Below are 56,770 nucleotides of genomic sequence, written 5' to 3'. Positions count from 1 at the left end.
CGGGCGACGTCGCGCAGGGCCTCCTCGACGGTTTTTTCGGCCTGGACACTGTCGTTGAACACCGCGCGTTGGCGGTCGGCGGAGGTGCCCCGGGTCAGGATGGTGCGGGTGTTTTCCACCTCGGTCAGGCAGCCCAGGGCCTCGGCATCCTCGCTGATCAGCTCGATCAACTCGTCAATAAGGTCCGCGAAATCAACCACTTCGCGTTTGCCGAAGTCGATCAGGCCCGAGCCCGTGCCATAGCGCTGCGCGCGCCAACGGTTTTCCGAGATCAGGAAGTTGTCATAGATGCGCCAGCGTTGATTGCGCGCCTTCAGCCGCCAGAGCATGCGGGCCAGCGACTGGATCACGGCGGCCAGGCTCAGCGTGGTTTCCAGCCGGGGCGAGACGTCGCAGATGCGTGCCTCGATGGTGGGAAAACGGGACGAGGGGCGCAGGTCCCACCAGATTTTTGAACTGTCCTCGATCAGGCCCAGGTCGACCAGCGCATTCACGGAGCGTTCGTATTCCGACCAGCTGGCAAGCTGCGGCGGAAGGCCGGTGCGCGGCAGGTTGTCGAAGACGGTCAGCCTGTAGCTGGCCAGTCCCGTGTCCTCGCCTTGCCAGAAGGGCGAACTGGCCGACAGGGCCAGCAGATGGGGCAGGAAATAGGTCATCTGGTTCATGATATCGACGCGGGTGTCCGGGTCGTCGATACCCACATGCACATGCATGCCGCAGATCAACATGCGGCGCACAACCCCGCCCAAGTCACGGCGCAGATCGTTGTAGCGATCCTTGTTGGTGTGATGCTGTTTCTTCCATTCCGCAAAGGGGTGGCAGGAGGCGGCGATGGGGGCGAGCCCGTAGGTGGCGGCGTGTTTCGCCACGGTGCTGCGCAGGCGTTTCAGGTCCTCACGCGCCGCGCCCACGTCGGCGCAGACTCGGCTGCCGATCTCGATCTGGCATTGCAGGAACTCGGGGCTGACCTGGCCTTCCAGCTCGGCCTTGCAATCCTCCATCAGCCCCTCGGGCGCCTCGGCCAGCTCAAGGCTGCTTCGGTCGACCAGCAGATACTCCTCCTCGACGCCGATGGTGAAGGCGGGCGTGCTCTGGGCCATTCTCTGTCCTCCCGTTTTACACGAGTTGAACAGGAATGGCGCAGGGAAACAAGTGGTTGAAAGGGGGGAGAGCCGCGCGGCTCAGGCCACGGTCAGGGCGATGTCGGTCAGTTCCAGGAAGGCAAGTGCTTCTTGCCATGTGGTCACGACCTCGGTGCGTACGTCTCCGCGCAGGTCGGTCAGGGTGGCATACATGCGTCCCATGCCGAATTGCGTGCTGTCCGGGGCAAGAATGGCGCAGCGGGGCGGTTGGGCGGCCTGCTTGTAATAGGCCTCTTCGGCTCGGCGCAGGCGGCGCATTTCGGCATAGGTCATGTCCAGATCGGCGCCCGGCAGGAACTCGATCAACTCGTCGATGCCCGGGGCGAAATCCGGGCTGCTCGCATAGGCCTTCTGTGCATCGAGCATGTCCTCAAGCGTGACCCGGCCAGACAGGCGCAGATGCAGGAGGGTCGGGTTTGCATAGCATGCGAATTCTATCGGCATGGTTGTATTTCCTTATTCCTGCTCAAAAGGATAGGCGAAATACCGCCGCCTGCAACTCCCCGAAAAAAGCGAGGTGCATAAAAAAATCCCGCCAACCCAATGGATTGGCGAGACAAGATGTTTTCTATGGCTGGAAGGTCAGTCCATCGCCTTAAAGTTGAATTCGCCGCCTTCCTTGATGCCCGACGGCCAGCGCGAGGTCACGGTCTTGGTGCGGGTGTAGAACTTGAACGCGTCCGGGCCGTGCTGGTTCAGGTCACCGAAGCCCGACTTTTTCCAGCCGCCGAAGGTGTGGTAGGCCAGCGGCACCGGGATCGGAACGTTGATGCCCACCATGCCGATGTTGATGCGGTTGGCGAAGTCACGGGCGGTGTCACCGTCGCGGGTATAGATCGCGGTGCCGTTGCCGTATTCGTGGCTGATCGCCAGGCCGATCGCTTCCTCGTAGGAACCCGCGCGCACCATCGACAGGACCGGGCCGAAGATTTCGGTCTTGTAGATGTCCATGTCCGGGGTGACTTTGTCGAACAGGTGCGGGCCGACAAAGAAGCCGTCTTCGTAGCCCTGCAGGCTGAAGTCGCGGCCATCCACGGCCAGCTCGGCGCCCTGATCGACACCCGACTGCACCAGGCGCAGGATGTTTTCCTTGGCCGCAGCGGTCACGACCGGGCCGTAGTCCACGTCGTCACCGGCGGTGTAGGGGCCGACCTTCAGTTTCTCGATGCGCGGAACCAGTTTCTCGCGCAGCTTGTCGGCGGTTTCCTCGCCCACCGGCACGGCGACCGAGATTGCCATGCAGCGTTCGCCAGCGGCGCCGTAACCGGCACCGACCAGCGCGTCGGCGGCCTGGTCCAGGTCGGCGTCGGGCATGATGATCATGTGGTTCTTGGCGCCACCGAAACACTGGGCGCGCTTGCCGTTCTGGGCGGCACGTTCGTAGATGTACTGGGCAATCGGGGTCGAACCCACGAAACCCACGGCCTGGATGGTGTCGTGATCGAGGATCGCGTCGACCGATTCCTTGTCGCCGTTGATGACCTGCAGCACGCCATCGGGCAGACCGGCTTCCTTCAGCAGTTCGGCCAGCATCAGCGGCACCGAGGGGTCACGCTCGGACGGTTTCATGATCATCGCGTTGCCGCAGGCCAGGGCCGGGCCCATTTTCCACAGCGGGATCATGGCGGGGAAGTTGAAGGGCGTAATGCCCGCAACCACGCCCAGCGGCTGGCGCATGGAATACATGTCGATGCCCGGGCCGGCGCTGTCGGTGAACTCACCTTTCAGCATCTGCGGGGCGCCGATGCAGTATTCGATCACTTCCAGGCCACGCTGCACGTCACCCTTGGCGTCGGGGAAGGTCTTGCCGTGTTCGGAGGACAGTTTCTCGGCCAGCTTGTCCATGTCGCGGTTGATCAGCTGCACGAAGGCCATCATGACGCGGGCGCGGCGCTGCGGGTTGGTGGCGCCCCAGGCTTTCTGAGCCTCGGCGGCCGAGGCAACGGCGGCGTCCATCTCGGCCTGGGTGGCCAGGGCGACCTTGGCCTGAACTTCGCCGGTGGCGGGGTTGTAGACATCCGCGAAGCGGCCCGAGGTTCCGGCGACGTGCTCGCCGTTGATCCAGTGTCCGATCTCTTGCATGGGTTCTCTCCCTTAGATTTCCCGGTGACAATAGGCTTGCATTTATGTCGGGAAAAGAGGCAGTTTCTCAAAAGGGTTTTGCAAAAATGCAAGGATGAGCCTAGGGGATGAGCCATGGGGCCGGACTGGGACGATCTGAGGGTGTTTCTGGCGGTGGCACGGGCGGAGAGCCTGTCACGGGCGGGCCGGGCGTTGAAGAAGGACGCCGCCACGGTCGGGCGGCGGGTAGCGCGGCTGGAGGCCGCCCTGGGCGCGCCGCTTTTTGCCAAATCACCACAGGGCTATGCGCTGACGGATGCGGGCGCGCGGCTGATGGCCCATGCGGAGGCCGCCGAACAGGCGTTGCGTGCCGGGGCCGAGGAGCTGGCAGGTCAGACCGGCGGGCTGTCGGGGCAGGTGCGGATCGGCGCCACCGATGGCTGCGCCAGCTTCATCCTGCCCCAGGTCTGCGCCGCGATCAGCCGCGAGCATCCGGACCTGGACCTGCAGATCGTCGCGCTGCCCCGGGTGATCAACCTGTCCAAGCGCGAGGCGGACATGGCGGTGACCGTGGCCCCGCCGCAGACCGGGCGGGTCACGGTCCAGAAGATCACCGACTATCACCTGCATTTCGCGGCCTCCGAGGCGTATCTGGCGCGTGCGGCGCCGATCACACGGGTCGAGGATCTGCGCGCCCATCCGATCATCGGCTATATTCAGGACCTGATCTTCTACCCGGAGCTCGACTTCCTGGCCGATCTGGGGCTGGAGCGCACCACGCTGGGCTCGAACCTGGTGGCGGTGCAACTGGGATTGGTGCGTCAGGGGGGCGGGGTGGGCATAACGCACGACTTCATCCTGCCCTTTGCGCCCGAGCTGCGGAAGGTGCTGGCCCGCGAGGTGTCGATCACTCGCAGCTTCCACCTGGTGCGCCACGAGGGCGACGCGCGGGTCGAGCGCCTGTCGCGGGTGGCCGAGGCGCTGGTTCGCGGCATCAAGGCAGAGGTCGCGCGCCTTGAAAGCATGGCTTGACACCCACCCGCATAGGGGGGACGCTGACCCTGCGCGAACACACGATATCCCGCGCCAACAAGCGCAAAGAATGCTAGGAGGGCATGTGAATGCTGGTAAGCCAGATCCTGAAAGACAAAGACCTTGCCGGGGTCGAGACCGTGAAACCCGGCACGAAGGTCGCCGCCGCGGCGGCGTTCTTGTCCGAGAAGGGGATCGGTGCCGTAATCGTGTCCGAGGATGGTGTGCATCCGGCGGGCATCCTGTCCGAACGTGACGTGGTGCGCGAGCTGGGAAGCCGTGGCACGCCCTGCTTGGATGACGTGGTCGACAACCTCATGACCTCGAAACTGGTGACCTGTTCGCCCTCGGATCGCGCGATCCAGGTCCTGCAGGTGATGACCGAGGGACGCTTTCGCCACATGCCGGTGATGGATGGCGACGAGATGGTTGGCGTCGTGTCGATCGGCGATGTGGTCAAGGCGCGGCTGGATGAACTGTCGAGCCAGGCGGACGCGCTCAAGAACATGATCATGGGCTACTGAACCCGCACGGGCCCGAAAAGCTACGCAGTAGAACTACGCTGCACTGCGGAAAGGTCTTGCAATCGCGCGCGCAATATTGTTGCGTGCGCGAAACGTCAGGAGGGCAGTTTCATGCGCATCGGTCTTTACCCCGGCACCTTTGACCCCGTCACTCTGGGGCATACGGATATCATCCGCCGCGCTTGCGCGTTGGTGGACCGTCTGGTCATCGGCGTGGCGATCAACCGCGACAAGGGCCCCCTGTTCACGCTTGAAGAACGCGTGGCCATGGTCGAGGCGGAATGCGCCAAACTGGCCGAGGAAACCGGCACCGAGATCGTCGCCCACCCGTTTGAGAACCTGTTGATCGACTGCGCTCATGACGTGGGCGCGCAGATCATCGTGCGCGGCCTGCGCGCGGTCACGGATTTCGAATACGAATACCAGATGGTTGGCATGAACCGCGCGATGGACGCCAGCGTCGAGACCGTGTTCCTGATGGCCGAGGCCAAGTATCAGGCGATTGCCTCGAAACTGGTGAAGGAAATTGCGCGGCTGGATGGTGATATCTCGAAATTCGTCAGCCCCGAGGTGCGCGTGCAGCTGCTGGAGCGGCTGGGCAAGGGCTGAGCCTTCTTCCCCCGCACAAACGAAAAGGCCCGCCAGTTGGCGGGCCTTTTGTCGTTGGAATGCCCTGTGATTACAGGTGCTTGCCCATCTCTGCCGCGGTGTCCAGCATGCGGTTCGAGAAGCCCCATTCATTGTCATACCAGGTCAGGATGCGGGCCATGTTGCCGTCCATGACCTTGGTCTGGTCCAGCGCGAAGGTCGAACTGGCGGGGTTGTGGTTGAAATCCACCGACACGAGCGGGCGGGCGGTCACACCCAACACGCCCCTCAGCGTGCCTTCTGCGGCGGTGGTCATCGCGTTGTTGATCTCTTCGGCCGTGGTGGCGCGGCTGGTTTCGACGGTCAGATCGACGCAGGAGACATTCGGCGTCGGCACGCGGATCGCCACACCGTCCAGCTTGCCGTTCAGTTCCGGCAGCACCAGCCCCACGGCGGCGGCGGCGCCGGTCGAGGTCGGGATCATCGACATGGCGGCGGCGCGGGCGCGGTAGAAATCCTTCTTGTGCATCGTGTCCAGCGTCGGCTGGTCGCCGGTGTAGCTGTGGATCGTGGTCATGAAGCCCTTGTTGATGCCCACCGTGTCATGCAGCACCTTGGCCACCGGGGCCAGGCAGTTGGTGGTGCAGGAGGCATTCGAGACATGCAGGTCGGCGGCTGACAGGCGGTCGTGGTTCACGCCATAGACAATGGTCTTGTCCGCGCCTTTCGACGGGGCCGAGACCAGCACGCGGCTGGCACCGTTCTCCAGATGGATCTTGGCCTTGTCGCCGGTAAAGATGCCGGTGCATTCCAGCACGATATCGACGTCACCCCAGGGCAGGTCGGCGGGGTTGAAGACCGAAGTGACCTCGATCGGGCCGCGGCCCGCGTCGATCGAATTTTCTGTCCATTTGACCTCGTTCATGAACCGGCCATGCACCGAGTCGAACTCGAACAGGTGGGCGTTCATTTCGACCGAGCCGAGGTCGTTGATGGCGATGACTTCGATGTCGTCGCGGTTCTGTTCATGCAATGCGCGCAGCACCAGACGTCCGATGCGCCCGAACCCGTTGATGGCAACCTTGGTGGTCATGTCCTCATCCTTCATGCGGCTGTGCGGGGGCGGTCCCCGCTGTGTCTCGGCGGAAATGTTACCGCTAACAACACCAAAAAGGCAGAAAGGTCAAGAGGCGTCGCGGTCGCAGGGTTTCAGCTCTGTGTGAGCAGGTCGGGAGGGCTCAGCGCCAGAAGGCGAGCCATTCCGTGAATTCCAGCATCTTCTTGCCCAGGAACAGGGACATGGAGCCATCCATGATCAGGAAATCGGTGCCGAAGAAGGCGATCACGAGGATGGCAAGCACAAGGGCGATCTGGTTCGTCATGGCCGGACCATCGCAGGTTGTGCCCGGTGGTTCAAGGACTTGAACGGGGCATGGGGCGGTGCGGTGATTGCGGCATGGACAGCAGTTGGCCCAGCCGCTTCGGGTCCAGGCCAACCTCCCTGTCGAGCACCTTGTTGACATAGGCCAGCAGGGCCAGCCGGTTCGCGTCGGGAAACTCCACCACATCAATGCCCTCCCCGGCGTCATACATGTGCCGGTGCGCCAGGAAGTTCTGGCGTGCCATGGTCAGGGAATAGTCCTTGTTCGGCCCTGCCCAGACCTCATCGGCGTAGGGGGCGTCCTGCCCGTCATCTTCCCACCAGCAGATCTCGCAAATATCGAAAACGGCGCGGGCCTCCAGGGTCGGAAAGCCGCAGCACGGGCATGTATGGAGGGCCTCGGTCATTTCTGCTCCAGCGCGGCCAGCAGGAAAGCAGTGCAGTTGTGCGCATGCTTGCGGATGCGGTCGTCGGACGGGTAGGGGGAACCGACCAGCACGTCATGGCGCAGCGTAAGCAGCATCGACGTCCAGAGGTTGGCCATAACCTCGGGATCTTCAACGTGGAAGCGGTCCGCAAAGAACGTGGCCAGCTGATGGGTGGTGGGTACCCGGCCGATGGCGTTGAACAGCTGTAGCAGGTGTGGCGCGCGGGGAGCCTCGGCGATCAGCAGGCGGATCGTGTCCAGATGCTTCTGGGTCAGGTGGCCCTTCACGAACCCAACGGCGAACTCTTCGAGTGCGGCGGCTGTGTCAGGGTTGGCGGCAAGGTCGATCAGGTGGTCATGGGTGCGATTGCCCATGTCCTTCAGCGTGGCTTCGAACAGGTTATCCTTCGACGGGAAATAGCGATAGACCGTTTGTTTCGTGACCCCCGCCGCTTTGGCTATCGCATCCATTGATGCGTCGGCATAGCCGCCGGTCAGGAACTGCATCCGGGCCGCGTCGATGATGGCGCGGGTCTTGGCGGCCTTGTTTGCTGCGAGTTTGCTCATGGGGGACCTGGCTGGCTGCAGAGTAAAATCATACGGGAGAGTATGAAAAACTTGACGGGCGTGCAAGAGATCCTAAATCATACCGATAAGTATGATTCTTGTCGGAGGCCAAAGATGGCACAAATACAGACCTTGATCCGCAGCGGCGCAAACCCGCGCCTGACGGGGATTTTCATCGCGCTCGCCGGGGCGTTCCTGATGAGCTTTGACGCGATCTTCATTCGGCTGTCGGGCGTTGGCGGGGTGGATACGGCCTTTCTGTTCGGGCTGTTCACTGCGCTCTCGCTGGCGACAGTCATCCAGGTCGCCGATGTGCGTGGCCTTGTTGGAACGCTCAGGGCCGGGGGCTGGCCAGTTATTGCCTCGGGGCTTCTGATGCTTGGCAGTGCAACCTCGCTTGTCTTCAGCGTCAAGCTGACCTCGGTCGCGAACACCTTTCTGATCCTGACCATCACGCCCACACTGGCCGCTGTGTTCAGCCGGATCTTTCTGGGTGAGGTCACGCGCCGCGCGACCTGGCTGGCCATTGCCGGTGTCATGCTGGGTGTGGGGATCGTGGTGTCCGGATCGGTGTCTGACCCGGGGGTGGATGGTGGCGCGCGCCTGTTGGGCGATGGGCTTGCGCTGGTGGCGGTCACATTCGTTGCGCTGAACCACACGCTCAAACGCGGCTATCCCGAGGTCAGCCGGATGGCGACCATCGGACTGGGTGGGCTGTTCCTGGCGCTGGCCATGGCGGCATTTGCCTCCCCGGCCAGTTATAGCATGACGACCTGGCTGACCATGGCGGTGATGGGGCTGTTCAGCGCGCCATTCGGGCGGGTGCTGATCGGGGTCGCCACCCGCCATATCACCGCGCCGGAGGTCGGGGTGATCTCGATGACCAGCGCGGCCTTCGCGCCTTTGCTGGCGTTTCTGGTCTTTTCCGAAGTGCCTCCGGTGGCGAGCTTTGTCGGCGGGGCGGTGATTCTGGGCACGATTCTGAGTTACGTGGTGGTGACATCGCGGCGAGCCACCGGGTGATCCATCCTCATATGCGTTGGAGGGGGCAGGCGTCGGAGCACCTCGTTGGACTCAAAAAGCCCCGCCAGATCCGGCGGGGCTTTCGCTGTTCAGGGGGCGGCGGGTCAGCCCAGCTGGCCCATCAGCGCGGCAACATCGGCCATGCGGACCGAGAAGCCCCATTCGTTGTCGTACCAGGCCAGAACGCGCACGGTGCGCCCGCCGACGACCTTGGTCTGGTCGGGGGCGAAGATCGAGCTCTGCTCGGTGTGGTTGAAGTCGATCGAGACCTTGGGTTCCGGGTCATAGCCCAGCACGCGGCCCATGGGACCGGCGGCGGCTTCGGCCATCACCTGGTTGATCTCTTCCACGCTCGTGTCGCGCTTGGCGGTAAAGGTCAGGTCCACGGCCGAGACATTCGGGGTCGGCACGCGCAGGGCGGTGCCATCCAGCTTGCCCGCAAGTTCCGGCAGCACTTCGCCCAGGGCCTTGGCGGCACCGGTCGAGGTCGGGATCATCGCCATGGCGGCGGCGCGGGCGCGGTACAGGTCCTTGTGGCGGCGGTCCAGGGTCGGCTGGTCGCCGGTATAGCTGTGGATCGTGGTCATCACGCCGCTTTCGATGCCGACCGCATCGTTCAGCACCTTGGCCAGCGGGGCCAGGCCGTTGGTGGTACACGACCCGTTCGAGACCATCTTGTGTGCGGTCTCAAGCTCCTTGTCGTTCACGCCGAAGACGATGGTCTTTTCGACGTTCTTCGCCGGGGCCGAGATCAGAACCTTGCCAGCCCCCTGTTCCAGGTGCACGGCGGCTTTCTGACCGTCGTTGAACTTGCCGGTGCATTCCAGCACGACGTCGCAGCCCGACCAGTCCAGTTCGCGGGGCTCGTAGGTCGACATCATCTGCATCGGGCCACGGCCGATGTCCATCGTGTTTCCGTCGACGGTGATCTCGTTCGGATAGCGGCCATGCACGCTGTCGTATTTCAGCAGGTGGGCCGCGGTTTCGATCGGGCCGGTCGCGTTGACCTTGACGACCTGGATGTCGTTGCGGCCGGATGCCGCGATATGCGCCAAGGTGCAGCGCCCGATGCGGCCGAAGCCGTTGATGCCGACGGTGACGGTCATAAGATTTTCCCCTCAGGCTGTGGCGCCAATCGCTGGGTGGCGCCCATGAAGCAGTTTGGGGGCTCTATATCGACTGGTCAAATCGCGGCCAACGGAAAAACGGGTTTGACGCCAGCTTGTTAGCGAAAACATCGCCTGTTAACGCAAACCTTCGGGCCATCCGCGTGGCGGGGAGCGGTCGGGCGGACCTCCCCTTGCCCGTGTCGCGGGAGTTGTTAGGATCGCCGCCAAGAGCAGCATGCGAGCAGGACTGGAGCACGAAATGAGCGGATTGATCGCCCTTCTGGATGACGTGGCGGGCATTGCCAAGGTGGCGGCGGCCTCGATTGACGACGTGGCGGGACAGGCGGCCAAGGCGGGGGCCAAGGCGGCAGGTGCGGTGATCGACGATGCAGCCGTGACGCCGAAATACGTGCAGGGGTTCCGCGCCGACCGCGAGCTGCCGATCGTCGGCAAGATCGCCTGGGGTTCGATCAAGAACAAGCTGCTGATCCTGCTTCCCGTCGCCATGCTGCTGAGCACTTTCGCGCCCTGGGCCATCGCGCCTTTGCTGATGCTGGGGGGCAGTTACCTGTGTTTCGAAGGGGCGGAAAAGATCTGGCATGCGCTGTTTCCACATGAGCACACCTGGGATCATGCCGAGCATGACGAGGGCGACCCGACCCACCTGGAGGAAACCAAGGTCGCAGGCGCCATCAAGACCGATTTCATCCTCTCGGCCGAGATCATGACCATTGCGCTGTCGGCCATTCCGCCCTCGAACATCTACATGAAGACGGCGACCCTGGCGGTGGTGGCGGTGGGCATTACCGTGGCGGTCTATGGCTCGGTTGCGCTGATCGTGAAGGCGGATGACCTGGGGCTTCTGATGTCGAACAAGGGGCGGATGGGGATTACCCGGGCGGTTGGCCGGGGTATCGTCAAGGCCATGCCGGGGTTCATGAAGCTGCTGACCGTGGTGGGCACCGCGGCGATGTTGTGGGTGGGCGGCAATATCGTCGTGCACGGGCTGCACGAGATGGGCTGGCATCCGATCTATGAGTTCATTCACCACGCGGCGGAAAGCGCCGCCCATGCAGTGGGTGAGGGCTGGGCCGGGATTGTCGGCTGGGCGGTGACCGCCGGGCTGGATGGGGTGTTCGGCTTTGTCCTGGGTCTGTTGCTGATCCCGCTGGCCACCCGGGTGATCGGCCCGATCTGGGGCGCTGTGTTCAAGGGCAAGGCGTGATGGTTTTCGAATTCAAAGGCCCGTTCGAGGGGCCGAAGGTCAAACATGCGGAGCATCATCCGGGGCAGCCCTATGACGCTGCGCGCAATGAGGTGAGCGTGCCGGAACGCCTTGCCATGAGCGAGGGGCAACTGGCGCGGTTCCTTTATGTGCGTCTGCGCCACGCAGATGACGCAGTTCGCCGGGCGCGCTGGTTTGGCGGACGGATCTACAACAACATGGTTGGTGCGAATGCGACCTATACCGATATGCCCGGGCACCATCTCTTGATGGCGATGGACTGGGCCGGTGTGCCTGCGCCCAAAGGGGTGCAGCCTGATCGGTCCTATCAATTGCGTCTGGATGTGGCCGCCAAGGCGTTCGAGGCGCTGCACCTCTGGTGTCGCAAGAATGGCGTGAATTACAAGGATTGGGATCTGGAGCTAAGCGGTCCGATCTCCTGACGGCCAAAACTCTTTAGAAGAGTTTTGCCAAGAGTTTTCTGAAAACTCTTGCGCGCATGAAAAAGCCGCCGGGGGAACCCCTCGGCGGCTTTCGTATTTCCGGGCTGCGGCAGCTTACGCCAGCAGGTCGCGCACCTTCTGGGCGACGTTTTCGGCGGTGATACCGAACTGTTCGAACAGGGTGCCCGCCGGGGCCGAGGCGCCGAAGCTTTCCATGCCGACGAAAGCCTGCTTGGCCTCGCGGCTGCGTTCACCCAGCAGCAGCTTGTCCCAGCCACCATCACGCACGGCGGCTTCGACGCCCACGCGCACGGGGCCCGCGGGCAGCACGCGGCGGCGGTAGGCCTCGTCCTGCTCGGCGAAGAGCTCCATGCAGGGCATGGAGACGACGCGGGTGCCGATGCCTGCGTCCTGCAGGATGTCGCGGGCCTTCAGGGCCACTTCGACTTCGGAACCGGTGGCGATCAGGATCGCCTGGCGCTTGCCTTCGGCCTCGGCCAGGACGTAACCGCCCTGGGCTGTCAGGTTCTTGGTCTTATGCTCGACGCGCACAGTGGGCAGACCCTGACGGGTCAGCGCCAGCACCGAGGGTTTGTCCTTGGCGGTCAGGGCGATTTCCCAGGCTTCGGCGGTTTCCACCGTGTCCGCCGGGCGGAAGGTGTAGCTGTTGGGGGTCGCGCGGCAGATGGCCAGATGTTCGACCGGCTGGTGGGTCGGGCCGTCTTCGCCGACGCCGATCGAATCGTGGGTCATCACGAAGACGGTCGGAATGCCCATGAGGGCGGCCAGGCGCATCGAGGGGCGGGCGTAGTCGGTAAAGACAAAGAACGTGCCACCATAGGGGCGCACACCGCCGTGCAGCGCCATGCCGTTCATCGCGGCGGCCATGCCGTGTTCGCGAATGCCCCAGTAGACATAGCGACCCTTGCGGTTGTCCACGTCGAAGACACCCAGGTCGCCGGTCTTGGTATTGTTCGAGCCCGTCAGGTCGGCCGAACCGCCCACGGTTTCCGGCATGATCGGGTTGATTACTTCCAAAGCCATCTCGGACGACTTGCGGGTCGCGACCTTGGGCTGCTCGTCCGAGACCTGTTTCTTCAGCGCACGCACCACGGCCGACAGGCGCTTGGGCGCGTCGCCTGCGTAGGCGCGGGTGAACTCGGCCTGTTTGCGCTCGGAAATGTCGGCGAAACGCGCGTCCCATTCGGCGCGGGCCTCGGCACCGCGGGCGCCCATGGCCTCCCACTGCGCCTTGATCTCGTCCGGCACCACGAAGGGGCCGGTGGTCCAGCCATAGACTTCCTTGGCGGCGGCCAGCTGTTCGGCGTCGGTCAGCGCGCCGTGACCCTTCGAGGTGTCCTGCGCGGCGTGGCCCAGGGCGATGTGGGTCTTGCAGGCGATCATCGAGGGTTTCTTGGTCGACTTGGCCTTGGTGATGGCGGCGTCGATGGCGATGGGATCATGGCCGTCGATCTCCTGCACATGCCAGCCGGAGGCCTTGAAGCGCTGCACCTGGTCGGTGCGGTCCGACAGCGAGACCTTGCCGTCGATGGTGATGTCGTTGTTGTCCCAGAAGACCACCAGCTTGGACAGCTCGTGACGACCCGCAAGGCCGATGGCCTCCTGGCTGATGCCTTCCATCAGGCAGCCGTCGCCGGCGATCACATAGGTGTAGTGATCGACGATCTTCTTGCCGAAACGGGCGCGCTGGATTTCCTCGGCCATGGCGAAGCCGACCGAGTTGGCGATGCCCTGACCCAGCGGGCCGGTGGTGGTCTCGACACCCGAGACATGGCCGTATTCCGGGTGACCGGCGGTAATGGCGCCCCACTGGCGGAAGTTCTTGATCTGGTCGAGGGTGACGTCCTCGTAGCCAGTCAGATACAACAGCGAATAGATCAGCATCGAGCCGTGACCGGCCGACAGGATGAAGCGGTCGCGGTCGGCCCAGCGGGGCGCTTTCGGATCGAACTTCAGGTGTTTCTCGAATAGAACGGTGGCAACGTCGGCCATGCCCATCGGCATGCCGGAGTGACCGGAGTTTGCGGCGGCCACCGCGTCCAGGGTCAGGGCGCGGATGGCAGCGGCGCGCATCCAGTGGTCGGGGTGCTCTTTGCGAAGGGTGGCGATGTCCACGAGTGTCGTCCTTTGACTGCGACTGATTTCGAAATGCTCTTAGCAGCCGCGCGGCGAAGATCAAGCAAAAGGGCCAAATGCTTGACCCCAAAGGGGGGGTAAGTAACCTGTGACGTGGTTAAACTGCCATTTGAGGCGCATTCCCGGGCGATTCGCCGGGATTTGGACAGATACGCGGGGACAGGCAGAGATGAGTGGCGGAATTACGGGGACAGATTATGAGTGATTTGGCAGAGCTGGAACGCCGCATTACCGCGGCGCTGGATCGGATCGGGCAGGGGGTCGAGGCGCTGAATGCAACGCCCGCCGAGGTGCCCGCGGATGACGGGCGCATTGCCGAGCTGGAGACGGCGCTGGAAGAAGAGCGCACGGTCAACGCCCAGCTCGAAGAGCGGGTGAAGGCGATCAAGGAACGTCAGGACAGCACGGTCGATACGCTGGCCGAAGAGGTTGAGCGCCTGCGCGAGATGCTGGAGGCGGAAGAGGCCTCGGTCGCGCGGCTGCGCAAGATGAACGGCGAGTTGCGCGGCAACAATGACGCGCTGCGCGAGGCGTTGAGCGCGGGGGTGGCCGAGCCGCACCTGGTGAACAAGTCGATGATGGCCGAGCTGGAAGCGCTGCGCGCCGCCCAGGCCGCCGACCGTGCCGAGCTGGATGCGGTGCTGGGCGAGCTGAGCCCGCTTGTCGAGGCGATGGAGAAGGAGGTGGCGGATGCCTGACGTGAAGATCACCATTGGCGGGCGCGACTTCGAAGTGGCCTGCCAGGAGGGCGAGGAACACTTCCTGAAATCCGCCGCCGCCATGCTGGACACCGAAGCCTCGGTGCTGACCGCGCAGATCAAGCACCTGACCGAAGGGCGCATGCTGCTGATGGCCGGGCTGATGCTGGCGGACAAGACCGCGGCGATGGATGACAAGGCCAAGGCCGCCGAGGCGAAACTGGCCGAGGTTCAGGCCGAGCTGGACGCGCTGAAGGACGCCCCGGCGCCCGAGCCCGAAAAGGTCGAGGTGCCGGTCATTCCCGACGTGGTGACCGACACGCTGGCGGAACTCGCCGCCCGTGCCGAAGCCGTCGCGGCCTCGGTCGAGGAAAAGGTCGCGGGCTAAGGCGATGATGGGGCCGGGCCGGGTTATACGGCCCCGCCGCCCCACCCGCCGTCGGGAAAAACGGGCGTCCATCCGGGGTGTTTGGGGTCTCGTCGCGAAGGGGGCATGCGCCGTTCGCTGGGAGTACAGGCGGGACCAAAGCCCGGCGCGCAAGCGCCAATCCGCGCGCAGCGCAGCCCACCTCCCACCCCTGCGCGTGCCAAGATTATTTGAATAATCTTTGATGAAGGGGGCCTCGGCGCTGCGCGCCTCGGATGCAGCTCTCTGGCCATTGGCGCCTGGTCGGGGTAGGACGGGGAAAACGCCACAGGCCCCTCCATGCCCTTCAAGCTTTCCGCCCTCACTGACCTGATCACGCTGCCCTTCGATGACATCATCGACGTGCGCTCACCTGCCGAGTTTGCCGAGGATCACGTGCCCGGCGCGATCAACCTGCCAGCGCTGTCCAACGCCGAACGGGCGCGGGTCGGCACGATCTACGTGCAGGAGGAACGGTTCCTGGCCCGCAAGATCGGCGCGGCGCTGGTGGCGCGCAATGCCGCCGACCACCTGCAAGGCCCCCTGGCGGATCGGCCGGGCGACTGGCGCCCGTTGGTCTATTGCTGGCGCGGCGGGCAGCGCTCGGGCAGTTTTACCTCGATCCTGCAACAGATCGGCTGGCGTGCGGATGTGGTCGAGGGCGGCTACAAGAGCTACCGCCGCCTGGTGGTCAAGGCGCTCTATGATGCGCTTTGGCCGGGCGAGGTGGTGTTGATCGACGGCGGCACCGGCACGGCCAAGACGCGGCTGCTGGCGCAGATCGCGGCGGCGGGCGGGCAGGTGCTGGACCTGGAGGCGATGGCGGAACATCGCGGGTCGCTGTTTGGTCCGATGGGCGAAGTACAGCCGCATCAGAAGACCTTTGAAAGTCGCCTCGCCATGGCGATGGCGCGGCTGGATCCGGCGCGGCCGGTCTTTGTCGAGGCGGAAAGCAGCAAGATCGGCCGCATCATCATTCCCCCCGCGCTGTGGAAGCCGATGATCGCCGCGCGGGTGGTCGAGATCACTGCGCCGCTGGAGGCGCGGGTGGGCCACCTGGTCACCGCCTATGACGATCTGGTGGAGGCGCCGGAAAAGCTCGATGCGGTGCTGCAGAAACTCGTGCGTTATCACGGGCATGCGCAGATCGAAGTCTGGCAGGCCCTGGCTGTGGACGGGGATTTCGCGACCCTGGCGGGCGAACTGATCAAGGTGCATTACGACCCGCGCTATGCCCGCGTGTCCCGGCGAGAGGTGGCACCGGAGGATCGGCTGGACCTGCCGGATCTAAGCGATCAGACACTGTCGGAAGTGGCTGCGCAATTGGTGGGTTGAGCCAAGGCGCTCAGGTGCAGGAAACCCCCGGTGCGCCCGCGACCATGCGTCCGATCACGGCGGCCTCATGCCCCAGGAGCCGCAGCGCGGCGACCAGGGCCTCGGCCTGATCTGCCTCGACCGCGGCCAGCAAGCCACCCGCGGTTTGCGGATCATGCAGCAAGGCGCCACGCGCGCCCTCGGCCCCGGCCCCGGCGGCGGGGGCAGCCGACTGGTTGGCCGCGTGGAGCGTCGAGCGATGCCCGGCCTCGGCCAGTGCCAGCGCGCCGGGGTAGAGTGGGATCATATCCAGCGACAGCTCGGCGGACAGGTCTGAGGCTCGGCAGATTTCCAGAAGGTGCCCGGCCAGGCCGAACCCTGTGACGTCGGTCATCGCATGGGCATTGGTCAGCACCTCGGCCGCATCGCCTTGCGGGCGCGACAGGTGATCCAGCAGATGCGCCACGTCATGGCCAGATGCCGCGCCCTGCATCTCGGCGGCCAGCAGGGTGCCCGCGCCGATTGGGCGGGTCAGGATCAGGGCATCGCCGGGTTTTGCACCGCCTTTCGGGATTGGGTCGCTGGTCAGCCCCGTCAGGCTGAACCCGAGGGTCAGCTCGGCCCCCATGGTGGAGTGACCGCCGACCACCTCGGCCCCGGCGGCGCGGATGACCTCCCCGGCGGCCTGCATGATCTCTGCCAGCGTGCGGCTCTGCAGGGCGGGGGACATGCGCGGCAGGGTGACCTGCACCATGGCCGACTGCGGCTTGGCCCCCATCGCCCAGATGTCCCCCAGCGCGTGTACCGCAGCGATGCGGGCCATCGTCGCGGGATCCTCGGTAAAGGCGCGCAGGTGGTCGGTGGTCAGCACTTGGCGGGTGTCACCGAGGTCCAGCACGCCCGCGTCATCGCCGGGCCCGGACAGAACGTCGGCGCGGCTGGGCGCGGGCAGGGAGGACAGTACGCCGGACAGGGCCTCCGGCCCCAGTTTCGCCCCACAGCCGCCACAGAGTGGCTTGCCGCCCAGCTCCTCACGCACGCCCTGGGTGACCAGCGCGGGCAGGGCGGGGCCGGGCATCTTCGGCAGGGACTGGAACTTGTCCATGAACCTGCGGTCGATCCGATCCTTCCAGCGCCAGACCCAGGGGGCGGCGAAGGAGAGGCCGTATTTCTCGGCAATCGCGTCCTGTCCGCCCAGCGAGACGAGTTTCAGATAATCCCCCTGCGGGCGGTAGGTCTTGGGCGGATCGCCCACCAGGGCGGCGCGCAGGTTGTGAAAGAGCACCGGGCCGGAGCGCACCGCGTAGACGCCCGCCTTGGGGCGCGGCGCATGGGAGAGGTGGGCGCAGTCGCCCACCGCAAAGAGATCGCGCCGACCCTGCACGCGCAGATAGGCGTCGACCTTGACGAAACCGTCGTGGGTCAGGGGCAGGGGGCTGTCGGCCAGCCAGGAATGGGCAAAGGCGCCCGCGGCGCCAACGGTGAAACGGGCCGGGAGGGTGCGCCCATCGGCCAGCTCGACGCCATCGGCCGTCAGGCGGGTCACCTCGGCGTTGAGCTCGGTGGTAACGCCCAGCCGGGCCATGGCGGCGTCCAGATGGCGGGTGGCGCCAGCGGTCTTGCCGGTGATGCGCTCGCCCGCTTCGATCACGGTGACGCGGGCGGTGTCGCCCACATCGCGGCGCAGCGCATGGGCCATGGCGAGCGAAAGCTCGGCTCCGGCCACGCCACCGCCGATCACGGCAACCTCGGGCGCGACGTCTCTGGCCTTGGCGCGGGCCAGGAAGTTGCGCCAGGCAGAGGCGTAGCTGTCCAGCGGCTTGGCACCGGTGCCATGTTCGGCAAAGCCCTCGATATCCGGCATCTCGGCGTGAATGCCCACGTCGATCGAGGCAAGGTCATAGGCGACCCGTCTATCTCCAACAGTGATGGTCCGCGTTTCCGGGTCGATGGCGGTGGCTTCGCCCAGGATCAGCCGAGCCCCGGCAAAACGCGCCAGTTTCACGAGGTCGATGTCCAGTGCCTCGCGCGTGTAGTGCCCGGCGATATGACCGGGCAGCATGCCGGAATAGGGCGCGGTCGGGCCCGGGTTGATCAGGGTCAGGCGGGTGCCCAGCAGGGGTTTCATGCCCCACATGCGCAGGACCAGGGCATGGGCATGCCCGCCGCCGATCAGGACAAGGTCGCGTGTGAGGGGGATCTGGGTCTGCATGGGCGCACCTTCAAAACTCGTGCGCTGCCCTTATCCCATTCGCGCGCCAAGCGCCACGGCCAGTGCCCCCCAGAGGCTGCGGCATAGCCGCGCTGGGCGGAAAGGGCGCGTGCGTCCCGTCTGGTTGTGACGGGGTGTCGCATCATGGAGCAATTCCGACAAAAATACTCAAAAATGTTTGCCTGATAATTTCACTCGTGTATTAAGCGTGCAAATGATTCAACCCACGAGGATATCCATGACCCTTCGCAAATCGCTTCTGGCCCTGCCGTTCCTGCTGGGATCGACGGCTATGGTTCAAGCCGCCGACACGGCTGCCATCATCGACAACTACGCCGATATCGCCCAGGCCGGATATGAGGACAGCCTGACCCTGGCCAAGGCGCTGAAAGGGGCCGTCGAGGCGCTGATCGCCGCCCCGACCGAGGCCAACCTGGAAGCTGCCAAGGAAGCCTGGCTGGCTGCCCGCGTGCCCTATCAGCAGACCGAGGCCTTCCGCTTCGGCAACCCCACCGTGGACGACTGGGAAGGCAAGGTGAATGCCTGGCCGCTGGACGAAGGCCTGATTGACTACGTCAAGGGCGACGCCTCGTCGGACGAAAACCCCTTCGCCACCGCCAACGTGATCGCCACGCCGAAACTGACCATCGGTTCGGCGATGATCGACGCCTCGACAATCACGCCCGCGCTGCTGGAAAGCCTGCACGAAGTGGAAGGCATCGAGGCCAACGTGGCCACGGGTTACCACGCGATCGAATTCCTGCTCTGGGGTCAGGATCTTTATGGCACCGATCACGGCGCCGGTGAGCGCCCGGCCAGCGATTTCGACACCGCCAACTGCTCCGGCGGCAACTGTGACCGCCGCGTCCAGTACCTGGTGGCGGCGACCGATCTGCTGATCACCGACCTGGAAGAGGCCGTTGCCAACTGGTCCGAAGGTGGCCAGGGCCGCGCCGATGTTTCCGCCGATGCGGACAAGGGTATCATCATGGCCTTCACCGGTCTGGGCAGCCTGTCCTACGGTGAGCAGGCGGGCGAGCGCATGAAGCTGGGCCTGCTGCTGCAGGACCCCGAGGAAGAGCATGATTGCTTCTCGGACAACACCCACAACAGCCACTATTTCGACGGTCTGGGCATTCGCAACGTCTACACCGGTCGCTACGTGCGCATCGACGGTTCGGTCGTGTCGGGCCCCTCGCTGCATGACCTGGTCTCGGCCAAGGACGCTGCAGTTGCCGGCGAGCTGCTGGGCGACCTGAACGAGACGATGATTGCCCTGGGTGATATCCGCACTGCGGCCGAGGCCGGCACCTCCTACGACCAGATGCTGGGTGCCGATGCCGCCGGTGGCGCGCTCATTCAGAACGCCATCGACAAGCTGGTCGACCAGACCAAATCGATTGAACGCGCCATCGCCGTGGTCGGGATCGACCCGATCGAGGTCGAAGGCTCCGACAGCCTGGACAACCCGGGTGCCGTGTTCGAGTAAACCTCGGGCCGTTGTGAGAATTGGAGACGCCGGGCGAAAGTCCGGCGTCTTTCGTTTGCACCTTGCCGTTTTTTGGAACGCCCGGCACGCGCGGCCCCCAGGGAGGCTCGCGTGTCCTGGGTAAACGAGCTTACTCCAAGGTATGTGAGGCAAGGAAAAGAGAACTGCCGCGTCCGGCCGGTGTCAGGTCAGCCGCACCAGGTGGTTGTCAAACTGACAATCGTGGTGTGCAAGTTCGGTAACCGTGTCGCCATCGGCATGGCCCACTACCCCTTCGCCGGTGGTGAAGAGGAACCCGTCGGCGAGCGTGCCGATGCCGCAGACATCCGGCTGCTCGGGCATCGCCAGCAGGGCGCCGGTGGTCAGGTCGTGGATCTGCATCAGCCCACCACGCGGGGAGGTGATCGCCACCTGTTTCCCATCGCCGGATAGGGCCACGCTGCCAGCGTAGCCGTTCATCCGGCGCAGTTGGTCCGCGGGCGGGGTGAGCAAGCTGGGGGCATTGTCCTTGGCGTGAAGACCCAGCAGCGGCACGACCTCGTCGCCGCCCTGCCATTGCATGGCAAAGGCGACGGTGCCGTCTGCGCCCACGGCCAGGTGGCGGATCGAGTTCTTGTGCAGCTCCCGGTCCAGCTCCATGCGTTCGATCAGGGTGCCATCCAGGCTCAGATAGGAAAGGTTCGGTTCCATCACCGGGATGTTCAGCTTGGCCCGGCCGGAGCTGGGGTGGGTCTCGATCCCGCCATTGGCCACCACCAGGGTCTGCCCGTCCGGGAGAAGCACCATGTCATGGGGGCCCACGCCGCCGGAGGGGAATTCGCCCAGGCGCGCGAGGGTCTGAGCGTCCCAGACGCCGATCACGCCCTCCCCGGCCTCATAGTCGTTTTCGGTGGTGTAGAGTCGCGCGCCGTCGTGGGTAAAGACGCCGTGGCCGTAGAAATGCCGCCCCTGAGGCGCAGTCAGCCGCGCGCGGTCCTGGCCGGTGATGCAGTCGATCACCAGGGCGAAGTCGCCGGGGCGGCGGGCGAAGGCGACGGCCTCGGCACGGCGCGGGTGCGCGGCGGCGGCATGGCCGCGGTCGGGCAGGGGCAGGGTGAAGAGGATCTCTCCTGTCCGTGTCAGCCCTGCCAGTTGGTAGCTACCATCGGGAAACCGCGCCGCCGACAGGAAATCGGGTGCCCCGGCTGCGGCCCAGGTTCCGGTCGTGGCGAGGCCAGCGGAGGCGGCGAGACCGGCGAGGAAATGGCGGCGTGATGGCATGATTAGTCTCCGTCCAGCGCGTTGAACCCTTCCTGCACGCCAAGCGCATTGCCCAGCTGCCAGGTCACGGTCTCGCGGATCGCGTTGATGGCGGTCTGGATCGCCTCGATGCGGAAACGGGTCATCGGGTCGGCGACACCGGCAAAGGTGGGATCCTCCAGCGCATCGGTCATGTCCCCAAGACGGGTGAAATCATCGGTCAGCTTACCGGCGACTTCGTCATGGCCCTTGGCCAGCAGGGCCGAGAGCTCTTCGAGGGCTGCCAGCGAGGCGGTAAGGTTGGCAAGCGAACGCTGGGACCGCCAGGCCTCGGCCCGGCGCGGGCGGGGGCGGTCGAACGTGCCCAGGGGGCGGCCCAGGCGGGTGTCGGCGCTGAATTGCAACCCGGTCAACAGGGATTGGTAAAGCACCTGCAGCGCTTCTTCATCGCTGCGAAACGGGGTGTCCTCGCCAGGGGTACGCATCTGGTCGGCGTAGCTGTCCCGCCAATCGGCCAGGATCGCGTCGGCATTGCGGTCAAGGTCCGTCGCAATGGCGGTGGCGAGGGCGCAGCGGTACTGGGCAGGGCCGTTGGTGCGCATGTTTTCGTCAAACAGCAGGTATTCCAGCGCAAAGAGCCCGCGCCCGGCGATGGAGCTGTCAGCGAAACGCTCCGGGGCGACGACGATGTCGCTCTCGGCCCCGATCAACCGATTCAGCGCCTTCTTGGTAAAGCCCTTGGTGTCGGGCCAGAAGGCCATGGCATGGGCGCGGTCCTCGGCCTCAGTCGGGCCGAAACGCAGGTGGCTGGCGCCGATCCAGGCGTCGAAGGCGGCGTGGAAGGCCTGTTCCAGTGCGGGGCCTGCGGGGCCGTCAGGGGTGCAGCTGTCGGCGGCGGTGGTTTTCAGGGTCTCGGTCGCCTCGGCCAGGGCCGTGAAGCGGGGCAGCACATGGCTGTCGAGCACGGTGTCGACACGCATTCCAGCCTCTTGTGCCTGGGCGGCCGTGCCGAAGATCAGGGCCAGGGCGGCGGTTGTGCGGGCAAGGTGGGACAGAACGCGCATTACAGCGACTCCAGGAAACGGATCAGGGCAGCACGGTCGGGCGCGGCCATCTGCGTGACAGTATCGCGGGCTGCTTGCGCCTCGCCCCCGTGCCACAACACCGCTTCCAACAGCGACCGCGCGCGGCCATCGTGCAGGAACTGGGTATGGCCCGAGACCTCTTCCGTCAAGCCGATCCCCCAGAGCGGCGGGGTGCGCCATTCTGTCCCATCGGGACCGGCATCCGCCAGGTCTGGCCCCATGTCATGGAGCAGCATGTCCGTATAGGGCCAGATCAACTGGAAGCTCTGCTGCGGCTGATCGGTCAGGCGATGGGTGACATAGGCGGGGCGGTGGCAGGCGGCACAGCCAGCGGCGTGGAACATTTCCTTGCCGCGCAGCACTTCGGGGTCACCCACGTCGCGCCGGGCAGGCACGCCCAGGTTGCGGCCGTAGAGCGTGGTCAGGTCGAGGCCCACGTCATCCACCTCGAACACCCGCACGTCACCGTCGCCATGGGTGTCGGTGCGGCAGCCCGCCTGCGCCTCGGTGCAATCACCCCAGGCGGCGGGGAAGAGCGGGGTCGACAGGCCGATGTCGCCGGAAAAGGCGGCGGCGCTTTGCTCGCGCACGGTGGGGGTGGCGGCTTTCAGGCCGAAACGGCCCAGCATCGGCTGGCCGTATTCCACCGACCAGACCACGCTTGCGCGGCCCGAGATGCCGTCACCATCCGCATCCTCGGGGTCGGCGCCCGCCAGGATGTCGGCGGCGGGGATCGCTTCCAGCAGCCCCAGGCCGATCATCTGCGGGGCAATGCGCGGGCTGACGGCCATGTCGGGATGGGTCGGGCCGAAGGTCGTGTCCACGACCGACCAGGTCGGGCGGCGCAGGCGTGCGGGGGCCTCGCCCTCCAGCGGCACCTCGAATTCCTCCCAATCGACGCGCACGCGCCCTTCGGCAACGTGGCCGGAGATCGAGAAATCCTGCAGCTGTCCGCCATAGGTCGGGTCCGGGCTGCCATCAGGCAGGGTGAGGCGCAGCACCATGCTCTGCGCGTCATCCTCGGGACTGTCCGGTGCGTGGCCGCGCCCGCCGCCCGCGTGGCAGACCCGGCAGGCGCGGGTGTTGTAAAGCGGCCCGAGCCCGTCCGAGGCCTTGGTCGAGCTGGGCGACGAGACCCAGAGCTTGTCGAACATCGCCTCGCCCAGGGTGAAGTCCAGCGCCAGGTCACCGATATTGGCCTGGGGCAGCTTGAAGGACTGCCCGGGCTCGCGTGCGGTAATGGTGCCCTTGCCTGCGGACAGCGCTTCAAAGGTTTGCGGGACGCTGAAATCCGTGGGCGGGGCGGTGACGGTGGCAATGCGCGCGGCCTCTTCGGCGGTGCGGGGCAGGGTATCGAGGTGCACGTCCCGCAGTTCCTCGGCGTTGGCGGCGTAGGCGAAAGAGGCCGGGAGGGCCAGAAGAGCAATGGTAGCGGGAAGAAGGACGCGGGTCTGTCGCATGGTTGGCGTGGTCTCGGAACATGATTCTGATTGGCTGAGGGTGGGGATAGCCTGAATTTTCAAATCCTGACAGAAAAAATCAGATAAGCGCTGATTTTGTCGCAGTTTGAACGGTGGAACGTTTCAGTTGATACGATCCTGGTTGGCGCGGGCGCGATGTTCGGGCCAATATCACGGGAAGAATCAGAGCCGGGGAGGGGCTGTCATGAACATCCTGTTCATCATGTATGACCAATTGAGGTTCGATTACCTCTCCTGCGCCGGGCATCCGCATCTGCACACGCCGAACTTCGACCGGGTGGCGGCCAAGGGGGTGCGATTCACGCAGGCTTACGTACAGTCGCCGATTTGTGGCGCCAGCCGGATGAGCTTCTATACGGGGCGGTATTGTGCCAGCCATGGGGCGCAGTGGAACGGCTTTCCGCTGCGGGTGGGCGAGCAGACCATCGGCGACCACCTGCGCAAGCTGGGCATGGGCTGCCACCTCATTGGCAAGACCCATATGGTGGCGGATGAGGAGGGCATGGAACGGCTGGGTCTGTCGCCCGACAGCATCATCGGCGCGCGCCAGGCGGAATGCGGGTTCGACGCCTGGATCCGCGATGACGGGCTGTGGGGCGAGGGGCCGGACGGGTTCTATGATGCCAAACGCTCACCCTATAATGAATATTTGAAATCAAAGGGATATCCGTCCGAGAACCCATGGTCGGACTTCGCGAATGCCGGGGTGGATGAAGAAGGGGACATCGCCTCGGGCTGGATGTTCAAACACGCTGACAAGCCCGCGAACATTCGCGAGGAGGACTCCGAAACCCCCTGGCTGACCCAGCGCACGATCGATTTCATCGAACAGGCAGATCACCCCTGGTGCGCCCATGTCAGCTACATCAAACCGCACTGGCCCTATATCGTGCCCGCCCCCTATCACGCCATGTACGGGCCGAACCACGTGCCCGCGCCCACGCGCCATGAAGCCGAGCTGGACAACCCGCACCCGGTGCTGGGCGCCTATCAGCAGGGCCGCATCGGCAAGGCGTTCCAGCGCGACGAGGTGCGCCAGAAGGTGATCCCGGCCTATATGGGGCTGATCAAGCAATGCGATGACCAGCTGGGGGTGTTGCTGGATCACCTGGAGGCCACCGGCCGGATGGACGATACGATGATCGTTCTGACCTCGGATCACGGCGATTACCTGGGCGATCACTGGCTGGGGGAAAAGGAGCTGTTCCATGATCCCTCGGTGAAGATCCCGCTGATCATCTACGATCCGCGCGTCGCGGCCGATGCCACCCGTGGCACCACCTGCGACGCGCTGGTGGAGGCGATCGACCTGGCCGCGACCTTTGTCGAGGCGGCGGGCGGCACGGTGCCGGATCACATCATCGAGGGGCGTTCTCTGATGCCGTGGCTGCACAGAGAACAAGGGAGCGAGGCACCCGCGTGGCGCGAGGTGGCGATCAGCGAATACGACTATTCCGCCACCGGCCATTGCGAGGCGCTGGGCCTGGAACCCCGCGACGCGCGCCTGTTCATGGTCTTTGACGGGCGGTTCAAGATGATCCATTTCGAAGGCGGCTTCCGCCCGATGCTGTTTGATCTGGAAACGGACCCCGAGGAGTTCCACGACCTGGCCAAGGGCGACGCCCACCAGGCCGAGATCGACCGGCTTTATGAGCACCTCGCGCGCTGGGGTCGGCGCCTGTCGCAGCGGGTGACGCGGTCGGAGGAGGAGATCAAGGGCATGCGCGGCAAGTCGGGGCGTAAGGGCATTCTGCCGTTCCTGTTCGATGGGTCGGAAGTGCCCGAGGAGCTGACGGCGAAGTACCGGGGCAAGGCGTCGGCGGATTATACCTCAGAGGGGTAGGGGCCGGTTTGGATGTGTGCCCGCCGCGCGCGTAGCGTGCGGCCACCGCCCACCCGGGGCAAAGGCCCCTCGTCCAACGCGCAGGTGAAAATTCTTCGAAGAATTTTGCAAAGGGGGGCCTCGCCTTCGGCTCGGCGGGGGCTTTGCCGCCTCACGCGGTTTCTCTGAAACCGCTGACAGCCGACGCGGGCACCTGAATGTGCCCGCTTGCCTCGGCCTGACGGCCTCACCCCAGGAATTTGTGGAAAGATGAAAGAGGAGCGCCGGGCGGGCCTACCACCGCCCGGCGCCGTTGCTGTCAGAGGTCGAAGCGATCTGCTTCCATCACCTTGGTCCAGGCGGCGGCGAAATCGGCGGCGAACTTGGCGCCGCCATCCGCCTGGCCATAGACTTCAGCCAGGGCACGCAGTTGCGAATTCGAGCCGAACACCAGGTCCACCCGCGTGGCGGTCCATTTCACCGCGCCGCTGGCCCGGTCGCGCCCTTCATAGATGCCGTCGCCACCGTCACTCCACGCCGTGCCCATGTCGAGCAGATTGGTGAAGAAATCGGTCGAGAGTGTGCCGACACGGTCGGTAAAGACCCCATGGGGGCTGCCGCCGTGGTTGGCGCCCAGAACCCGCAGACCGGCGACCAGAACAGTCATCTCAGGTGCGGTCAGGCCCAAGAGTTGGGCGCGGTCCAGAAGCATCTCTTCCGGCGAAATGGTGAACTCGGTGCGTTGCCAGTTGCGGAACCCGTCCGCCTCGGGCTCCAGCACCGCCATACCTTCGGGATCGGTCTGGGCGTCGGTGGCGTCACCGCGTCCCTGGCTGACCGGCACGCTGACCGCGTGACCGCCCGCCTCGGCGGCGCTTTCGACCGCTGCGGCACCCGCCAGCACGATCAGGTCGGCCATGGACACCGGTTTGGCGAAATCGGCGCGGATCGCGTCCAGCGTCGACAGCACGCGAGCCAGCTCTTCAGGCTCGTTCACCGCCCAGCCACGCATCGGCTCCAGCCGGATGCGGGCCCCGTTGGCGCCGCCGCGATGGTCCGAACCACGATAGGTCGAGGCCGAGGCCCAGGCGGTCTTGACCAGGTCGGACACCGACAGGCCCGAGGCCAGAACGGCGCGTTTCAGGGCGGCCACGTCCGCGTCGGACAGGTCCGTCTCGGACGCCGGGATCGGATCTTGCCAGACCAGTTCCTCGCTGGGCACCTCGGCGCCCAGATAGCGGGCACGCGGGCCCATGTCGCGGTGGGTCAGCTTGAACCAGGCGCGGGCAAAGGCTTCGGCGAACTCATCCGGGTTTTCGTGAAACCGCTTGGAAATCGGGCCATAGATCGGGTCCATGCGCATCGCCATGTCGGCGGTGGTCATCATGGTCGGCACCTTGCGCGCGGGGTCGTGGGCCATCGGCGCCTTGTCCTCATCCGTTACGCCGACGGGCTCCCAGATCCAGGCCCCGGCGGGCGACTTGGTCAGGTTCCAGTCATAACCGAACAAGAGGTCGAAATAACCGTTGTCCCATTGGGTTGGGTTCGCGGTCCAGGCCCCTTCGATGCCCGAGGTGGTGGTGTCGTCGCCATGGCCGGAGCCATGTTCATTGATCCAGCCCAGACCCATCTGTTCGATGGGGGCCGCTTCCGGTTCGGCACCCACCAGCGCGGGGTCGCCTGCGCCATGCGCCTTGCCGAAGGTGTGACCACCCGCGACCAGTGCCACGGTTTCCTCGTCATTCATGCCCATGCGACCGAACGTGTCGCGAATATCACGGCCCGAGGCGAGGATATTCGGGTCGCCGTCCGGCCCCTCGGGGTTCACATAGATCAGCCCCATCTGCACGGCAGCCAGCGGGTTTTCCAGGTCACGTTCGCCGGAGTAACGGCTGTTTTCACCTCCGCTGGCCTGCAGCCACTCCGCCTCGGCCCCCCAATAGGTGTCTTCCTCGGGCTCCCAGACATCTGCACGCCCGCCGCCGAAGCCGAAGGTGCGCCCCCCCATGCTTTCGATCGCGACATTGCCCGCGAGGATCAGCAGGTCGGCCCAGGAAATCGCATTGCCGTATTTCTGTTTCACCGGCCAGAGCAGGCGCCGCGCCTTGTCCAGGTTGCCATTGTCCGGCCAGGAGTTCAGCGGCGCGAACCGCTGCTGCCCGGTGCCACCACCACCGCGCCCATCTGCGGTGCGATAGGTGCCGGCGGCATGCCAGGTCATGCGGATGAACAGCCCGCCATAGTGGCCGTAATCGGCAGGCCACCAGTCCTGGCTGTCGGTCATCAGCGCGGTCAGGTCCGCCTTCAGCGCCTTCAGGTCGAGGGATTTGAACGCCTCGGCATAATTGAAATCTCCGCCCATCGGGTCCGACTTGGCCGAGTTTTGGTGAAGGATGCGCAGGTTCAGGCGATTGGGCCACCAATCGTCGTTCGAGCGCATGCTGACATTGGTCGCCCCGTGCGCGACCGGGCATTTGCCCACGTTGTTTCCATCCATTTGGCTATCCTCCAGAGGTCAAATTCACTGCCCTCAGGTTAGGCGGTGATTTTGATAAAAGGAAATTGCATCTTCGGATGGGGATGATAAGGATTTCCTATGGCAAATATTACTCTCAGACAGTTGCGTTATTTCAAGGCGGTGGCGCAGCACGGGCATTTCGGTCAGGCGGCCGAGGCCTCGGCGGTGTCACAACCGGCGCTGTCGGTGCAGATCAAGGAGCTGGAAGAGCGGCTGGGTTGCACGCTTTTTGAACGCGAACCGCGCGCCGTGCGGTTGACTGGGCTGGGGGCGGAGTTGCTCGAACGGGCCGAGGGTATCCTGCAATCGGTGGACGAGCTGGAAAACCTGGCCCGCGCGGCGCAGGGGCGGCTGTCGGGGGCCTTGCGCATCGGGGTCATTCCCACCATCGCGCCCTACCTGCTGCCCGGGCTGCTGGGCGACCTGGCCCGTAGCCACCCGGAGCTGGACATCCGCATGCGCGAGACCATGACCTCGACCCTGCTGGCGGAGCTGGGGCAGGGGCGGCTCGACCTGGCGATCCTGGCCCTGCCGGTGTCCGAGCCCAACCTGGAGGAGGCCGACCTGTTCGACGAACGCTTCGTGCTGATCCGGCCCGAGGGCGAAGACAGCCTGCCGGTGCCGGACCCGGCCAGCCTGTCGGAACGGCGGCTTTTGCTGCTGGAGGAAGGTCACTGTTTCCGCGACCAGGCGCTCTCCTTCTGCGGCATCAGCGCCTCCACCGGCGTGCGGCAGAAGACCCTGGACGGAAGCTCGCTGACCACACTGGTGCGGATGGTCGAAGCAGGGTTCGGTGTCACATTGATCCCGGAGATGGCGGTCGACGCCGAAACACGTGCAGCCCGCGTGTCGGTCGCGCGTTTCAACGGCCCCGCGCCTGCCCGCCGCGTCGGCATGGTCTGGCGCAAGTCCGATCCGATGCGGGGGCATTATCGCGAGCTGGCAGAACAGATCACGGGCGGGCAGGGCACGGCGCGCGCGACTGTGTAGGGTCCGGTCAACTGAAGGACGGGCCAATGAAGACGAGAGTCATCGTCGAACAGGTCATTCAAATGATCGAGGAGCGGGAAGCTGGCGAGAAGACGGCGGACATGTGCAGGCGCTGAGCTTTGCCCGGCAGGGTATTTGCGTAGCAAATATCCCGAGAGCCCGATCCGATGGTTCAACTCGTCATGCAGGCAGATGGGGCGTCCGAGGAGCAACCCCGCCATCTCTACCTGGGATTTCGGGTATCACACACAGACATAGGTGCCCTTGAGGCTGCAACCGGACACGAAAAAGGACAGGCGTCCTTGCGGATCCAACCGCTACTGAGCCTCCCCAACTGAACTGGTCCACCGCTATGTTTAGGAAACGGAGGACCAAGAATGGCAAACAAGCGACCGAAGCCCGAAGAGATTGTCTCGAAGTTACGGCAGGTTGAGGTGCTGATGGGGCAAGGCATGCCCCGTCTGGATGCAATCAGACAGATCGGTGTTGTTGAACAGACCTATTACCGGTGGCGCAAGCAATACGGCGGAATGCGTTGCCGGCAGGTGATTGCGGAGCAATCTGCCGAGAGGGGCGTGGATCAATTGAAGGAACTGAAGCGGCTTCAGAAGGAGAATGATCGACTGAGGCGGGCTGTGTCGGATCTGACCTTGGACAAGCTGATCCTGAAGGAAGCTGCGAAGGGAGTGAGGGGCGTCCCGGAAACGGTCATCAGACCGTTTCAGCCCTGAACGGGCGGAGCCCCTAAGCCCCGCTCGTCGTCGCGCTTGTATCAATCATGTATGCGGCCAGTTCAAAGTGTCTGAACGCCGAGCTTGCCGGGTACTGGGGCAACATCGTTCGACGCAGAGGCATGCCCCGAGAGGCCGAGCCGATGAGGATCGGTTGGTGGCCGACATGATTGAGTTGGCCAGGCAGTATGGTCGATACGGCTATCGTCGGGTCGCGGCCTTGCTCAGAGAGGCAGGCTGGCCCCCTCTCGGCAGCATGCTGCGCATGCGCCTGCCGGGCAATGGGTTAGTGATGGTCGTGTCGAACGGCTATGGCGGCGAGAGGGGCTGAAGGTTCCACTAAAACAACCAAAGAAAGGGCGGCTCTGGCTGAATGACGGATCATGCATCCGGCTCCGGCCGGAGCACCGCAACCACGTCTGGTCCTATGATTTCGTTCACTGCCGGACAGATGACGGCAAGGTCTTCCGGACGCTGAACATCATTGATGAGCACAGCCGCGAATGTCTGGCGATTAAGGTGGAGCGCAAACTGAACTCGACAGATGTGATTGACGCTTTGACCGACCTGTTCATCCTACGTGGCCCTCCAGCCTTCATACGTTCCGACAATGGCCCCGAGTTTGTTGCACAAGCGGTTCGGGATTGGATCGCAGCCGTCGGCTCTCAAACTGCCTACATCGAACCGGGAAGCCCATGGGAGAACGGATATTGTGAAAGCTTCAATGGCCGGTTCCGGGACGAACTGCTCAACGGGGAGATCTTCTATACCCTGCATGAAGCCCAGATCCTGATCGAAGAATGGAGGAAACACTACAACACAAAACGACCTCACAGTGCATTGGGCTATCGCCCACCGGCACCCGAAACCATCATCCCGATGGAACACAGGCCGATCATGCACTAACTATCAACCTGGACCAGTCAGATGGGGCGGCTCACGCAAGTACAATGTCGGTATGGTGCTGGCGCATCAATTCTTGGGCCAGCTTGAGCCTCGCTTGCAGGACGCTATCTCTGCCAACACTGCGGTCAAGTTTGCTGGTGGGGTGTCGGCTAAAGACGCTCGCGCTCTGTCGAACGATCTACGTTGTGATGCCGCGTTCATCACAGAACAGGAAAAGCTCAACTTTGCGGCATTCATCAAGGGGCAAACCAAACGTGCCCTGTCGATCAGCATTGTGCCGGGGTTGATGGAGAACAGCTCTCGTATGAGTGATGCTGACTACGCGGCTTTGCTGAGTGAAATGCGCGCCCGCTATGCCGTGCATCACTCCAAGTTGCGGGAGGGAGCGCAGGAGGCCGCAGAGAGGCCAGGCGATGAACCTGAAGCCGATCCGCCGCAGGATAATGGCGAGCCGATGCCATGGCTGTAGCAAAGGACAGTCTGGGGCGGCGCAACCGATTTGAACGCAGCCCGCGCGGTAAGCGTCTGAGTCTGACGCCTCGTGATCAGGAGATTTTGGGCTGGCTCTATCGGTATCGCTACCTGCGCCAGGATCACTTGATGCGGATCTTTCAGCCCAAATCAGAGAAACGTTTTGTCGAGCGGTTGGGTGATCTCTTTCATGAAACTGGCTATCTCAATCGGCCCCAGATTCAAGCGCCATTGTTCGACGCTAGGGCGACACCGATGCTCTATGAGATCACGGCTAAGGGGATAGGGTACTTGGAGGCGCTTGGCGCGCTCTCGCCTCGTGCTGTGACCTTCTCCCGCCGCTCGCGCGAGTCTTATAGTCCGCAGTTTCTGCACACGATGATGATCATTGAAGAGCTGCTGGAAATCGAACTGTCAGCACAAGCGACCGAGGGCCAACGCTTCGTGCCCGTAGATGAAATCTTGGCTCGTGCGCCTGATGCGACTCGGAAAGCCAAGAACCCGCTTGCCGTGCCGGTGATCCTAGGCGGACGCAGCACGCACATCATTCCTGATGCGCTTTATGGGATTGAACATGATCGGGACGGGCAGAAGGGCTATCGCTTCTACGCAATGGAGTGCGAACGCACGAGTCCAGCCTCAAGATCTGACAGTTCGTTATCCAGCACAGCGCAGAAGAAACGCGCTTACAAAGTGCTGCGCGACTCACAGGGCTTCAGGGCACATTGGGGCATCTCAAACCTGGAACTCAATCTGATCCCCCGAAAAGGTCAGTGACAGACCTTTTCCGGCTGTTTGGGATGAGTGTTCTGCTCGTAGCTGAACATAGAAAATCACTTCAAAACACTGTGATTTAGGAGACTAAAAAGAGACTAAGAAAGTAAAAGGGCCTAGAGATTTCTCTCTAAGCCCTTGAAACTTTTGGCTCCGGCGGTAGGGATCGAACCTACGACCAATTGATTAACAGTTGTATGTCCTGGTTTCTCATGGGTGGACATAGGTGCTCTAAAAGCCTATGAAATATAACATAAATCAGAATTTGGCTGAACATAGCATCACACTGAAATCCGCCCAGTAACTCTCGAATCCTGTACCTAAAGTGTACCTAAAATGAAAACCAAGCTCACCGAACTTGCCGTCAAGAAAATGGCCCATCCTGCCTCTGGGCAGGTGGATTGCTTCGATACACAGATGCCGAATTTTGGGATGCGCTGTTCGCCCAAAAGGAAGTCATTCTTTGTCTACCTGGGCGGTGCCAAAAGGCGCAAACGAAAGACGCTAGGGCGATACCCCGATCTCTCACTTGCGGATGCTCGTAAGCTGGCGCGCCAGTTGCTCGCGAATGAAGAAGATGTGTCCGCGTCGGTGAGCCACGACTATTTGAAGGTCAGGGATGCTTATCTTGCCGATTGCCGCCAGCGCCTTCGTGGAAACACCCTCAAAGGGTATGAGCTCTATTTGGGGCACATCACCTTCAAGGGAGCGATTGGCGATGTCACGCAAGGGCAAGTGATCCGCGCCATCGAGAAGTACACCCAAAGCCCCTCCAGCCAGAACTATGCTTTCACCACCTTCAAAGTGTTCTTCAATTGGGCGGTGCGGCGGCAGTACATCACCAGCAATCCACTGGCAGCGCTCAAGCGACCTCACCGGCAAGCGCCGCGTGAGCGGGTTCTCTCAGACGATGAGTTGAAAACCCTGCTGACTTACACAATGGCGAACCGTGGCCGGTTCAATGACATTGTGACGTTGTTGGTTTTGACTGGGCAACGAAAGGGGGAGATCGCAAACCTGCGTTGGTCTGAAATTGATGATGACCAATTGGTACTGCCGCCTGAGCGTACCAAGAACAAACGAGAGCATGTTGTGCCCCTTGGGAGCATGGCCCTTGAGCTGCTGCATAGCATTGAAGGGGGGAGCACCTTTGTATTTGGCACCCCGTTCAATGATGCCCCGTTCAACGGCTGGTCTCGGGCGCAACGCTCTTTGCTGAAAGCTACTGAGATCGACCATTTTACGCTGCACGATCTGAGGCGCACATTCTCTACAATTCATGCGCGGATTGGAACGCCGATCCACGTCACCGAGAAGCTCCTCAATCACGCCAGCGGGACAATCTCCGGCGTGGCGGCGGTTTATAATCGGCATTCGTATTTGGAAGAGATGGAGAAAGCTGTGGAGATGTTTGAGGCTGAACTCAATGAGTTGCTAGGGCTTCGGAGAGTTCCCATCCGCGACGGAAAGTGCAATTTACATGCTGGAACAAAATGAGCAAATCTAGGGCTGCTTGTTTCATGTTCCAACAATTTGGGAACGGAGCCAGTTCGGTGCTCCTAGAGGCTTCCAACAACTTTGAGAATGAGAAAATCCTTGACCCAAATCACTAGCAGAAAAGCTGCAAGAAGAGCGGTTACTAAGCATGAGATCAAGAAGCCGTGCCATAGGACCTTCGCAGAAGATGGCTCATCATCTTTAGGCAGGCCTGGGACGAAGTACTCAAAGTTCAAATACAGGTAGGTACAAAATATTATGGCAAACCCTATTGCAAGAACGGTGATGATTTCAATCATTGCGCAACTTTCTGTTTTTTCACCAAAAAGTGTCAATGCTCAGAGTTACGAGCCGCCAGAACATTTTGTCAGTGCGTGCATTATCCTCTCACCAGCTGTGACTTTTTTGCAAGTTTCTGGAGCGACGAAGCTTTCTGGATTGGCGAACAACGGAGTCAGCAAGCAGTTCAAGACAATGCGTAGTCTTCTTAATTTCCTAAAGAACGGCCCTCTCACCCCACAAAAGTGCCGAGACCTTCTTCCTGATACAGAAGCGGAATATGAAGAGTACCACTTTAGGCGGGACCTTCGAAGATGTGATGAAATTCAGCGCGAAGATCTAGACCGTTGGCTTGCGGGTGCCGAAACATTCGACGGCGTTTCTTTTTGCGATACTGGCAGAAAGGATCAGTGGCGGCGCTTTCGTGACTTTGTGCTTGCAGAAGAAAATGGGGAAGCTGCTAAAGCTTGGGAGGAAATCTCCGGTGCTCCACTTTTTGAGCCTCTTCCCGAATTCAACATTTCAAAGTACTTCGGGCAGCCTTCAGATGAGTACGAGGCCTGCAAGGAAGACGCGGAAGCGAATGGTGCCGCAGCAGAGTTTCGTGCCTGCGTCATTGATGAAACCGAACGGCACGATAGGGTGTTGAACTCGGCTTATCAGTGTTTGCGCGATACCCTTCCAGAAGATGAGTTTGGGCCGATCCTATTGGCTCAAAGAGAATGGTTGGATCAGACTGAAAGCAAGTGCGCCTATGCTGGTCAGGACGGCACGTTAGTCCATGACATGCGGGCGGGGTGCTGGCACGAAGCAAAAAGAACAAGTGCCGCAGATCTTGCACTGAAGGCCGTGCGGGCGGGGTGCCCATACTTGGATATCAATACGATAGAGCCTGACCTTGATAAATGGTGGAATGTTGATGGAGATCCCAGTGTCTCCAATCGAGATGGGGTGCAGATCAAAGTCCATTGCGACGGAACCGCCTTGGGGAGAATTACCTCAAAGGATCAGCGTGATATTTCCCAGTTTTCAATGAGCGAACCCCTGAACTTCACGGTTTTGGATAGGCGCGGTGAAGTGCTTGTGATAGTTGGGTTGCGTTCGGATAAGTATGATGGGGTGATCGATTTTCCAGTTACGGAATACCTCCTTGAAAAGCTAAGCGCTGGCTCTTCGCTTGTCGTTACTGATGGCGTACATGAAGCCGTGTTTTCTCTGAGTGGTTCATCGAGAGCTCTATCAGGTTGCAACTTGGTTCGCCCGCCGGAGCCGGAAGCTGTAAGAACGACATCGACTGGTGCGGGGAACTCTCCTTCCGGTGCCTATGCTAATCCCCGTTCAGGCACCTTTATTAGATTTGACGGTCAGCTACCCGTGAGCATCCGTTGCGACCGAGCATTTCCTGAGGTCTATCTTGAACCCGGGTCGGTTTTGAGAAGTGTTTTTGGTCGAGATGTACAGCCTGGGGATAGGTTTGCGTTTGAGCTGTTCAATCGTGGTGGGCGTAGGCCTACGGTGGTTCCGGCTGAGGCAGAGCAGATATCGAATGGAGTGGGTTTCCCGATTTCACTTTATGCGCTCAGTGAGATGAAACACCACACCAACCTCGCAATTGTCGGCCTTGGGCGTGACTACACAATTCCTTTGTCCCCGTTTGTGAGAGAGATTGAGCAATGTCAAAGAAGCAGCTTCACCAATTTGCGCGCTCTCCTTCTCGGGAGTTGGAGATGGCACAACGGCGGGAACACCAAGATGGTGTTTACTACTGAGCCTGTGGGAACCATTGCGGGCAGGGCTGAGAGGTTTGTCTTCTTTGACAATTCCGGTCAGCGAAACCGAGGAGATCTAAACTGGTTGCTGCACGATAGCGGCCAGATAAGTTTCAACATCAATTCAAACGCTTGCCTGGTCGATTACCACAAAGCGGGCATTTACTTGAAAAGCGGGTTTAACTGTACCCTGCAAGGTGTTTGGCGGAAATCAGAGTAAGTAGGACTGGTTGGAGGCAAGCTTTGGCTCCGGTCATTCTACGCCTAGGATCTGCCCAAGCCTTTCTGTTACTGGTCGTAGTGGATCGACCATGCCCAGGTCGTAGAGGAGGGTTGTCTCAATGTTTCCCCGGTGGTCTGCTAGGTGAGAAACCGCGTCACGCCGCACTCCAGCCCCGGAGATCATCATGGAGATTGCCATCCTCTTGAGGTCATAGAGCTGAAAGTAGCTTGGGATGCCTTCCAGCTCTTTGAATCGTTTCAAGCCCCTTTTGAAGTTGTCGCGTGGCTGCGTCTGGTCCGAATGGTTCGGGAAAAGTAGGTTGCTTTCCTGCCAGCGGATACGCTGAGATCTCACGAGGTCTGCGACCTTCGGATGAATAGGCACAGAACGGAAAGCGTACTCATAGGTTGCCCGAGATAGCTTGATCCCTTTTGTGTTGTGCTTGTGCCAAATGAGCCGGTCCAGGTCGAAGTGATCAAACCTCGCATTCTTCAATTCAGCCGGTCGTGCCATTGTCAGGAATAGAATGCCCATGAAGGCGCAGAACTCTAGCATTTGCTCATGTTCAACTGTAGCGCGGCCCGCCTCCAAAGCCGCCAGTCGCTTCTCCTCTCCCTTCAAGCCGGAGAGGTTCACAACTCGTGGCATCGGAGGATTGAAGACTAGCTTGGCAATTTCTCGAACTTGGTCCGGGGTGTAGTCACGTCGTTGTTTGACGATCTTCCGCATTCTGAACGGGTCGCAGGGATTGCGCATGTCAATAATCTGCATCCGTATCGCCCAGTTAAATAGGGACTTGAGGTGCCTGAGGGTTTTGTTCGCGACATGGTTCGAACTGATGGCTGCGATGAATGGTGCAATATCACTGGGCTTGATATTGTCTACCAGTTCGTCTTGTAGCTTATCGCCGAAGGTAACGCGTTTTTTGCGAGTGCCGCCACGGTGTGGGTTTTTCGGGGGAACCCGTGTCCAAGGCGCAACCAGGCTAGCGAACTCGTCTTGGTTTTTCTGGCTCGTCTCAGACAGTCTTTGCTCAACATAGGCGTCGATGATCTCGCCCAAAGTCTTACCGTGTTTCTTCCGAAAATCGACTTGTTGGTGCGCGGACGGATCGATGCCTTGCTCAATCTCTAAACTGCGTTGCTGAACTTTCAATCTGGCTGATGCCACATTCAGGTTTGCCGGTGTTCCGATTACATGGCGCTTGAACTTTCCATTATACCGGAAGGTGTGAACGAATGACTTGGCTCCTTGTGCTGTTACGCGCAGCCCCAAGCCCGCGATAGAGCCATTTCGGATTTTTCCGTCGAGGTCAGAAGGGCAATCGCAGATGATTTCCTGAGATTTTCCTGTTGCACAACTTGCTGATCTTACAAGCTGGTCGGTTAAATATGCTTTTGCCAAAATAGAGTGTTTTTCATTGTTTTCATGTACAGCCCATGTACTCAGTTTGTACATGAAAAACCAAAAAAATGCAAATGCAATGGTTTGAAAAATTATGAAATATCAAATTATAACAGTAAGTTAGTCGGAGTTTAGATTTCTCGGGGTGCTTCCAAATCCGCCTACGGAACCGAAGGTCATGGGTTCGAATCCTCTCGGGCGCGCCATATTTTTCAAACACTTACCAAGCAATCGCTCAGTCAAGGTTTTCTCATGTACAAACCATGTACAAACTCGATCCATCATTTTGATGCAGATTTAGGCAGATCCTCCGAAGTGTTTTGACGGGCTGGGGCAACTATGCCTTACTTTTCCCTGTCGCCTCCTGGCGGCTTTTTTTGTGAATAATGAAAGAAGGAAAATTGATCGGGGAACCTGCAGTAGTGCTCATGAAACATGAGCTGGATCACATTCTAAGAGAAACAGCGCAGCATGCAGCGAGAGAGGTCATCAACGAGTTTCGAGATGAACTTCACATGGACCCAAACGAAGTCGTGGTGAAACGTTTACGCGGTTACTTGGCTGATCGGGGATCGGTGGAGAAGCCGCGAGAGGAATGGGCGAATGGGTGGCACATTCGCAGGCTAGCCACGAGCTCCAATGGCAAGCCGCGTTCGCAATCCTGGTTCCAGAAGTTCAAGCTCGCGAGTGGGCTAGGGGGCTGCATAAGCCGAAAGTCGATATGTGCGGGGGGAAAGAGGGAGTGGTGTTTTGAGGACATCGCGAATGCTTGGGAGAAATGCCGATTCTGAGTGCAGATATCGGCTTTTCGGAGAGTGCAGATATTGGCTTTCCATTTTTTCGTGTGTAAGTCTCTTGCTTATTGAAAAGCACACCTAGGAGCCAATTTATGCCCCGCCCGTCTAAGATCGAAGTATCAGCTGTAAATCTTCGCATTCCTGCGGATAAGCCTAGAGACTATGTGGGTCTGATTGAACAGCTCTTTGAGGCAAGAATTGCAATAAAGGTCTACGGTGACAGCTTTATTGCTATTACCCAATTCCACAAGGAAAGTGGCCTTGGTGTATTCTCTAAGTACTCCGAAATTGATATCGATGGCTCTTGGTTCGACTTAGAAGATTTTGGACCCGCTGAGCAGGGTAAGGTTGATGAAGTTTCTATTCCAGATAATCTTCGACCAAACCTGTCGGCGTTTTACTTTGAGTTAAGTGAAGAAGCACATGTTCTCGCCTTTGAAACATACTCTGAATCAAAGGGTTTGAGTGCTCGATCTGTAGAGAAGTATTTCGGGGCAGCGTTGCGGCACAGCTCAATCGTATCCAAGTTTGGGCGTGTCGAAGCCGATATTGTTAAAAGCTACGGGGAGGTTGAGCGGATCATTGGCCTTCCGAACCTCAAGGAGCTAAAGATTGTCATTCGCCGTCCTAACCCAGATGATATCTCAGGGGACTTGGCTGCTAGGATCGAAGATCGTTTGAGCGAACAGAACGGTGAAGAGTATGTCGAGATCACACGTTCTAAAGATGACAAGGGGTTGAAACCGAATGACCGTTCTAAGAAGCTAGCGATTGTTGGGGCGGAGAACGGTGAAGTAACTGGGAAAAGCATAGTGAATGGTGTGCAAGTCGACCACACGACAAAGGAGAAGCCAGAGAAAGTGGTAGATACATACAACAAAGATGAAGTCGACACTCGGACGATGTTCAGAAAACTGGCTGGCCGCCTGGTCAAAGCAATCAAACAGCGCCGTGCGACGACATAGTCGTCGCTATTTAGAATGTTCGAGAACCTACGAAAACTCTATAGGCACTACGGCGGTTCGACTGCTGTTTTGACTTCGTGGTACTTCTGGGTCGCATTCATTCTGTCAAGTTTATCTTATTCATCAATAGTCGATGCTTCATGGAGCGAAGTAGCTTTAGGTGTTCTACCTTCGCTGACAGGTTTCACAATCGCGGCTTTTGCGATTATTTTTGCTATCCTTGATGCGGATTTGCTGAAGAAGCTTATGGGCGCCGACGAAAACGGCTATTCGCCTATCTCAACTATCGCGGCTTCAATCGGTCATGCGGTATTTGTGCAGGTAGCCGCTTTACTTATCGCTAGTGCGTTTCAGATTGCCAGGCTTGAGAGCTTGATAGACGCCTTAGATCGACTTGCCACTTGTCATGGATATTCAATCGAGATTTTTGTTCTGATTGTCGAGTGGGGTAAATACACGTTTTCTGGAATTGGTTTATTGTTCACTTATTACGGTATAGTTTTGGTCCTCGCTGCAATCCTGTCTATCGTTCGAATGCAGTTGATTGTTGCTTCGACTATGAAGACAGGAAGTGCTGACAAGAAATCGAAAAACTAAGTTTGGTGAGCTAGTCGGATGGCGCGTTCCTTGCCTTTTGCCGGGATCTAAAGGTTGCTTACCACATCCTCTCTGCGATTGAGCGTTCCTCTGCGCCTAGGACTTGGGAATAGATCGCTGTTGTTTCCAAGCGAGTGTGACCAAGCCAGCGCTGGATGAGATGGAGGGGAACGCCGCTTGTGACGGCATGGATGGCAAAGCTGTGACGTAGCCCACGAGGGCAAGCTTGTGGTCCCTGTATTCTTGCCTCTTTCATGATGTTCTTGACCGCTGCCCAGGCTTGCGTGCGTGCCCAGGGCAGGGGGAGCGCGTGGGGCTTGGACAGTTCATGGATCACGTCCAAAGGCAAAGGGACGTGACGATGCACAATCTGCCCTCGTTTCTTGAGTGAGCGAAAAACAACCATGCGCTCTGTGAAAGATACGTGCTCTGGCCGCAGAGCTAAAACCTCAGACAAACGTGCCCCAGACCAGATCAGCAGGAGACAAAGTAAGCGCTCTGGCCCATGCCGTTTTTCGACTGCGGCAAGAAAGCGCAATCGCTCTTCTCGGTCGAGGTATTTGCGGTGTCCTGAAGGGGTAAAAAGCGACGGCGCAGACATTGCTACACGCCTGTTTTCTGATGCGGATTTGGCGTCCAGCATAGCAAGTCTTTCGTTGATGTGAGTTGGCCATGTCTCTCCGAACAAAATTGCTCATTCTGTTCGGTGAAGAAAAAATGTCTTTGATTGCAAAGACATGAACCCAGCCTCTGCCATGTTCCTAGGAATCCTACATGAAGAAACGCGACGTAAGCAATCGGAAATCCCTGCCTTTCTGGCGGGGTGAACAGAATGAGCAATTCTGTTCACTCGTACAGGAGTAACACAATGCGCGTCATCAGTGGTTTTTTCACTGTGGGGGCAGGTTTTTTCGTGATGATGATCGGCATCATGAGTGGCTTCACAATCATTGGCCTGCTCTGGGCCTTCCCCGTAGCGTTCTTTGGCTGGGGGCTGATGCTCAAGGGATTCGCAGACATGGGGATGGGCTCATATGAGGCCGTCAAAGCTCATGCCGAGCGCCAAAAACAACGGCAGCAGGGGTGATGGCGATGCGAGGAGTGATATGTGCTGCCCTGCTTGGTCTGGCTGGATGCTACACGGTGGGGCCGGGGGGAGATATTCAGTTTGATGGAGGTGCAGGGCAGGCGTCTTGGCAAAACGCCATCGATCAGGCCGGGCTTGGTGGCGACATTCTCTATATTGGTGAGAATGGTGGCCCGAATGAGTTCACTACCCGCGCAGCGGCGCAAAGCTACGTCAACCAGCATCGGGGGAAACAAGCCGTGTTCGCTGGTGGTCTGATGCGGGCGCGCACTTCGGGCGTTTTGGATGTCGCCCATTGGCGTCCAACGATGGCTGCACAGGGGTGCATTCCGAACAATCCAACGGGACAGTGCCTCAATAGTCGAGGCGGTCTGCCGCGCACGGTTGTGCGCTGCCGTGGGCAAAGCTGGTCGAGCTTGATGAATGTGACTGGCGGCAAGATTGCAAACTCCGCCAATTATCCTTGGACGCGGGAAATGTCCTGGGAACATGTCACTGTCACAGGTCAGGTGTCCGGTATTTCCACTGGGACAACCCGAGTTGCCAATAACACCTACTATCATGGCGGGGGCGCTGCCTCTGCTGACTATGGGGATCTTGGCAGAAGGGCAGAACCCATGACGTTCGCCTTTACCGTCATTGAGCTGTCGAACTGCCGTCTTGCGACGTTTCAGCGTCGGGCGGTTACGAGTGGTTGAGGTTCATTGCTGTTGGCACTGTCTTAGGGTGGTGCCAACGCGCGAAAAACACATGAGCATAAGGATACTCTTTTCGGGCAATCTGCCGCAAATAGTGGAGCAGCTCGTTGGGGCTGCGCCGGTGACAGTTGCAGGAGTGGGCGGTTGAAAACCGGATGTTGTTGCTGGGATCATAAGTGCCAAATGCACTACAATTTCTATGCATCAATCATTCGGATTGCGGAAAGGGTCACTTGGCCGGAAAGCTCCAACGTTACCCCCGGCTGAAGTACCAAATCGTAGAAACAAGAAGGGTTGATGCTGAAGGTCGAACTAAGATTCCCTCGTGTAGCGGTTGCAACGAGCGTACTCTGCGGATCATCGAAGAACGTAAGATGTCTTACAGAGTTTGGATTCTTGTTTGCTAGTTCCACGATATTCTCGACATGATGATCGAAGATCGACAACAATCCACAAGTCATTGTCGTAAATCCCGCTTCGTCACCGTCTGAACCGGTTACAAAGAGTCTACGGTTTAGGTGAACCCCAATCAATTCATCTAGTTCTAGCCGCCTGGGTTTCGGCTTCACGTCGTCGGTTTTCTTTTGGAACTTGAGAAGCTCCTCTGACCCGTCTGAGAACTTTACCGAGTGTGTGAATGGGTACTCGATAACAACCCCGTCCATTGATTTTTCGATATTTCGAGACGTGAGCTCGTAAAAAGTGCGGGATGCCGCATGTGCATTAGTTCGAATTCTTGGGATTTCATCGTCAGCAATATTTCTATGGATGTTGATGGTGTCTGCTGCGATGTTCCATTCCACAAGCCCGCTCAACCAGTCGTCAGGCGGGGGGAGAAAATTCTTGAAAGAGTTGATCGTGTATACCCGCTCCAGACCGTCAAAGATGTGAGCAACACCGGGTGGTATCACCAGACATCTTTGAATTGATGGTGTGATTTCTAGGCAAGCTCGTTTGCCCCATGTCTTGGAGTTCTCACGACAATCGATAAACTCCGCTCGAAACTTTTGTTGCGCGCGCCCGACGAACGTTAATCGGTCCTCGGTCCCCTGATGAATGCCATAGTATTCGTAGGAAAACTCATCAGTGTGGCCGTGAAAAACGACGTTAAGGGGCCGGGCTCCATCAAATGTGATGCAGCTTGTTCCCTCGTGACAAGTGTCTATCAGGTTGCTCTCGAAGCGCAGCCCTTCTATATCCCCAAGATACATGGGTACTTGTCAATTTTTGGCGACGGTAACGTCATATCCATTTGCGGCAGCATACTCCATCAAATCGTCGAGAGAGCTTTTGGGGACAGACGCGAGAAGGTTAGCTAGTTCTTTGCCCACGCAAATCCACGCCAGCACAGCCGCGAACTTATCTGCCTGATCTGCGCCGATCTGCCCCTTCTTGGATTGCACGTAGTTATAAATAATTTCTTGTATTTTTTGATCTTTTTCTGGCGTTGGTCCTCCTTCTTCACCGTTCGATGCCGCAGAAAGCAGTCTGGATTGCAAATCGGTGAGTCGAACTGGGCCTTCGTAGAGGTCTTCCAAAAACTGACGCATATCCGATGGATTTAGAGCACTTGTAATTCCAGACATAAATAATCCTCCCATTAAACTAACTGCATTCTACAGGGGTTGACGTCAGGCATGTCAACCCTCTGTGTTCGATGGCTTTGATCCTCCCCCACTGAAGTGGTCCGCCCCTATAGTTAGGAAACGGAGGATCAAAGATGGGAATTAATCGCCACAAACCGGAAGAGATTGTCACGAAGTTGCGGCAGGTTGAGGTGCTATGCGGCCAAGGGATGCCGCGAGTTGATGCGATCCGCCAGGTGCAGATAACCGAGCAGACGTTTTACCGCTGGCGTAAGCAATATGGCGGTATGGGAACCGACCAACTGAAAGAACTCAAACGGCTCCAGAAAGAGAATGATCGCTTGCGCCGGGCCGTGTCCGACCTGACGCTGGACAAGCTGATCCTATCGGAGGCCGCACGGGGAAACTACTGAGCCCTTCGCGTCGCCGCGCCTGCGTTGAGCATGTGCGAAGCCAGTTTCACATCTCAGAGCGTCGCGCTTGTCGTGTCTTGGGACAGCATCGATCCACACAAAGACGGATGCCTGTTGGGCGTGCTGACGAAGATCGCCTGGTGGCCGACATGATCGCGCTGACGCGCCAGTATGGTCGCTATGGTTATCGCCGGATCGCCGCTTTGCTGAGAGATGCAGGCTGGCTGGTGAACGACAAGCGTGTCGAACGTCTGTGGCGACGCGAGGGGCTCAAAGTACCGATGAAGCAACCCAAAAAAGGGCGGCTCTGGCTGAATGACGGTTCTTGCGTCCGGCTGCGACCGAAGTATCGCAATCATGTCTGGAGCTATGACTTCGTTCATCATCGAACGGATGATGGAAAGGTGTTTCGCACCCTCAACATCTTGGATGAATATAGTCGGGAATGTCTGGCGATCCGTGTGCAGCGGAAGTTGAACTCGACCGAGGTCATCGACGCGCTGACGGACCTGTTCATCCTGCGTGGTGTCCCTGCTTTCATTCGCTCCGATAACGGCCCTGAGTTTATCGCACAGTCTGTCCGGGACTGGATTGCAGCCGTCGGAGCCAAGACCGCTTACATTGAACCGGGATCACCATGGGAGAATGGATACTGTGAAAGCTTCAATGCCCGGTTCCGCGACGAGCTGCTCAATGGTGAAGTCTTCTACAGCTTACGGGAGGCGCAAATCCTGATTGAACAATGGAGGAAGCACTACAACACCAAACGGCCACATAGTGCCTTGGGCTACCGCCCACCGGCCCCGGAAACCATCGTCCCGATGGAACCCAGGCCAATCATGCACTAACATTCAGACTGGACCACTTAGGTGGGGCTGATCAGCTTGTTCTTGACCTTCACCGAGTGTTTTCAAACAGCCGCTTTGGGGTTGGGAAAAAGCGTACGATATATGGCAAAAGCTCCTGAGCCTGCGCAACTATGTTGCGAGCGTGGGCACCACGCTTGGGGAGGAGCTTTAGCTCCGTGGGGTATCCCCGATGTGCTGAAAGCACATGTCACGGTAAAGCCGTCACTACAAAAAAGTAGTGACGGCGGCGGATCGGCTAAGCTGGAAGCCCGTCATGGAGCAAAATGTCAGATGACGGACGAATGACCAGGATCTTCTCGCGCGTCATTTTCGATCATTTCATAGCCATATTGACTATCTCTACGTAGATTTCTCACCAGTCACCGTGCAAGCCGCTACCATCTATCTTGGTGCGACTTGCACAGACTTACCTTTCACTTTTTCACTGGAGAACCTTCATGATCTACGATCATCTCAAACCGCCCTGAGGGGTCCACCCCATCGATTCAATAGCCCTTTGGCTATTGGCACGTAATCGTGCCCTGCTAAGTCTGGCTCCGACCTGGCTTAGGTCCATTTGGACGACGAAGACGGCATTTCTTTGCCGCTTCGGGTCAATTCCCGCGCAAGCGGACCGTCCAGCCTGCGGGCTGCCGGTTGACCATCAACACTAAGCAAAAATCAATAAGAAAGAAGATGTGATGGACAACCTCACTATGGAACTCGTGCGCCTTGCGAAGCGCAATCGAGATGGGTCACTTGGGACACAGATCAACCGCCAACGGGGGCTGACGGCAATTGCCTCTGACCTCAAGAGCCTAGGATTTGAGCTGAAGGGCGCACGCTCTCTCAAACCAAAGCATGTTGAAGCTCTGGTTGAGATGTGGCGCGATGCAGGGATAGCGAAAGCGTCAATGCGAAACAGGATGAGTTGGCTCCGGTGGTGGGCGCAGAAGATCGACAAGGTATCGGTCATCCACAAAGACAACGCGCGCTATGAGATCAATGACGATGATGATCATCAGCACAATCAGGCGTTTTCTCTGACCAAAGAACAGTTGCAGGCAATACGAGACAGTCACATTCGTGTGTCAGTCATGATGCAGGCCGCTTTCGGATTGCGGCGGGAAGAGGCGATGAAGTTCACGCCGAGGGAAGCCATTTTCAAGGACTGCATTCGGTTGAAGGGGAGCTGGACGAAAGGGGGGCGACCTCGGACCATTCCCATTACGTCGCAACACCAACGGTTGATCTTGGATGCGGCTCGAACGGTCGCGAAGAACGGGAGCCTCATTCCCGCAGAGCGCAGCTATGCAGAACACCTTCGGCTGTATGAGCGCTCGCTGATGAAAGCGGGCATTAGACGCGCCCACGGTCTTCGGCACAGGTACGCGCAGGCGCGATATGAAAAGCTGACAGGCATGAAATGCCCGCTCAATGGTGGCCCTGATCGCTCTTTGATGACTGATGAGCAGTATGAGCTGGATCGTCAGGCACGGGCGCGGATATCGAAAGAGCTGGGGCACAGTCGTATCGAGATCACAGATGTCTACCTTGGGCGCATCTTGCCTGGGAGGGTTGCGGCTTGATTGCCAGCTTCGTGATCATCTTGGGTGCGGTGATCAATTTGGTGGTCATGGCGCTAAGGTTTGTAGTGCGAACGGCCTTCGATCTGATCTTCAAGCTCTTGCGCTAGCAGGGGCTTCCCTCAACCCATGAGAGAGTCTACAGTTGCGCCACCCTGGGGCTTTCCTTGGGGCATCGCGATGCTCCTCAACATGAGGAGTACTGCGATGAAAATGTTGAGCAAACGGCAAGTGACTGAGTTGGTTCTGTATTCCCCTCAGCACATCGCGCGCTTGGAAGCGGCAGGCAAATTCCCAAAGCGGGTAAAGCTGGGCCACAACCGGGTCGGATGGGTAGAGGACGAAATCAAGGACTGGCTGCAACAGCGCATCGACGCCCGAGATCAACACTCAGCCTCTCATGTCTGAGAGCGGGAGGGTCGTCAGAAATGGCGATCCTCTTCTGCGTTATACCCTAGGACGAAGCTCACACAGCGTTGTTACAGGCTATGGCGCTGCCTTGATATCAATACACTCAACATTCTCTTTGCCAAACCACTTTCTCGCAGTGGCTAGAGCGGTTTCAGATGGACATTTGAAATAGACAACAAGCTCTTCCCTTGCGCGGGTGCAGCACACGTAGAAGATCTTTCTACTCCTGTCCCGTACCGTTTCCCTTCCGGTGTCAGAGAGCAAGTATTCGAAGTTGTAGCTTGTCCAGTTCCCGTTATCCAAAGCAACAAAGACTCGGTCAAATTCGTCCCCTTTGACCTTGTGCTGCGTCGAAAATGGGGTGCGGCCCTCAAGATACTCGAACAAGGCGATGAACTCGCCATAAGCTGTCTTCGCTACTCTTTCCCAAAGGTAGGGTTTTTCTGCCTTAAATGCATCAATCCGATCATCAATACGACGCAATCCCGTAGAGTTGCAGAAATCTAAAACCTCGTTGATGCTTGAGTCCGTCATCGATTTTAGAGTCTCAATATCGGAGTGAAGCTCCTTCTTGTCTTTTAGGCGATGGATTCTTCTATCGGTTCTCTGAAGGAACTCGGACACTTTTCCATTTGTATAGAGATGAAGAATGGACTGGATGGAAAACAGGTGTTTAATCAAGTCGTCCCGGGTTGAACGGGTGCTATTCGCATCATTTTCACTATCCTTTTTGTCATCAATTAGCTGACCTTTTTCTACGTAGAGTTTTCTAAATCCCTCGTAGTCCTGTGCCCTGGCTAGTTTCAAAAGGTCTGGGTTTGCATCGATGAACTCTTGCATTCCTTTTGTTGGTTGAACCTTCTTCCGTTCATTCTCGCTCCCTGCTGCTGCAAGGAGCTGATCGACGACTTGGCCGAATGTCATGCTGGAGAAGTCGTCGGAGATGTTTTGCTTTCTAATGTAATCTGAAATTCGCTTTTTGTAGTCGAGGAGCTTGTCTTTGTCATAGATCTCCATCAACGCACGATATCCTGCTCTTGGAGCATTTAGGTTGTGGGTGAGATTAAGCTCTTTAACGTTTTCGACGTCTTCAAAGTCCCAACCTAAGCTATTGCGGACTTCACCCGTATCGCGGGTTTCGTCTGTTGAATAGATAAAACGTATCGAGCCCGGCTTGACCTTTCCATCAAGCATATTAGGGGCATTTTGGTCGTTAGAAGGCTGTTGCTCTAGGCCATCATTCCTTATGGCATTTGCGAGGTTGATAACGGATTGTGGGTTTCGCCGGTTTTGTTTTTTAACAACTTCTTTGATCTGGTCTGTCTTGAGATAGGCATTGAGGTCTCCCGCAGACCCATCGTAAATCGATTGCATTGAGTCACCAAAAAAACCAATTATGGCTGGTTTCTTGCTCTGAGTGAGGTCCTCAAGCAGAATTTTCACAACATCGGGTGATGTGTCTTGGTACTCGTCAACCAGAACGTACGGGTACATACTCTTGGCAACGTCCGATAGCTTTGGATACTTGCCAAATAGTGTTTTTGCTACTGCGATCACTTCGTCGTGTGAGATGATACCCTTTCTTGCAGAAACGTATTCTCTGTACTGAACCGGGTTATCAGCTAGATTTTCAGGCTCGATATCTGTCCCCGTGTATCGGATCTTGTCGTTGTCCTGGTCATTGTGAATTTCGAGAACGGCCTTTTTTAGCTCCACTTGATAGTTTTTGATAATATTCCAAAGAAAATCATGAATTGTGCCAACGTCCAAGTTTGTGTGGGCGATACGTTCCGAAATCTCATTTGCTGCTGCGTTGGTATACGTCATACATGCGATTTTTGATGTCGGATGACGTCTTATTAGTTCTTCAATGACGCCTACCAATGAGTAGGTTTTTCCGCTGCCAGCGCCTCCGCTCAGCAAAAAACTATTGCCAGCTTCGACATGGTCTAAAATGGCTTTGACTTCTTGTTCTAGCATCAGTCTTGCCTCAACCAGGTAAGCCCATTTCGGATGTAATGCGGGACATTCCAATTCACGAACAACTGCATGAGAGTTTGTTCTGGTAGCTTGTGGTACTCGTGAGGCTTAATTGTAATCTGGCTGTCCTGGCTATTTAGTAGGACCTCGATTGCAAACGAAGGTTTGCTCCCGATGCCTTTCGTTGCCATTTCATAGGCGTCTGCATCCTTAAGAAATTTGACAAGGTGTTTCTTCGTTAAACTCGGGAACGGCGAGGGCGATTTGAGTGATCCATCCCCTTCGGAGGAGGTATCCCGCAAGAAGGAGAGATTCACATGGAGGAAAGCATCTTCAAAACTCCTCGCTTGATACTCACGACCTGCTTCATTCTTTTCTTTTGTTTGAAACGAGATACGCAGCATTCCGTTTGAGTCATTTGCCCATCCAGAATCTTTGTAAGTGAATGCCTTTTCGTCCTCCTTCAGCTTGCACAAGGCTTCGAATTCTATTGCTTGACCGTCCTTATCTTTGAAGAAATGCTCGAAGGTGCCGTTACTGGTCCCGCTTGCATCCTGCGATCTACAGGGTCCGGTGTCGTTTCGTCCGTCTAGGTCAGTGATTACCAAGCTCTTTAACCCAATGAATTGAACGAACTTTTCAAACGTCTTAAAATAGTTCCCGACTTCGACGATAGATACGTTCTGCGAATTAAGGGGTAAGGAAAGTGGCCCGTCTGCGCTCAGTTCTTCAACCAGGCATTCTTGATCGACTTTAGTCATCATGGCGGGGAGTAGTACGCGCTCGGTATCACCCTCAATGAATATTGCTTTGTCAGCAAAAAAGAGCTCTGCACGGTGTACCGTAAGGTACTGCTTTAGGAACTTGAACCAACTTGGTTCGTCTGTATATCGCTCCGATAGGTCTCTTAAGCTTTTTGCCACTACCACATCATTTATGCGGCGCAGATATTTGATTTCATCGAATTCGCTTTCAGCAACGATGTGTGGGGAGTGGGTTGATAGAATAGTTTGCAAGGAAAACTTCGATTTTCCATCGGGCTGACTGGCGTCTTCTAAGAGCTTCTTGATGTTCTTAATGAAGATGTACTGAAGCTGTGGATGTGTATGGGCCTCCGGTTCTTCGATGAATAGAAGATTTATGTCAGCAGGAGACTTCTCAGGTGTCCCTGCAAACGCTTGCAGAACACCTCGAAGATCAAAGATCATGCTAATCAAATTAAGGTAGCCAAGTCCGTTGTGGTTCTCTGGCAACTCAAGATCGCTGTATCCGCTCGCATATTTAACTACAGTGTTGTCTTTGAGGAGCTTGCTGGAGCGAAGGGCTGATACTACTTTTATCTGGCTGTCGCCTTTCCGAAGACCGCCAAACTGGGAGATGTCCTTTAGCAGGCCGTTGAATAGCTCATCATAGACACCATCAAGTTCTTTGTCAGTCTGGGCTAAGCTATCTTTAAAGCGTTCAACCGCCGCAACCTCGCCTTCAGAGGCGACAATTCGATCAAATTCTTCAGCTGATTGTGCGGAAAGGGTTTTGTCCGCTTCTTTGTTCGAAACGTCCCTTCGTGCGCCGATGGATCTAAATTGGATAATGCGATCTAGCTTGATCTTCTCTTTGTCTAGATCCTTGAAGTGTCCATAATCAGGTTTGTTGGCAGCGACATCAAAAAGCACACTCTTCCTACTTGTTTTGAAATACTTCGTGTGTGTCTTGCTTGCGAAGTCAGCGGCAGTGATAGGAGCAGCTTTAGCTTTGATCCTTCGAGCACTTTCAGCTTTGAAATCCTTTTTGAGCTGGGCGAGAGATTTCTCATCGGTTCCGTACTCGAAAACCAGGACCAAGGTTTTATTTTCAGGATTAAGATCCATGAGAATAGTCCGGCCGACGTTGGAAAGGTCGTCATTCTCATCATATGAAATGTATGCGACAAGCTCGATGGAGATGTTGTCAGGGGGCGGAGTATCAGGGGTGTCTGACGAAATCCATTCCAGAAGCTTGCGGCTAGTATCTAGGCTTATGTCTTCGTAGGCGAAATGGGGTGTTGAACTTCCCAAAAACCGCTCCAAGAGTAGCAGGAGAGAGGTTTTCCCACAGTTGTTCTTTCCAATTATTAGAGAAAGCTCATCTTCCAGGGGAATGCTAACATCTTTGAGAAGTCGGAAATTCTTCACTTCAACTTTGGAAAGTTTCATATGGTGTGTCTCACATAATTCAATGCTGTGAATTGTACCATGCATTCTGGCGCAGAACCTAAAGGCCTATGCTCTTTCGTTGCATTATCCGTGGGCATTTACGATACAAATACAGTTTCATTTCAATCGGCAATCTCGCCGCAGGCAATGCCCATAAGACCAAACTCTGGTGTTTGTGCTACCAATCTTCAAGATAGTAGTGAGTGGGGCGTTTGGAGTTCTCGCGCCGAAGTTTCGCAGAAAAACTCGGCTCAAGTGGACCATCTGATTTCGATGAAGTATCGAAGGAAACAGATGTGCTCGGCGTGCATTAGGGTTCTAGGGTACGAACTGGGTTAGTCCCAGAGCATTTGGTCTTAGGTATTGCAGCCAGTTTGTTTGTTGGAGAAAGAATGAGCTTAGATGGATTTCTCACGTTCATGGGTTTAATGATTGCAACCTACGCAATACTGAGCCCTGTGAGCCGATTAAGGTTGCGGTTGAATATGTTCCGCCAACTAGCCCTCGGCACGGTCGCCATCACCCTCGTTGCATTCTTTGAATTCTTCTTTGAGCTGGAAGCCCTGGCTTCAGGCAACTTCGATCAGGTTTTCTCCTACTTTGATTTTAGTAGACAACCTGCTGGCTTCTCCAATCAGGAGGCAGCCTTTCTAGTTGTGATTGTCTGGATGCTACTAGCCCTTCTATTACACGTTCGAGCAAAACCTAGGGCGATCAGCCTCGGAAATCTCAAAACCCTATCTGAGCGTTTGTATGATGAGGGTAGATATCTGGAGCTTGTTGAATTGGTTGCGCCTTACTTGGGAACCATACGGAAAGCGGTTGAAAAAGGCCTATTCAGTCAGCGGTTACATCATCGGATGCTGGACATGCATCTAAAGGCGACCAATCCTTTTTTTGGTATTCATGATGAAGGTAACCCCCTCGTTCCCAAGTGCTTGGCGAGCAGGATGAGACCGCTAGCGCGTCTGGTTCCCGCGCGAAGAAAGGCGCATCAATCGGCTCAGGAAATAGATGACCTGATCCTTCAATCTGATGGCGTTCGAAAGCTGTTAGTGCGTTTGAAACCCGAATTCGCAATGGCGTTAATGAATCGCTCAGGGTGGAAGAATGATGAGTTCCGAACCCGGTTTTTTCGCGATGCGCTCAATGACAAAGCCAGCCACTTCTATAAAGAACTGATGGCAACCCAGAACACTGCAGGGAACATTGGTTATGCGATAGACTCGAAGAGCGTCCTCCTAGCGGGCTTCTTTGACGATGCTTCGGTCGGTGCTAAGTACGGAATATGGAAACCGGTTGGGGATGAAGCAACCCGAATGATCCGCAGTGATCAGGAGTACGGCAAACTTTTAAACGCCCCATGTCCGATTGATGAAGACTTGTGGGCTGATCCAGTTTTCAACACCATCCATTTCTTTGACATCATGGTCACATGCGCCGCGCGGCAAGGCATATCGGATCATATGTGGCTGATGTACATGTCCGTCCTCGTTAGGGCGTTGGAAGCCGTACACAATGTGACAGATGATCGAGTAAACCTTGATGATGAGTTCCCGACGCTAGGAAATCGCCTAATATACGAAGCCACCTTTTGCCTTCGAAAGTGGGTGCAGATCGTAAGGGACTTACCAGCGGATAGCCCGCATAAGGATGCACGAGCACTTCAAGGCGTTGGAGATGTCAGCATTCCCTATTGGGCGGCGAAAGACTGCATTAATGCTATGCGCTGTGTGCTTAGGAGCGAAAGGTTGACCGAAAGCTTCATCACCGGCCTGCTTGAAAGCTACATGCGAGATGTGGGTGCTCTTTCTAAAGATGCGCCCATCTCTCACTTGCGTAAAATGATGGTTGACGAGTTCCTTTTGGGTGATCTCAACTATGGCGGTGATGACTTGCGGGTAGATGTGAAAAAGTACATTGGCGGCGTGGATCATGTTGTGCGTTTTGATGTGCCAGAGTTTGAAGCAGCTCTAAAATAACCATCTCCAACGGTTTCAGCGTAAGGACACCTTCTGCATTCGGATGTGGTGATTGTAGAGACCAGCATTCCACGATGTTTGGGAGAAACTCTGGCTTTGCGTTAGGTTCGCAAATACTGAAAGTACTGCCGATGTTTTATCTCCGCTTTTGTATGTTGCCCCTGGTTGTAGTACGAGGTGGCACAACGATCCGCCATTGCCCATTGAAGCCAATTGCCCATGTCAGAACACGAATACAGAATTCACTATCAAAGCCGAGAGGATGTTGTCTTTCCCTCAAAGAAGGGGATGCAGACGTATCTAAAGAACGAAATCAAGAACTGGACAGCGTTCCTGGACTACGTACGGGATGACCTGAAAACATCGCTGTCACGCCGTTATGGGCAGACAATAAAAGCAGAGGAACTAGCTCTTTCCTTAGTCAGACTCCTAGATCGTATTGAAGAGCGGAGTGAGTTTAACACTGCGACTGGAGGGGCCTCTGGGAGATGCCTCCTCCCACCTCCCTCGGATTCACTGGAAGGGCTACTCATTCGCGGCCTATTTGATGCAGAATATCGGGGCGAGGCTTTGGCCAGCTTTGTGTATTTTGTCTCGAAGGGAGGTGCTATTGAGTATAGAAATGGCGACCGTGTTCAAGGTTTGGTTCAGCGAGGGAAGACTCTAGTTGAAGTTGCTCCAGTCGTTTTGGCCTTGCCGTACAACAATGTTTCCACCGCCAAAATAGCAGGTGCAGCTCGAACTGCGGAAAACCATGTGGACGCGCTTTCGGAAGAAGTTTCACGAATTCAAGAGGTGCATGAGAAGCATGAGGCGGAATTGCGTGATCATCTTGAAGAGGAGAAGGCAGAAGCCCGACGGGTTCATAAAACGATACTGCGGCTGAACCGCAGGCGTGATATGCACTTTAAAGCTTGGAGAGATGGCACCAACAAACTCGTTGCTGAAAGGTTCGATGAAGCCGAGAAAAAGGTGCGTCTATTTGAGCTGAAAAGCATGCGAGCGAAAGACGCAAGGGTCGAAGAATTCCAACGATTGCAAGAGCTGTTCAAAACCCAGTTGCGCCTACGTGCGCCCGTTCAGCTTTGGGAAGGTCGGGAGCAAAAACATGCAAACCAGGCCAGACGCGCGATGCTGCTATTCATTACAGTCGGCGTTCTGGCAATCCTGTTTGGGCTTGGTGTTCCGTTCGTGGGAGGTGACTATATTGCAGCGAGTTTCAATGAAGTTGTTTGCCTTATTCCCGCATCCGAAGGAGTGGCAGCAACTGAAACCTCGCCAGCAATTCCAGCGTCACCCGCGTCTGAATGTGAGAGGGTTTTCTCCGCGAAGGGGCCGGTAACAGTAACAGGGTTACTCCTTGTGACTTCCCTTTTGCTATGGCTTGCGCGGTTGCAATATCGAATCCATCTCAGCGAACGCCACCTTGCGTTGGATGCGAGCGAAAAGAAGGCCTTCGCGGAGACTTATCTTGCGATGAAAGAAGGCAAGGAAGTGGGTAAAGAAAACGAGGCAATTATCCTGGCCTCACTTTTCCGGCCAACTCAGGATGGGATTATCAAAGATGATGAAAGTGGAGTAGACATTTCCGCTGCTGCGTTGCTGGCAAAACAACTCGGACGCCTTTGATCTTCCTCAGTAGCTTCGGACATGAGTGCGCCAGGCAGAGCACAAATTCAGGGAGGTTAGTCTACTAGTTTCTTGGGGATTTCCTTGGGGATACGGTATCCCCCAGGCTATCCATGAGGCATGTGAAACCATGTTCCCTTATGGTGCATTATAGGTATTAGATAAACGCATTGATTGAGTCGTGAATCACGGATGCCGTGATTTTATTGTTGGGATTTGTCTGATGAAACTTGCTTTGAAACGAGAGCAATCCTCTGGGTCAATTATGAGCTTGGTCCCTTTGAGGATTGGGAGCGGGGTTGTTTTCAAACTGAGAGCTACATTGGAGCTGGATGAGGCTGAGCAAAAGCTTCTGAGCCGGTACAGCCTTGCTCAAGCTCCCTTGGTGATGGGGGATACTGCAACGGATCTGCGCAAGGCCTTTCGGCAGGGGCTTGTGCTTGGGATCTTGGGATTTGTCGCTGCTTGGTTTCTTACCAGCGTTGATCTTGCCGTGTCGGTTGCGATGGTGATCACCGTGGCAATGACCGTTGTCTATTTCCAGCAAGAGCGGGAACAGATCAACGTGAATGACCTGCTGGTCAATGGCCGAGAGTTCCAATGCTATAGCGTGGTGGCGCTGATCGAGAAGGAAACGGCCATCATCAATATGGCGAGCCATTTGCGCCAGGTACTGGAAAGCGCAAAGCATTGGAATGATCGAGAGGTGATTGAGATCGAGCCTCTGGATCCTGCTTTGTTGAAACAGGCTGTTTTGACCAAGCGAGCCTAGGGGATGAACGGTGGATAAGCGCTTTAAGATCGCCGTTGATCTTGGCCGCTTTGTTGGAGGCGGCTTCAGTACCGCTTTTGCAGGGTGGGGCGTTGGTGAAGCAATCTCTCAAGACTTCCGACAAGGCATTGCGGATTCGCAATTTGCAAAAGAACACAAGGAAGCCTTTGCGCTTGGGCAGCAAGTCCGCGCGCAGCAAATTGCCGCTGGGATTGAAACTGATGACGATCTGTGTGCCTGGGCTGTTTGGATTGTGGATGGGGCTTTGAGCCTTGTCGGCGGAGAAGGTGGCCCATCACCCTTCCGCGACCGCCTAGTGAGCTTCATGGCCGACATGTGCCGCCTTGAAGGATGGCAGGCCATTCCGCCGCTGCCAGACCCATCCGCGCCGCAATCTGAGCTTTGGACTTGGGAAGACAAAGTGCGGCGGATCGGAGCCTTTTGTGCGGAGCATGATGAGGCGTCTGTGCTGACCGTGCGCTATCTTGCCTCGTTGATTGAGCCTCTGGTCAAAGCTTGTCCCAGCCTGCTTGAGGTGGCTGATACCACAGACTCAGAACTCGCCTTTACTGCCAAGCTCTCCGATATGATCCCGGATATGCCTGCGCAGGTGGAGCGGATGATTCAGACCAGCTTTGCCGCTGATCTGGAGCCACTGAAGATCTGTCAGAATCTGAGAGGGCGATTGCACAAGAATGCTCTGGTGGCCTCTGGCGGGTTGCCAGGCAAAGGCAGTCGTGAGCGACAACTCAAACTACCCACCAAGAACCGTGCTGTAGAGGCTGGGGGCTGCGCGCGGATCTATCTGGGCGGGACGCCGCTTCTCAAATTGCTGGATCATCGAGTGCCGGTCTATTTGCCCACGGCCACCCGTTTTGAGCACATGCATATTGTTGCAGGAAGTGGGCACGGCAAAACCCAAACGCTGCAAAGTCTGATCCTGCGGGATCTTGAAGCGGTGGCCGATGGCGAGGCCTCGATCATCGTCATGGATAGCCAAAGTGATCTGATCAATACGATTGCGCGGCTGGATGTCTTCGCGCCTGGGCAACTTTTGGCGGATCGGTTGGTGCTGATCGATCCAACTGACCTTGAATGGCCGGTCGCACTCAATCTGTTCGATGCGGGGCTTGAGCGGCTTGATCAATACGCTCCGCTAGATCGAGAACGCCTGACAAACTCGATCTTGGAGCTCTATGACTTCGTGCTTGGGTCTTTGTTGGATGCGGGCATGACGCAGAAGCAAACGGTGATCTTTCGCTACATCACCCGTCTGTTGTTGCGTATTCCGGGGGCGACGATCCACACGCTGCGCGAGCTGCTGGAAGATGGCGGCGGCGAGAAATACCAAACCTACATCAACCAGCTCGAAGGCTCGGCGCGGGCCTTCTTTGACACTGAGTTCAACGGCAAGGAGTTCGTTGCCACCAAGCGCCAGGTCGTGCGCCGCCTCTATGGGATCTTGGAAAACCAAACCATGGAGCGGATGTTTAGCCACCCCAAAAGCAAGCTTGATTTATTTGCCGAGATGAACGCGGGCAAGGTTATCCTGATCAACACCGCCAAGGATCTGCTGAAAGAGCAGGGGACGGAGATCTTTGGTCGCTTCTTCATTGCGATGATTGCACAGGCGGCACAGGAACGGGCCGTACTGCCCAAAGCTGATCGCACCCCAACCTTTGTCTATGTGGATGAGGCCAGCGACTATTTTGACAAGAATGTCGGTATCATTCTGTCCCAAGCCCGCAAGTACAATGTTGGCATGGTGTTGGCGCATCAGTTCTTGGGCCAGCTTGAGCCTCGCTTGCAGGATGCCATCTCCGCGAATACCGCCATCAAGTTTGCTGGTGGGGTGTCGGCTAAAGATGCTCGCGCTCTTTCGAACGATCTGCGCTGTGATGCCGTGTTCATCACAGAACAGGAAAAGCTCAGCTTTGCGGCTTTCATCAAGGGGCAAACCAAACGTGCCCTGTCGATCAGCATTGTGCCTGGGCAGATGGAGAACAGCCCTCGTATGAGTGATACTGACTACGCGGCGCTGCTGAGTGAAATGCGCGCTCGCTACGCCGTGCATCACTCCAAGCTGCGGGAAGGGGCGCAGGAGGCCGCAGAGAGGCCTGACGATGAACCTGAAGCCGATCCTCCGCAGGATGATGGCGAGCCGATGCCATGGCTGTAGCAAAGGACAGTCTGGGGCGGCGTAGCCGGTTTGAACGCAGTCCGCGTGGCAAGCGTCTGAG

General features: G+C 58.3%; 48 protein-coding genes and 1 pseudogene (2 of these 49 cut by a window edge). 29 read left to right on the top strand and 20 right to left on the bottom strand.

The window, feature by feature from the left end; translation table 11 throughout:
* The 3 genes from ACO07D_RS19300 to ACO07D_RS19290 all read right to left on the bottom strand — a co-directional run.
* Positions 1-1,100, bottom strand: partial view of a carboxylate-amine ligase gene (locus ACO07D_RS19300; protein WP_421704550.1) — the 5' portion only. The gene continues 34 nt to the left of window position 1, outside the view; the window shows 1,100 of its 1,134 coding nt (coding positions 1-1,100); its start codon is at positions 1,098-1,100; the stop codon falls past the left edge of the window.
* Between the two features lie 81 nt (positions 1,101-1,181).
* Positions 1,182-1,586 (bottom strand): hypothetical protein, encoded by a 405-nt coding sequence (locus ACO07D_RS19295; protein ID WP_421704549.1) that lies wholly within the window; start codon positions 1,584-1,586, stop codon positions 1,182-1,184.
* Between the two features lie 138 nt (positions 1,587-1,724).
* Positions 1,725-3,224, bottom strand: coding sequence for a CoA-acylating methylmalonate-semialdehyde dehydrogenase (locus tag ACO07D_RS19290; RefSeq protein WP_421704548.1), 1,500 nt, complete (start codon positions 3,222-3,224; stop codon positions 1,725-1,727).
* 114 nt (positions 3,225-3,338) lie between these two features.
* Here ACO07D_RS19290 and ACO07D_RS19285 point away from each other — a divergent pair, with 114 nt between their 5' ends.
* From ACO07D_RS19285 to coaD, 3 genes are all read left to right on the top strand, one after another.
* The gene (locus tag ACO07D_RS19285; protein ID WP_421704547.1) at positions 3,339-4,235 is read left to right on the top strand and encodes a LysR family transcriptional regulator; all 897 of its coding nucleotides are present in this window, start codon (positions 3,339-3,341) and stop codon (positions 4,233-4,235) included.
* An 89-nt stretch (positions 4,236-4,324) separates the two neighbouring features.
* Entirely contained in the window at positions 4,325-4,759 is a 435-nt protein-coding gene (locus ACO07D_RS19280; RefSeq protein WP_421704546.1) for a CBS domain-containing protein, read from the top strand.
* A gap of 111 nt (positions 4,760-4,870) precedes the next feature.
* Entirely contained in the window at positions 4,871-5,368 is a 498-nt protein-coding gene (gene coaD, locus ACO07D_RS19275) for a pantetheine-phosphate adenylyltransferase (RefSeq protein ID WP_421704545.1), read from the top strand.
* Between the two features lie 70 nt (positions 5,369-5,438).
* Here the strand turns inward: coaD and gap (ACO07D_RS19270) are convergent, their stop codons facing one another.
* The 4 genes from gap (ACO07D_RS19270) to ACO07D_RS19255 form a co-directional block, all read right to left on the bottom strand.
* Entirely contained in the window at positions 5,439-6,440 is a 1,002-nt protein-coding gene (gene gap / locus ACO07D_RS19270) for a type I glyceraldehyde-3-phosphate dehydrogenase (protein WP_421704544.1), read from the bottom strand.
* A 145-nt stretch (positions 6,441-6,585) separates the two neighbouring features.
* A complete protein-coding gene (locus ACO07D_RS19265) occupies positions 6,586-6,729 on the bottom strand; it encodes a glyceraldehyde-3-phosphate dehydrogenase (RefSeq protein ID WP_421704543.1) in 144 nt (47 codons plus the stop codon).
* Between the two features lie 31 nt (positions 6,730-6,760).
* Positions 6,761-7,135, bottom strand: coding sequence for a CPCC family cysteine-rich protein (locus ACO07D_RS19260; protein ID WP_421704542.1), 375 nt, complete (start codon positions 7,133-7,135; stop codon positions 6,761-6,763).
* Positions 7,132-7,722, bottom strand: coding sequence for a TetR/AcrR family transcriptional regulator (locus ACO07D_RS19255; protein WP_421704541.1), 591 nt, complete (start codon positions 7,720-7,722; stop codon positions 7,132-7,134). The genes ACO07D_RS19260 and ACO07D_RS19255 overlap by 4 nt, the downstream gene beginning before the upstream one ends.
* Positions 7,723-7,836: 114 nt before the next feature.
* Between ACO07D_RS19255 and ACO07D_RS19250 the strand changes: the two genes are divergently transcribed.
* On the top strand, positions 7,837-8,745 hold the full coding sequence (locus tag ACO07D_RS19250; protein WP_421704540.1) for a DMT family transporter: 909 nt from the start codon (positions 7,837-7,839) through the stop codon (positions 8,743-8,745).
* Positions 8,746-8,849: 104 nt separating this feature from the next.
* Here the strand turns inward: ACO07D_RS19250 and gap (ACO07D_RS19245) are convergent, their stop codons facing one another.
* The gene (gap, locus tag ACO07D_RS19245; RefSeq protein WP_421704539.1) at positions 8,850-9,851 is read right to left on the bottom strand and encodes a type I glyceraldehyde-3-phosphate dehydrogenase; all 1,002 of its coding nucleotides are present in this window, start codon (positions 9,849-9,851) and stop codon (positions 8,850-8,852) included.
* A 262-nt stretch (positions 9,852-10,113) separates the two neighbouring features.
* Here gap (ACO07D_RS19245) and ACO07D_RS19240 point away from each other — a divergent pair, with 262 nt between their 5' ends.
* Both ACO07D_RS19240 and ACO07D_RS19235 read left to right on the top strand, forming a co-directional pair.
* Positions 10,114-11,079 (top strand): DUF808 domain-containing protein, encoded by a 966-nt coding sequence (locus ACO07D_RS19240; RefSeq protein WP_421704538.1) that lies wholly within the window; start codon positions 10,114-10,116, stop codon positions 11,077-11,079.
* Positions 11,079-11,522: a hypothetical protein gene (locus ACO07D_RS19235; RefSeq protein ID WP_421704537.1), complete on the top strand. Its 444-nt coding sequence runs from the start codon at positions 11,079-11,081 to the stop codon at positions 11,520-11,522. Before ACO07D_RS19240 ends, ACO07D_RS19235 begins: the two co-directional genes overlap by 1 nt.
* A 114-nt stretch (positions 11,523-11,636) precedes the next feature.
* Here the strand turns inward: ACO07D_RS19235 and tkt are convergent, their stop codons facing one another.
* Positions 11,637-13,658 carry a transketolase gene (tkt, locus tag ACO07D_RS19230; protein ID WP_421704536.1) on the bottom strand — a complete coding sequence of 674 codons (2,022 nt, stop codon included), beginning with the start codon at positions 13,656-13,658 and terminating at the stop codon, positions 11,637-11,639.
* A gap of 218 nt (positions 13,659-13,876) precedes the next feature.
* Here tkt and ACO07D_RS19225 point away from each other — a divergent pair, with 218 nt between their 5' ends.
* The 3 genes from ACO07D_RS19225 to mnmH all read left to right on the top strand — a co-directional run bounded on the left by ACO07D_RS19225 (position 13,877) and on the right by mnmH (position 16,118).
* Positions 13,877-14,377, top strand: a complete 501-nt coding sequence (locus ACO07D_RS19225) for a hypothetical protein (RefSeq protein ID WP_421704535.1) — start codon at positions 13,877-13,879, stop codon at positions 14,375-14,377.
* The gene (locus tag ACO07D_RS19220; protein ID WP_421704534.1) at positions 14,370-14,765 is read left to right on the top strand and encodes a cell division protein ZapA; all 396 of its coding nucleotides are present in this window, start codon (positions 14,370-14,372) and stop codon (positions 14,763-14,765) included. Before ACO07D_RS19225 ends, ACO07D_RS19220 begins: the two co-directional genes overlap by 8 nt.
* A 318-nt stretch (positions 14,766-15,083) precedes the next feature.
* The gene (mnmH, locus tag ACO07D_RS19215) at positions 15,084-16,118 is read left to right on the top strand and encodes a tRNA 2-selenouridine(34) synthase MnmH (protein ID WP_421704533.1); all 1,035 of its coding nucleotides are present in this window, start codon (positions 15,084-15,086) and stop codon (positions 16,116-16,118) included.
* A gap of 10 nt (positions 16,119-16,128) precedes the next feature.
* Here the strand turns inward: mnmH and selD are convergent, their stop codons facing one another.
* Complete coding sequence (gene selD / locus ACO07D_RS19210; RefSeq protein WP_421704532.1) at positions 16,129-18,309, bottom strand: selenide, water dikinase SelD; 2,181 nt, start codon at positions 18,307-18,309, stop codon at positions 16,129-16,131.
* Between the two features lie 238 nt (positions 18,310-18,547).
* Between selD and ACO07D_RS19205 the strand changes: the two genes are divergently transcribed.
* Complete coding sequence (locus ACO07D_RS19205; protein ID WP_421704531.1) at positions 18,548-19,798, top strand: imelysin family protein; 1,251 nt, start codon at positions 18,548-18,550, stop codon at positions 19,796-19,798.
* A gap of 183 nt (positions 19,799-19,981) precedes the next feature.
* Here ACO07D_RS19205 and ACO07D_RS19200 read toward each other — a convergent pair whose 3' ends face one another.
* From ACO07D_RS19200 to ACO07D_RS19190, 3 genes are read right to left on the bottom strand one after another with little or no spacing between them, the layout of a single operon-like run.
* On the bottom strand, positions 19,982-21,058 hold the full coding sequence (locus ACO07D_RS19200) for a DUF1513 domain-containing protein (protein WP_421704530.1): 1,077 nt from the start codon (positions 21,056-21,058) through the stop codon (positions 19,982-19,984).
* 2 nt (positions 21,059-21,060) lie between these two features.
* Positions 21,061-22,101, bottom strand: a complete 1,041-nt coding sequence (locus tag ACO07D_RS19195) for an imelysin family protein (protein WP_421704529.1) — start codon at positions 22,099-22,101, stop codon at positions 21,061-21,063.
* Positions 22,101-23,582, bottom strand: coding sequence for a di-heme oxidoredictase family protein (locus ACO07D_RS19190; RefSeq protein WP_421704528.1), 1,482 nt, complete (start codon positions 23,580-23,582; stop codon positions 22,101-22,103). Before ACO07D_RS19190 ends, ACO07D_RS19195 begins: the two co-directional genes overlap by 1 nt.
* 205 nt (positions 23,583-23,787) lie before the next feature.
* Here ACO07D_RS19190 and ACO07D_RS19185 point away from each other — a divergent pair, with 205 nt between their 5' ends.
* The gene (locus tag ACO07D_RS19185) at positions 23,788-25,446 is read left to right on the top strand and encodes a sulfatase-like hydrolase/transferase (RefSeq protein WP_421704527.1); all 1,659 of its coding nucleotides are present in this window, start codon (positions 23,788-23,790) and stop codon (positions 25,444-25,446) included.
* Positions 25,447-25,744: 298 nt separating this feature from the next.
* Here ACO07D_RS19185 and katG read toward each other — a convergent pair whose 3' ends face one another.
* Positions 25,745-27,922 (bottom strand): catalase/peroxidase HPI, encoded by a 2,178-nt coding sequence (katG, locus tag ACO07D_RS19180; RefSeq protein WP_421704526.1) that lies wholly within the window; start codon positions 27,920-27,922, stop codon positions 25,745-25,747.
* 99 nt (positions 27,923-28,021) lie between these two features.
* Between katG and ACO07D_RS19175 the strand changes: the two genes are divergently transcribed.
* The 6 genes and pseudogenes from ACO07D_RS19175 to ACO07D_RS19150 all read left to right on the top strand — a co-directional run bounded on the left by ACO07D_RS19175 (position 28,022) and on the right by ACO07D_RS19150 (position 35,580).
* Entirely contained in the window at positions 28,022-28,933 is a 912-nt protein-coding gene (locus tag ACO07D_RS19175; protein WP_421704525.1) for a LysR substrate-binding domain-containing protein, read from the top strand.
* 377 nt (positions 28,934-29,310) lie between these two features.
* Positions 29,311-30,570 (top strand): annotated as a pseudogene (locus ACO07D_RS19170) (IS3 family transposase).
* 94 nt (positions 30,571-30,664) lie between these two features.
* On the top strand, positions 30,665-31,039 hold the full coding sequence (locus ACO07D_RS19165; protein ID WP_421704524.1) for a hypothetical protein: 375 nt from the start codon (positions 30,665-30,667) through the stop codon (positions 31,037-31,039).
* Entirely contained in the window at positions 31,030-31,818 is a 789-nt protein-coding gene (locus ACO07D_RS19160; RefSeq protein WP_421704523.1) for a replication-relaxation family protein, read from the top strand. The genes ACO07D_RS19165 and ACO07D_RS19160 overlap by 10 nt, the downstream gene beginning before the upstream one ends.
* 333 nt (positions 31,819-32,151) lie before the next feature.
* Positions 32,152-33,312 carry a tyrosine-type recombinase/integrase gene (locus tag ACO07D_RS19155; protein WP_421704522.1) on the top strand — a complete coding sequence of 387 codons (1,161 nt, stop codon included), beginning with the start codon at positions 32,152-32,154 and terminating at the stop codon, positions 33,310-33,312.
* A gap of 258 nt (positions 33,313-33,570) precedes the next feature.
* Positions 33,571-35,580 (top strand): lysozyme inhibitor LprI family protein, encoded by a 2,010-nt coding sequence (locus ACO07D_RS19150; protein ID WP_421704521.1) that lies wholly within the window; start codon positions 33,571-33,573, stop codon positions 35,578-35,580.
* 33 nt (positions 35,581-35,613) lie between these two features.
* Here ACO07D_RS19150 and ACO07D_RS19145 read toward each other — a convergent pair whose 3' ends face one another.
* Entirely contained in the window at positions 35,614-37,041 is a 1,428-nt protein-coding gene (locus ACO07D_RS19145) for a tyrosine-type recombinase/integrase (RefSeq protein ID WP_421704520.1), read from the bottom strand.
* A gap of 835 nt (positions 37,042-37,876) precedes the next feature.
* Between ACO07D_RS19145 and ACO07D_RS19140 the strand changes: the two genes are divergently transcribed.
* Both ACO07D_RS19140 and ACO07D_RS19135 read left to right on the top strand, forming a co-directional pair.
* Complete coding sequence (locus ACO07D_RS19140; protein WP_421704519.1) at positions 37,877-38,749, top strand: DUF4747 family protein; 873 nt, start codon at positions 37,877-37,879, stop codon at positions 38,747-38,749.
* A 15-nt stretch (positions 38,750-38,764) separates the two neighbouring features.
* Positions 38,765-39,346 carry a hypothetical protein gene (locus ACO07D_RS19135; RefSeq protein ID WP_421704518.1) on the top strand — a complete coding sequence of 194 codons (582 nt, stop codon included), beginning with the start codon at positions 38,765-38,767 and terminating at the stop codon, positions 39,344-39,346.
* Positions 39,347-39,404: 58 nt separating this feature from the next.
* On the opposite strand, the gene ACO07D_RS19130 is transcribed toward ACO07D_RS19135, so the two are convergent.
* On the bottom strand, positions 39,405-39,947 hold the full coding sequence (locus ACO07D_RS19130; protein WP_421705075.1) for a tyrosine-type recombinase/integrase: 543 nt from the start codon (positions 39,945-39,947) through the stop codon (positions 39,405-39,407).
* Positions 39,948-40,214: 267 nt separating this feature from the next.
* Between ACO07D_RS19130 and ACO07D_RS19125 the strand changes: the two genes are divergently transcribed.
* Both ACO07D_RS19125 and ACO07D_RS19120 read left to right on the top strand, forming a co-directional pair.
* Positions 40,215-40,433: a hypothetical protein gene (locus tag ACO07D_RS19125; RefSeq protein ID WP_421704517.1), complete on the top strand. Its 219-nt coding sequence runs from the start codon at positions 40,215-40,217 to the stop codon at positions 40,431-40,433.
* Entirely contained in the window at positions 40,433-41,131 is a 699-nt protein-coding gene (locus ACO07D_RS19120) for a hypothetical protein (RefSeq protein ID WP_421704516.1), read from the top strand. The genes ACO07D_RS19125 and ACO07D_RS19120 overlap by 1 nt, the downstream gene beginning before the upstream one ends.
* 197 nt (positions 41,132-41,328) lie before the next feature.
* On the opposite strand, the gene ACO07D_RS19115 is transcribed toward ACO07D_RS19120, so the two are convergent.
* The gene (locus ACO07D_RS19115) at positions 41,329-42,342 is read right to left on the bottom strand and encodes a hypothetical protein (RefSeq protein ID WP_421704515.1); all 1,014 of its coding nucleotides are present in this window, start codon (positions 42,340-42,342) and stop codon (positions 41,329-41,331) included.
* A gap of 9 nt (positions 42,343-42,351) precedes the next feature.
* Positions 42,352-42,717 carry a hypothetical protein gene (locus tag ACO07D_RS19110; RefSeq protein ID WP_421704514.1) on the bottom strand — a complete coding sequence of 122 codons (366 nt, stop codon included), beginning with the start codon at positions 42,715-42,717 and terminating at the stop codon, positions 42,352-42,354.
* Between the two features lie 134 nt (positions 42,718-42,851).
* Here ACO07D_RS19110 and ACO07D_RS19105 point away from each other — a divergent pair.
* From ACO07D_RS19105 to ACO07D_RS19095, 3 genes are all read left to right on the top strand, one after another.
* Positions 42,852-43,978, top strand: a protein-coding gene (locus ACO07D_RS19105) for an IS3 family transposase (RefSeq protein ID WP_421702160.1) whose coding sequence is annotated in 2 segments (ribosomal slippage) — positions 42,852-43,116 and positions 43,116-43,978 — 1,128 coding nt in all. Because the reading frame shifts where the segments join, the coding sequence is not laid out codon by codon here.
* A 701-nt stretch (positions 43,979-44,679) separates the two neighbouring features.
* Positions 44,680-45,567 (top strand): phage integrase N-terminal domain-containing protein, encoded by an 888-nt coding sequence (locus ACO07D_RS19100; protein WP_421704513.1) that lies wholly within the window; start codon positions 44,680-44,682, stop codon positions 45,565-45,567.
* Between the two features lie 204 nt (positions 45,568-45,771).
* Positions 45,772-45,972, top strand: coding sequence for a helix-turn-helix transcriptional regulator (locus tag ACO07D_RS19095; protein ID WP_421704512.1), 201 nt, complete (start codon positions 45,772-45,774; stop codon positions 45,970-45,972).
* 78 nt (positions 45,973-46,050) lie between these two features.
* On the opposite strand, the gene ACO07D_RS19090 is transcribed toward ACO07D_RS19095, so the two are convergent.
* Positions 46,051-47,955, bottom strand: a complete 1,905-nt coding sequence (locus ACO07D_RS19090; protein WP_421704511.1) for a UvrD-helicase domain-containing protein — start codon at positions 47,953-47,955, stop codon at positions 46,051-46,053.
* The gene (locus tag ACO07D_RS19085; RefSeq protein WP_421704510.1) at positions 47,955-50,147 is read right to left on the bottom strand and encodes an ATP-dependent nuclease; all 2,193 of its coding nucleotides are present in this window, start codon (positions 50,145-50,147) and stop codon (positions 47,955-47,957) included. Before ACO07D_RS19085 ends, ACO07D_RS19090 begins: the two co-directional genes overlap by 1 nt.
* A 392-nt stretch (positions 50,148-50,539) precedes the next feature.
* Between ACO07D_RS19085 and ACO07D_RS19080 the strand changes: the two genes are divergently transcribed.
* The 5 genes from ACO07D_RS19080 to ACO07D_RS19060 form a co-directional block, all read left to right on the top strand.
* Positions 50,540-52,129, top strand: a complete 1,590-nt coding sequence (locus ACO07D_RS19080; protein ID WP_421704509.1) for a hypothetical protein — start codon at positions 50,540-50,542, stop codon at positions 52,127-52,129.
* A 219-nt stretch (positions 52,130-52,348) separates the two neighbouring features.
* Positions 52,349-53,758, top strand: a complete 1,410-nt coding sequence (locus tag ACO07D_RS19075; RefSeq protein WP_421704508.1) for a DUF6161 domain-containing protein — start codon at positions 52,349-52,351, stop codon at positions 53,756-53,758.
* 322 nt (positions 53,759-54,080) lie between these two features.
* Complete coding sequence (locus ACO07D_RS19070) at positions 54,081-54,530, top strand: hypothetical protein (protein WP_421704507.1); 450 nt, start codon at positions 54,081-54,083, stop codon at positions 54,528-54,530.
* A 10-nt stretch (positions 54,531-54,540) separates the two neighbouring features.
* Positions 54,541-56,709, top strand: coding sequence for a type IV secretory system conjugative DNA transfer family protein (locus tag ACO07D_RS19065; RefSeq protein ID WP_421704506.1), 2,169 nt, complete (start codon positions 54,541-54,543; stop codon positions 56,707-56,709).
* Positions 56,700-56,770, top strand: the 5' end (the start) of a protein-coding gene (locus ACO07D_RS19060) for a replication-relaxation family protein (protein WP_421704505.1). 718 nt of this gene lie beyond the right edge of the window; only the first 71 of its 789 coding nucleotides appear in the window; its start codon is at positions 56,700-56,702; its stop codon lies off the right edge, out of view. Before ACO07D_RS19065 ends, ACO07D_RS19060 begins: the two co-directional genes overlap by 10 nt.

The sequence above is a fragment of the Aliiroseovarius sp. genome, from assembly GCF_965228805.1.
Taxonomy (GTDB): Bacteria; Pseudomonadota; Alphaproteobacteria; order Rhodobacterales; family Rhodobacteraceae; genus JASBTN01.
This window is presented reverse-complemented; position numbering and strand designations above follow the sequence as displayed.

Excerpts from the sequence above, each read along its gene's own strand:
- ACO07D_RS19295 (WP_421704549.1), bottom strand. The coding sequence starts at position 1,586 with ATGCCGATAGAATTCGCATGCTATGCAAACCCGACCCTCCTGCATCTG.
- ACO07D_RS19290 (WP_421704548.1), bottom strand. The coding sequence starts at position 3,224 with ATGCAAGAGATCGGACACTGGATCAACGGCGAGCACGTCGCCGGAACC.
- ACO07D_RS19285 (WP_421704547.1), top strand. The coding sequence starts at position 3,339 with ATGGGGCCGGACTGGGACGATCTGAGGGTGTTTCTGGCGGTGGCACGG.
- ACO07D_RS19280 (WP_421704546.1), top strand. The coding sequence starts at position 4,325 with ATGCTGGTAAGCCAGATCCTGAAAGACAAAGACCTTGCCGGGGTCGAG.
- coaD (WP_421704545.1), top strand. The coding sequence starts at position 4,871 with ATGCGCATCGGTCTTTACCCCGGCACCTTTGACCCCGTCACTCTGGGG.
- gap (WP_421704544.1), bottom strand. The coding sequence starts at position 6,440 with ATGACCACCAAGGTTGCCATCAACGGGTTCGGGCGCATCGGACGTCTG.
- ACO07D_RS19265 (WP_421704543.1), bottom strand. The coding sequence starts at position 6,729 with ATGACGAACCAGATCGCCCTTGTGCTTGCCATCCTCGTGATCGCCTTC.
- ACO07D_RS19260 (WP_421704542.1), bottom strand. The coding sequence starts at position 7,135 with ATGACCGAGGCCCTCCATACATGCCCGTGCTGCGGCTTTCCGACCCTG.
- ACO07D_RS19255 (WP_421704541.1), bottom strand. The coding sequence starts at position 7,722 with ATGAGCAAACTCGCAGCAAACAAGGCCGCCAAGACCCGCGCCATCATC.
- ACO07D_RS19250 (WP_421704540.1), top strand. The coding sequence starts at position 7,837 with ATGGCACAAATACAGACCTTGATCCGCAGCGGCGCAAACCCGCGCCTG.
- gap (WP_421704539.1), bottom strand. The coding sequence starts at position 9,851 with ATGACCGTCACCGTCGGCATCAACGGCTTCGGCCGCATCGGGCGCTGC.
- ACO07D_RS19240 (WP_421704538.1), top strand. The coding sequence starts at position 10,114 with ATGAGCGGATTGATCGCCCTTCTGGATGACGTGGCGGGCATTGCCAAG.
- ACO07D_RS19235 (WP_421704537.1), top strand. The coding sequence starts at position 11,079 with ATGGTTTTCGAATTCAAAGGCCCGTTCGAGGGGCCGAAGGTCAAACAT.
- ACO07D_RS19225 (WP_421704535.1), top strand. The coding sequence starts at position 13,877 with ATGAGTGATTTGGCAGAGCTGGAACGCCGCATTACCGCGGCGCTGGAT.
- ACO07D_RS19220 (WP_421704534.1), top strand. The coding sequence starts at position 14,370 with ATGCCTGACGTGAAGATCACCATTGGCGGGCGCGACTTCGAAGTGGCC.
- mnmH (WP_421704533.1), top strand. The coding sequence starts at position 15,084 with ATGCCCTTCAAGCTTTCCGCCCTCACTGACCTGATCACGCTGCCCTTC.
- selD (WP_421704532.1), bottom strand. The coding sequence starts at position 18,309 with ATGCAGACCCAGATCCCCCTCACACGCGACCTTGTCCTGATCGGCGGC.
- ACO07D_RS19205 (WP_421704531.1), top strand. The coding sequence starts at position 18,548 with ATGACCCTTCGCAAATCGCTTCTGGCCCTGCCGTTCCTGCTGGGATCG.
- ACO07D_RS19200 (WP_421704530.1), bottom strand. The coding sequence starts at position 21,058 with ATGCCATCACGCCGCCATTTCCTCGCCGGTCTCGCCGCCTCCGCTGGC.
- ACO07D_RS19195 (WP_421704529.1), bottom strand. The coding sequence starts at position 22,101 with ATGCGCGTTCTGTCCCACCTTGCCCGCACAACCGCCGCCCTGGCCCTG.
- ACO07D_RS19190 (WP_421704528.1), bottom strand. The coding sequence starts at position 23,582 with ATGCGACAGACCCGCGTCCTTCTTCCCGCTACCATTGCTCTTCTGGCC.
- ACO07D_RS19185 (WP_421704527.1), top strand. The coding sequence starts at position 23,788 with ATGAACATCCTGTTCATCATGTATGACCAATTGAGGTTCGATTACCTC.
- katG (WP_421704526.1), bottom strand. The coding sequence starts at position 27,922 with ATGGATGGAAACAACGTGGGCAAATGCCCGGTCGCGCACGGGGCGACC.
- ACO07D_RS19175 (WP_421704525.1), top strand. The coding sequence starts at position 28,022 with ATGGCAAATATTACTCTCAGACAGTTGCGTTATTTCAAGGCGGTGGCG.
- ACO07D_RS19160 (WP_421704523.1), top strand. The coding sequence starts at position 31,030 with ATGGCTGTAGCAAAGGACAGTCTGGGGCGGCGCAACCGATTTGAACGC.
- ACO07D_RS19155 (WP_421704522.1), top strand. The coding sequence starts at position 32,152 with ATGAAAACCAAGCTCACCGAACTTGCCGTCAAGAAAATGGCCCATCCT.
- ACO07D_RS19150 (WP_421704521.1), top strand. The coding sequence starts at position 33,571 with ATGGCAAACCCTATTGCAAGAACGGTGATGATTTCAATCATTGCGCAA.
- ACO07D_RS19145 (WP_421704520.1), bottom strand. The coding sequence starts at position 37,041 with ATGTACAAACTGAGTACATGGGCTGTACATGAAAACAATGAAAAACAC.
- ACO07D_RS19140 (WP_421704519.1), top strand. The coding sequence starts at position 37,877 with ATGCCCCGCCCGTCTAAGATCGAAGTATCAGCTGTAAATCTTCGCATT.
- ACO07D_RS19135 (WP_421704518.1), top strand. The coding sequence starts at position 38,765 with ATGTTCGAGAACCTACGAAAACTCTATAGGCACTACGGCGGTTCGACT.
- ACO07D_RS19130 (WP_421705075.1), bottom strand. The coding sequence starts at position 39,947 with ATGTCTGCGCCGTCGCTTTTTACCCCTTCAGGACACCGCAAATACCTC.
- ACO07D_RS19125 (WP_421704517.1), top strand. The coding sequence starts at position 40,215 with ATGCGCGTCATCAGTGGTTTTTTCACTGTGGGGGCAGGTTTTTTCGTG.
- ACO07D_RS19120 (WP_421704516.1), top strand. The coding sequence starts at position 40,433 with ATGGCGATGCGAGGAGTGATATGTGCTGCCCTGCTTGGTCTGGCTGGA.
- ACO07D_RS19115 (WP_421704515.1), bottom strand. The coding sequence starts at position 42,342 with ATGTATCTTGGGGATATAGAAGGGCTGCGCTTCGAGAGCAACCTGATA.
- ACO07D_RS19110 (WP_421704514.1), bottom strand. The coding sequence starts at position 42,717 with ATGTCTGGAATTACAAGTGCTCTAAATCCATCGGATATGCGTCAGTTT.
- ACO07D_RS19100 (WP_421704513.1), top strand. The coding sequence starts at position 44,680 with ATGGACAACCTCACTATGGAACTCGTGCGCCTTGCGAAGCGCAATCGA.
- ACO07D_RS19095 (WP_421704512.1), top strand. The coding sequence starts at position 45,772 with ATGAAAATGTTGAGCAAACGGCAAGTGACTGAGTTGGTTCTGTATTCC.
- ACO07D_RS19090 (WP_421704511.1), bottom strand. The coding sequence starts at position 47,955 with ATGCTAGAACAAGAAGTCAAAGCCATTTTAGACCATGTCGAAGCTGGC.
- ACO07D_RS19085 (WP_421704510.1), bottom strand. The coding sequence starts at position 50,147 with ATGAAACTTTCCAAAGTTGAAGTGAAGAATTTCCGACTTCTCAAAGAT.
- ACO07D_RS19080 (WP_421704509.1), top strand. The coding sequence starts at position 50,540 with ATGAGCTTAGATGGATTTCTCACGTTCATGGGTTTAATGATTGCAACC.
- ACO07D_RS19075 (WP_421704508.1), top strand. The coding sequence starts at position 52,349 with ATGTCAGAACACGAATACAGAATTCACTATCAAAGCCGAGAGGATGTT.